64 protein-coding genes (1 of these 64 cut by a window edge) are annotated in these 53,464 nt (G+C 67.5%); 28 read left to right on the top strand and 36 right to left on the bottom strand.

Features of this window, described 5'->3' with window-relative positions; genetic code table 11:
• The 3 genes from ABS78_RS17265 to ABS78_RS17255 form a co-directional block, all read right to left on the bottom strand.
• A protein-coding gene (locus ABS78_RS17265; protein WP_293382136.1) for a cation-translocating P-type ATPase crosses the window boundary here: on the bottom strand, positions 1-470 show its 5' portion. The gene continues 1,579 nt to the left of window position 1, outside the view; 470 of the gene's 2,049 nt are visible here — the first part of the coding sequence; the start codon lies at positions 468-470; its stop codon lies off the left edge, out of view.
• Between the two features lie 14 nt (positions 471-484).
• Positions 485-763, bottom strand: a complete 279-nt coding sequence (locus tag ABS78_RS17260; protein ID WP_293382133.1) for a metal/formaldehyde-sensitive transcriptional repressor — start codon at positions 761-763, stop codon at positions 485-487.
• 323 nt (positions 764-1,086) lie between these two features.
• On the bottom strand, positions 1,087-1,335 hold the full coding sequence (locus ABS78_RS17255; RefSeq protein WP_293382130.1) for a helix-turn-helix domain-containing protein: 249 nt from the start codon (positions 1,333-1,335) through the stop codon (positions 1,087-1,089).
• Positions 1,336-1,435: 100 nt separating this feature from the next.
• Between ABS78_RS17255 and ABS78_RS17250 the strand changes: the two genes are divergently transcribed.
• Together ABS78_RS17250 and ABS78_RS17245 are read left to right on the top strand one after the other, a co-directional pair.
• Positions 1,436-1,996 carry a helicase gene (locus ABS78_RS17250; protein WP_293382127.1) on the top strand — a complete coding sequence of 187 codons (561 nt, stop codon included), beginning with the start codon at positions 1,436-1,438 and terminating at the stop codon, positions 1,994-1,996.
• A 287-nt stretch (positions 1,997-2,283) separates the two neighbouring features.
• Entirely contained in the window at positions 2,284-2,619 is a 336-nt protein-coding gene (locus tag ABS78_RS17245) for a response regulator (RefSeq protein WP_293382124.1), read from the top strand.
• An 11-nt stretch (positions 2,620-2,630) separates the two neighbouring features.
• On the opposite strand, the gene ABS78_RS17240 is transcribed toward ABS78_RS17245, so the two are convergent.
• The 3 genes from ABS78_RS17240 to ABS78_RS17230 all read right to left on the bottom strand — a co-directional run bounded on the left by ABS78_RS17240 (position 2,631) and on the right by ABS78_RS17230 (position 3,887).
• Positions 2,631-3,014: a response regulator gene (locus ABS78_RS17240; RefSeq protein ID WP_293382121.1), complete on the bottom strand. Its 384-nt coding sequence runs from the start codon at positions 3,012-3,014 to the stop codon at positions 2,631-2,633.
• 66 nt (positions 3,015-3,080) lie between these two features.
• Complete coding sequence (locus tag ABS78_RS17235) at positions 3,081-3,335, bottom strand: hypothetical protein (RefSeq protein ID WP_293382118.1); 255 nt, start codon at positions 3,333-3,335, stop codon at positions 3,081-3,083.
• Positions 3,336-3,458: 123 nt separating this feature from the next.
• Positions 3,459-3,887 carry a hypothetical protein gene (locus ABS78_RS17230; RefSeq protein ID WP_293382115.1) on the bottom strand — a complete coding sequence of 143 codons (429 nt, stop codon included), beginning with the start codon at positions 3,885-3,887 and terminating at the stop codon, positions 3,459-3,461.
• A gap of 342 nt (positions 3,888-4,229) precedes the next feature.
• Between ABS78_RS17230 and ABS78_RS17225 the strand changes: the two genes are divergently transcribed.
• Positions 4,230-4,907, top strand: coding sequence for a response regulator transcription factor (locus tag ABS78_RS17225; RefSeq protein WP_293382112.1), 678 nt, complete (start codon positions 4,230-4,232; stop codon positions 4,905-4,907).
• Entirely contained in the window at positions 4,843-6,342 is a 1,500-nt protein-coding gene (locus ABS78_RS17220; protein ID WP_293382109.1) for a HAMP domain-containing sensor histidine kinase, read from the top strand. Before ABS78_RS17225 ends, ABS78_RS17220 begins: the two co-directional genes overlap by 65 nt.
• Here the strand turns inward: ABS78_RS17220 and ABS78_RS17215 are convergent.
• Positions 6,302-6,634, bottom strand: a complete 333-nt coding sequence (locus ABS78_RS17215; protein WP_156449611.1) for a hypothetical protein — start codon at positions 6,632-6,634, stop codon at positions 6,302-6,304. The genes ABS78_RS17220 and ABS78_RS17215 overlap by 41 nt on opposite strands.
• A 379-nt stretch (positions 6,635-7,013) precedes the next feature.
• Here ABS78_RS17215 and fliQ point away from each other — a divergent pair, with 379 nt between their 5' ends.
• Genes fliQ through ABS78_RS17195 form a run of 4 tightly spaced genes read left to right on the top strand, consistent with a single transcriptional unit; the run spans position 7,014 to position 9,287 of the window.
• Positions 7,014-7,280, top strand: a complete 267-nt coding sequence (gene fliQ, locus ABS78_RS17210) for a flagellar biosynthesis protein FliQ (RefSeq protein WP_197426822.1) — start codon at positions 7,014-7,016, stop codon at positions 7,278-7,280.
• A gap of 43 nt (positions 7,281-7,323) precedes the next feature.
• A complete protein-coding gene (locus ABS78_RS17205) occupies positions 7,324-8,049 on the top strand; it encodes a cytochrome c (protein WP_293382107.1) in 726 nt (241 codons plus the stop codon).
• Positions 8,039-9,022 (top strand): NAD(P)/FAD-dependent oxidoreductase, encoded by a 984-nt coding sequence (locus ABS78_RS17200; RefSeq protein WP_293382104.1) that lies wholly within the window; start codon positions 8,039-8,041, stop codon positions 9,020-9,022. Before ABS78_RS17205 ends, ABS78_RS17200 begins: the two co-directional genes overlap by 11 nt.
• Positions 9,023-9,062: 40 nt before the next feature.
• Positions 9,063-9,287: a hypothetical protein gene (locus ABS78_RS17195; protein WP_066680759.1), complete on the top strand. Its 225-nt coding sequence runs from the start codon at positions 9,063-9,065 to the stop codon at positions 9,285-9,287.
• A 707-nt stretch (positions 9,288-9,994) separates the two neighbouring features.
• Here ABS78_RS17195 and ABS78_RS17190 read toward each other — a convergent pair.
• Both ABS78_RS17190 and ABS78_RS17185 read right to left on the bottom strand, forming a co-directional pair.
• Positions 9,995-11,992 carry a TonB-dependent siderophore receptor gene (locus ABS78_RS17190; protein WP_293382102.1) on the bottom strand — a complete coding sequence of 666 codons (1,998 nt, stop codon included), beginning with the start codon at positions 11,990-11,992 and terminating at the stop codon, positions 9,995-9,997.
• A gap of 183 nt (positions 11,993-12,175) precedes the next feature.
• Positions 12,176-12,514, bottom strand: a complete 339-nt coding sequence (locus tag ABS78_RS17185) for a hypothetical protein (RefSeq protein WP_293382099.1) — start codon at positions 12,512-12,514, stop codon at positions 12,176-12,178.
• Positions 12,515-12,665: 151 nt separating this feature from the next.
• Here ABS78_RS17185 and ABS78_RS17180 point away from each other — a divergent pair, with 151 nt between their 5' ends.
• The 9 genes from ABS78_RS17180 (at position 12,666) to ABS78_RS17140 (ending at position 18,941) form a co-directional block, all read left to right on the top strand.
• Entirely contained in the window at positions 12,666-13,229 is a 564-nt protein-coding gene (locus tag ABS78_RS17180) for a DUF2231 domain-containing protein (protein WP_293382096.1), read from the top strand.
• A gap of 2 nt (positions 13,230-13,231) precedes the next feature.
• The gene (locus ABS78_RS17175; protein ID WP_293382093.1) at positions 13,232-13,357 is read left to right on the top strand and encodes a hypothetical protein; all 126 of its coding nucleotides are present in this window, start codon (positions 13,232-13,234) and stop codon (positions 13,355-13,357) included.
• 86 nt (positions 13,358-13,443) lie between these two features.
• Positions 13,444-13,737 carry a hypothetical protein gene (locus ABS78_RS17170; protein WP_293382090.1) on the top strand — a complete coding sequence of 98 codons (294 nt, stop codon included), beginning with the start codon at positions 13,444-13,446 and terminating at the stop codon, positions 13,735-13,737.
• A gap of 51 nt (positions 13,738-13,788) precedes the next feature.
• Positions 13,789-13,986, top strand: a complete 198-nt coding sequence (locus ABS78_RS17165) for a hypothetical protein (protein WP_293382087.1) — start codon at positions 13,789-13,791, stop codon at positions 13,984-13,986.
• 126 nt (positions 13,987-14,112) lie between these two features.
• Positions 14,113-16,734 carry a vitamin K epoxide reductase family protein gene (locus tag ABS78_RS17160; RefSeq protein WP_293382084.1) on the top strand — a complete coding sequence of 874 codons (2,622 nt, stop codon included), beginning with the start codon at positions 14,113-14,115 and terminating at the stop codon, positions 16,732-16,734.
• 177 nt (positions 16,735-16,911) lie between these two features.
• The gene (locus ABS78_RS17155) at positions 16,912-17,385 is read left to right on the top strand and encodes an antitoxin Xre/MbcA/ParS toxin-binding domain-containing protein (RefSeq protein ID WP_293382081.1); all 474 of its coding nucleotides are present in this window, start codon (positions 16,912-16,914) and stop codon (positions 17,383-17,385) included.
• The gene (locus ABS78_RS17150; protein WP_293382077.1) at positions 17,382-17,888 is read left to right on the top strand and encodes an RES domain-containing protein; all 507 of its coding nucleotides are present in this window, start codon (positions 17,382-17,384) and stop codon (positions 17,886-17,888) included. Before ABS78_RS17155 ends, ABS78_RS17150 begins: the two co-directional genes overlap by 4 nt.
• Before the next feature lie 51 nt (positions 17,889-17,939).
• Positions 17,940-18,410, top strand: a complete 471-nt coding sequence (locus tag ABS78_RS17145) for a helix-turn-helix domain-containing protein (RefSeq protein ID WP_363083480.1) — start codon at positions 17,940-17,942, stop codon at positions 18,408-18,410.
• A 138-nt stretch (positions 18,411-18,548) separates the two neighbouring features.
• Positions 18,549-18,941: a response regulator gene (locus ABS78_RS17140; RefSeq protein ID WP_293382071.1), complete on the top strand. Its 393-nt coding sequence runs from the start codon at positions 18,549-18,551 to the stop codon at positions 18,939-18,941.
• On the opposite strand, the gene ABS78_RS17135 is transcribed toward ABS78_RS17140, so the two are convergent.
• The 3 genes from ABS78_RS17135 to ABS78_RS17125 are packed head-to-tail and all read right to left on the bottom strand — an operon-like array spanning position 18,883 to position 22,719.
• Positions 18,883-19,566: an MAPEG family protein gene (locus tag ABS78_RS17135; protein WP_293382068.1), complete on the bottom strand. Its 684-nt coding sequence runs from the start codon at positions 19,564-19,566 to the stop codon at positions 18,883-18,885. The two genes, ABS78_RS17140 and ABS78_RS17135, sit on opposite strands and share 59 nt — an antisense overlap.
• Complete coding sequence (locus ABS78_RS17130) at positions 19,563-21,839, bottom strand: class I SAM-dependent methyltransferase (protein WP_293382065.1); 2,277 nt, start codon at positions 21,837-21,839, stop codon at positions 19,563-19,565. The genes ABS78_RS17135 and ABS78_RS17130 overlap by 4 nt, the downstream gene beginning before the upstream one ends.
• A gap of 7 nt (positions 21,840-21,846) precedes the next feature.
• Positions 21,847-22,719, bottom strand: coding sequence for a cation transporter (locus tag ABS78_RS17125; protein WP_293382062.1), 873 nt, complete (start codon positions 22,717-22,719; stop codon positions 21,847-21,849).
• 165 nt (positions 22,720-22,884) lie between these two features.
• Between ABS78_RS17125 and ABS78_RS17120 the strand changes: the two genes are divergently transcribed.
• On the top strand, positions 22,885-24,822 hold the full coding sequence (locus ABS78_RS17120) for a cytochrome c/FTR1 family iron permease (RefSeq protein WP_293382059.1): 1,938 nt from the start codon (positions 22,885-22,887) through the stop codon (positions 24,820-24,822).
• 100 nt (positions 24,823-24,922) lie between these two features.
• Here ABS78_RS17120 and ABS78_RS17115 read toward each other — a convergent pair whose 3' ends face one another.
• A complete protein-coding gene (locus ABS78_RS17115; protein ID WP_293382056.1) occupies positions 24,923-25,393 on the bottom strand; it encodes an SRPBCC family protein in 471 nt (156 codons plus the stop codon).
• Between the two features lie 180 nt (positions 25,394-25,573).
• Entirely contained in the window at positions 25,574-26,293 is a 720-nt protein-coding gene (locus ABS78_RS17110) for a hypothetical protein (protein ID WP_293382053.1), read from the bottom strand.
• A 140-nt stretch (positions 26,294-26,433) separates the two neighbouring features.
• Here ABS78_RS17110 and ABS78_RS17105 point away from each other — a divergent pair, with 140 nt between their 5' ends.
• From ABS78_RS17105 to ABS78_RS17080, 6 genes are all read left to right on the top strand, one after another.
• Complete coding sequence (locus ABS78_RS17105) at positions 26,434-27,723, top strand: APC family permease (RefSeq protein ID WP_293382051.1); 1,290 nt, start codon at positions 26,434-26,436, stop codon at positions 27,721-27,723.
• Between the two features lie 416 nt (positions 27,724-28,139).
• A complete protein-coding gene (locus tag ABS78_RS17100; protein ID WP_363083492.1) occupies positions 28,140-28,763 on the top strand; it encodes a HupE/UreJ family protein in 624 nt (207 codons plus the stop codon).
• A complete protein-coding gene (locus tag ABS78_RS17095; protein ID WP_293382045.1) occupies positions 28,760-29,443 on the top strand; it encodes a hypothetical protein in 684 nt (227 codons plus the stop codon). The genes ABS78_RS17100 and ABS78_RS17095 overlap by 4 nt, the downstream gene beginning before the upstream one ends.
• 533 nt (positions 29,444-29,976) lie before the next feature.
• Complete coding sequence (locus ABS78_RS17090) at positions 29,977-30,423, top strand: hypothetical protein (protein ID WP_293382042.1); 447 nt, start codon at positions 29,977-29,979, stop codon at positions 30,421-30,423.
• A gap of 221 nt (positions 30,424-30,644) precedes the next feature.
• Positions 30,645-30,935, top strand: coding sequence for a copper-binding protein (locus ABS78_RS17085; protein ID WP_293382039.1), 291 nt, complete (start codon positions 30,645-30,647; stop codon positions 30,933-30,935).
• A gap of 38 nt (positions 30,936-30,973) precedes the next feature.
• A complete protein-coding gene (locus ABS78_RS17080; protein WP_293382036.1) occupies positions 30,974-31,594 on the top strand; it encodes a hypothetical protein in 621 nt (206 codons plus the stop codon).
• A 65-nt stretch (positions 31,595-31,659) separates the two neighbouring features.
• On the opposite strand, the gene bamE is transcribed toward ABS78_RS17080, so the two are convergent.
• The 10 genes from bamE to ABS78_RS17030 form a co-directional block, all read right to left on the bottom strand.
• Positions 31,660-32,169, bottom strand: coding sequence for an outer membrane protein assembly factor BamE (bamE, locus tag ABS78_RS17075; protein ID WP_293382033.1), 510 nt, complete (start codon positions 32,167-32,169; stop codon positions 31,660-31,662).
• Between the two features lie 592 nt (positions 32,170-32,761).
• Positions 32,762-33,013 carry a hypothetical protein gene (locus ABS78_RS17070; protein WP_293382030.1) on the bottom strand — a complete coding sequence of 84 codons (252 nt, stop codon included), beginning with the start codon at positions 33,011-33,013 and terminating at the stop codon, positions 32,762-32,764.
• A 523-nt stretch (positions 33,014-33,536) separates the two neighbouring features.
• The gene (locus ABS78_RS17065) at positions 33,537-34,064 is read right to left on the bottom strand and encodes a copper-binding protein (protein WP_293382027.1); all 528 of its coding nucleotides are present in this window, start codon (positions 34,062-34,064) and stop codon (positions 33,537-33,539) included.
• A complete protein-coding gene (locus tag ABS78_RS17060; RefSeq protein WP_293382024.1) occupies positions 34,061-34,654 on the bottom strand; it encodes a hypothetical protein in 594 nt (197 codons plus the stop codon). Before ABS78_RS17060 ends, ABS78_RS17065 begins: the two co-directional genes overlap by 4 nt.
• Before the next feature lie 61 nt (positions 34,655-34,715).
• Positions 34,716-35,027 carry a zf-TFIIB domain-containing protein gene (locus ABS78_RS17055; RefSeq protein ID WP_293382021.1) on the bottom strand — a complete coding sequence of 104 codons (312 nt, stop codon included), beginning with the start codon at positions 35,025-35,027 and terminating at the stop codon, positions 34,716-34,718.
• 43 nt (positions 35,028-35,070) lie between these two features.
• Entirely contained in the window at positions 35,071-35,553 is a 483-nt protein-coding gene (locus ABS78_RS17050; protein ID WP_293382018.1) for an MgtC/SapB family protein, read from the bottom strand.
• A 36-nt stretch (positions 35,554-35,589) separates the two neighbouring features.
• On the bottom strand, positions 35,590-36,009 hold the full coding sequence (gene flgC, locus ABS78_RS17045; RefSeq protein WP_293382015.1) for a flagellar basal body rod protein FlgC: 420 nt from the start codon (positions 36,007-36,009) through the stop codon (positions 35,590-35,592).
• A 59-nt stretch (positions 36,010-36,068) separates the two neighbouring features.
• Entirely contained in the window at positions 36,069-36,539 is a 471-nt protein-coding gene (locus ABS78_RS17040; protein ID WP_293382012.1) for a hypothetical protein, read from the bottom strand.
• Positions 36,540-37,165: 626 nt separating this feature from the next.
• Positions 37,166-37,585 (bottom strand): hypothetical protein, encoded by a 420-nt coding sequence (locus ABS78_RS17035; protein WP_293382009.1) that lies wholly within the window; start codon positions 37,583-37,585, stop codon positions 37,166-37,168.
• Between the two features lie 127 nt (positions 37,586-37,712).
• Entirely contained in the window at positions 37,713-38,237 is a 525-nt protein-coding gene (locus ABS78_RS17030) for an efflux RND transporter permease subunit (protein ID WP_293382006.1), read from the bottom strand.
• Positions 38,238-38,891: 654 nt separating this feature from the next.
• Here ABS78_RS17030 and ABS78_RS17025 point away from each other — a divergent pair.
• Complete coding sequence (locus tag ABS78_RS17025; protein WP_293382003.1) at positions 38,892-39,569, top strand: hypothetical protein; 678 nt, start codon at positions 38,892-38,894, stop codon at positions 39,567-39,569.
• Positions 39,570-39,767: 198 nt separating this feature from the next.
• Here the strand turns inward: ABS78_RS17025 and ABS78_RS17020 are convergent, their stop codons facing one another.
• From ABS78_RS17020 to ABS78_RS17005, 4 genes are read right to left on the bottom strand one after another with little or no spacing between them, the layout of a single operon-like run.
• Positions 39,768-40,559: a thioredoxin domain-containing protein gene (locus ABS78_RS17020; RefSeq protein ID WP_293382000.1), complete on the bottom strand. Its 792-nt coding sequence runs from the start codon at positions 40,557-40,559 to the stop codon at positions 39,768-39,770.
• Complete coding sequence (locus tag ABS78_RS17015) at positions 40,556-41,278, bottom strand: disulfide bond formation protein B (protein WP_293381997.1); 723 nt, start codon at positions 41,276-41,278, stop codon at positions 40,556-40,558. The genes ABS78_RS17020 and ABS78_RS17015 overlap by 4 nt, the downstream gene beginning before the upstream one ends.
• A complete protein-coding gene (locus ABS78_RS17010; RefSeq protein ID WP_293381994.1) occupies positions 41,275-41,433 on the bottom strand; it encodes a hypothetical protein in 159 nt (52 codons plus the stop codon). Before ABS78_RS17010 ends, ABS78_RS17015 begins: the two co-directional genes overlap by 4 nt.
• A gap of 46 nt (positions 41,434-41,479) precedes the next feature.
• Positions 41,480-42,373, bottom strand: a complete 894-nt coding sequence (locus tag ABS78_RS17005; RefSeq protein WP_293381991.1) for a cation diffusion facilitator family transporter — start codon at positions 42,371-42,373, stop codon at positions 41,480-41,482.
• 163 nt (positions 42,374-42,536) lie between these two features.
• Here ABS78_RS17005 and ABS78_RS17000 point away from each other — a divergent pair, with 163 nt between their 5' ends.
• Entirely contained in the window at positions 42,537-42,827 is a 291-nt protein-coding gene (locus tag ABS78_RS17000; RefSeq protein ID WP_293381988.1) for a hypothetical protein, read from the top strand.
• Between the two features lie 122 nt (positions 42,828-42,949).
• On the opposite strand, the gene ABS78_RS16995 is transcribed toward ABS78_RS17000, so the two are convergent.
• The 5 genes from ABS78_RS16995 to ABS78_RS16975 all read right to left on the bottom strand — a co-directional run bounded on the left by ABS78_RS16995 (position 42,950) and on the right by ABS78_RS16975 (position 45,854).
• Positions 42,950-43,417 carry a hypothetical protein gene (locus tag ABS78_RS16995; protein WP_293381986.1) on the bottom strand — a complete coding sequence of 156 codons (468 nt, stop codon included), beginning with the start codon at positions 43,415-43,417 and terminating at the stop codon, positions 42,950-42,952.
• Positions 43,418-43,660: 243 nt separating this feature from the next.
• Positions 43,661-44,029, bottom strand: a complete 369-nt coding sequence (locus ABS78_RS16990) for an FAD-dependent oxidoreductase (protein ID WP_293381983.1) — start codon at positions 44,027-44,029, stop codon at positions 43,661-43,663.
• Positions 44,016-44,948: a diacylglycerol kinase family protein gene (locus ABS78_RS16985; RefSeq protein WP_293381980.1), complete on the bottom strand. Its 933-nt coding sequence runs from the start codon at positions 44,946-44,948 to the stop codon at positions 44,016-44,018. The genes ABS78_RS16990 and ABS78_RS16985 overlap by 14 nt, the downstream gene beginning before the upstream one ends.
• 109 nt (positions 44,949-45,057) lie before the next feature.
• On the bottom strand, positions 45,058-45,432 hold the full coding sequence (locus ABS78_RS16980) for a zf-TFIIB domain-containing protein (protein ID WP_293381978.1): 375 nt from the start codon (positions 45,430-45,432) through the stop codon (positions 45,058-45,060).
• A 65-nt stretch (positions 45,433-45,497) separates the two neighbouring features.
• Positions 45,498-45,854 (bottom strand): hypothetical protein, encoded by a 357-nt coding sequence (locus ABS78_RS16975; RefSeq protein WP_293381975.1) that lies wholly within the window; start codon positions 45,852-45,854, stop codon positions 45,498-45,500.
• 105 nt (positions 45,855-45,959) lie between these two features.
• Here ABS78_RS16975 and ABS78_RS16970 point away from each other — a divergent pair, with 105 nt between their 5' ends.
• A complete protein-coding gene (locus ABS78_RS16970; RefSeq protein WP_363083468.1) occupies positions 45,960-47,063 on the top strand; it encodes an MgtC/SapB family protein in 1,104 nt (367 codons plus the stop codon).
• Between the two features lie 182 nt (positions 47,064-47,245).
• Positions 47,246-47,746, top strand: a complete 501-nt coding sequence (locus ABS78_RS16965) for an SRPBCC domain-containing protein (RefSeq protein WP_293381972.1) — start codon at positions 47,246-47,248, stop codon at positions 47,744-47,746.
• Between the two features lie 81 nt (positions 47,747-47,827).
• Here ABS78_RS16965 and ABS78_RS16960 read toward each other — a convergent pair whose 3' ends face one another.
• The 3 genes from ABS78_RS16960 to ABS78_RS16950 form a co-directional block, all read right to left on the bottom strand.
• The gene (locus ABS78_RS16960) at positions 47,828-48,634 is read right to left on the bottom strand and encodes a universal stress protein (RefSeq protein WP_293381969.1); all 807 of its coding nucleotides are present in this window, start codon (positions 48,632-48,634) and stop codon (positions 47,828-47,830) included.
• A gap of 398 nt (positions 48,635-49,032) precedes the next feature.
• A complete protein-coding gene (locus tag ABS78_RS16955; protein WP_293381966.1) occupies positions 49,033-52,230 on the bottom strand; it encodes a CusA/CzcA family heavy metal efflux RND transporter in 3,198 nt (1,065 codons plus the stop codon).
• 33 nt (positions 52,231-52,263) lie between these two features.
• Positions 52,264-53,457, bottom strand: a complete 1,194-nt coding sequence (locus tag ABS78_RS16950; protein ID WP_293382142.1) for an efflux RND transporter periplasmic adaptor subunit — start codon at positions 53,455-53,457, stop codon at positions 52,264-52,266.
• Positions 53,458-53,464 lie beyond the last annotated feature (7 nt).

Genomic DNA, 53,464 nt, shown 5'->3' with positions numbered 1-53,464 from the left:
CGCCCGACCGTCAGGCCCTCTAGGACCTCGGCCACCAACACGAAGAGGGTGATCACCAGGGCGGTGAAGAACTGACCGATGGCGGCGGCCGCCACGATGGCGATGGTCATCGACAGTTCCATCGTCATGCGCCGCTGCAGGACGTTCTCGAACGCCTCCTTCAAGATCGGCCAGCCGCCGATCAGGAGGCCGACGACGCCGATCACGCTCACGGTGGGGATGGGCTCCCAGACGCGGAACCAGACGAGGGCCGCGGCGACCGCCACCAAGCCGATGCGCAAGGCCTCCTGCCACTCGAACGGATGCTCGTGATCGTGGCCGTCGTGATCGTCGTGATCATCATGGTCGTGCCCATGGGGATCATGGCCTTGATGCGGGTGCGTCTTCTCATTCAGCGCCGCCGGCGCGGTCGTTCGGGCTTCGGCCTGGTCGGCCAGGGTGGCGCGATCACGATTCAATTTGTCGACCATGGTCGGCTTCCTCGTCATTTCAGGTAGGTGCGCACGACGTCGATGAGTTCTTCCGCGCCCTTGGCCCGTTCAGGGTCGGGGTCGCTGGCCGGATCGACGACGTGCATCCGGATGTGATCTTCCATCACCTCGGCCATGAGGCCGTTCATGGCCCCGCGAACGGAGGCGATCAGTTGAAGTACCTCTGCGCAGCCGGTCTCCGTTTCTAAGGCGCGCTCCACGGCCTCCAATTGTCCGCGAATGCGCCGTACGCGCGCGACGAGCTTTTTCTTCTCCCGAACCGTATGGCCCATCAAAAGTCCTCCATGTCTATAATATAGGGGGGTAGACTATATGGTTCAATCGAACGCTCTCGCTTCGTTTAAGATAACAAACTCAGGCGGAGCCGGTTAAACGCGGAGCGGCTGCCCTGATCGAGCCGAGGTGTACCTGCTCGGGGCGATCGCAGTTGTCCGTTAGCGCCGCTCAGGCCATGGCGCGATGCCAGCGAATGGAACAGACGCCATGCAGCGGTTGCGCTTTGCCGCCGCATCGCGCTTCGCGCCCGGGGGTTCGGAAATTACCGATATAATCTAATGATAGTATTGTTTATTCTCGCCGCAAACCCGGTGGTCCTTTAGGATTTTGGCCGCAGCCGTACGCCAGGTCCCAGCGCGCCGGCATCATCGCCTTCCAGGAACATGACGCCGGCGTTCTCCAGGGCCCGCCACACGGCGTCGACATTGGCGGCCGAGCTGCGGCCAGGGCCAACCGCACCCTCCATGCGGACGATCGTTGGAAGCGACACCCCCGACGCCTTCGCCAAAACGGGCTGACTCCAACCAAGCAATGCGCGCGCGGCCCGGATTTGCGCTGCGGTCAGCATGAAATGATCATTTTATTATCGCATAAGGTGATTTCATGTTGACGCCCCCCAGGCCGCGTTCGATGATAAAATCATCATAAGTGATTAGAAGGCTCCGGTCATGGACTCGCGTCAAAAGGCGGGCGACGGGAACGTGCGCCTGCCTGCACTCTCGCGGCGCGCGGTGCTGGCGGGAACATCGATAGCGGCCTTCGGCGCCGCAAAGCCAGGCGAGGCGGCCTCAACACCGTCGATCGGTGCACCGGTCCCTTCGGACGAAGGAACTAGGCGGTGCGCGAATTGGCTGGCCCTGAATGCCAAGATCGAGCGTCTCCAGTCTCGTTGGGCAAGGCTGGAAAGCTGGCTTGTGAAAAACCACGCCTGGTGCAAGCTCAGCCCTGCCGAGCAGCAGGCCTTGCCCTGGGCAAAGGAGCTCCGCGACATCGACGGCTGCTTGGACCTGCTGTTCGAGCAGCGCGAAGCCTTGCTGCAATCAATTCCGGCAACCGGCTCCATCAGCCTGGATTCGGTCGTCGCGAGACTGGCCGTGGTGGAACGTCTGATCTGGCGGGAGGAGCATCCCGAAGTCTACGCCCTGGTCACTGGAGCGCGTCGAGATCTCATCGCCCTGTCACGCGGTCAGGCCCCGGCTGTCGTCAGCCAGGATCCGGCGGCCTTGTGATCATGACCGCGCCGTGGAGCGGCGCAGGCGAAGGAAAAGCGACACGAAGAGACATCCCTCGTCTCCGGACGAAACGCGCGCGGTGAGCTCTCAGGCAGCCGTCGCATTGAACGAGCCGTGGACGGTGCGGGCGCTCGCGGTTCCGAAAGCCCCTCGCCCCTCGTCGCGTCAGTCGCCGCCGGCTTATCTCCCACGTCGGTGGGATAACCATCTAGTAACATTCCGGGGCGCACCGATTCGAAGGGACGCTTGGCTGGAGGCGCGCTATGGGGGTGGCAGGCGGGCATGTGCTGATCGTCGAAGACGAAATGGTCATCGCCCTGGAGATCGAGTCTCAGCTCCGAGAGCTTGGCTATTCGTCATTCGACTATGCGGATAGCCCCGACGCGGCGCTTCGGGCGGCCTGTGAGCAGCGGCCGGACTTGGTGACTCTCGATTTCCGCATCGTGGGCGGGACAGGTCTGGACGCGATTGCCGGAATTGTTCGAGCCCTCGGTCCGTTGCCCGCCGTAATGATCACCGGCAACTCAGAACATGTGCGGATGGGTTGCTCCTACCCGGTGGTCGATAAGCCGCTAGGGCTGGCGGCATTGCGAGCAGCGTGCGTAGAAGCTGGAGTGTAAGCGGCAATAGGTCACGCTCGGCGCGTCGAGAGCGCCCCAGCCACGCTCTCCAGGAGTTGCGCGGTCGTGAACGGCTTAAGCAGCGCAGCGTCCGCGCCGAGCATGGTGGCCGTGCGGAGAAGCTGGCTGGCTTCGATGATCCCGAATCCGCCGCTCATCGCCACGATCCGGGTCGAGGGCCAACGCCGCCGGACTTCCATGATGACTTCGACGCCGTCCTTGTCCGGCATCAGCAGATCGGTCAGCAGCACGTCCGGCCGTCTCGCCATCAGCTCGATGGCCCCACGGCCGCCGTCGGCTTGCAAGCAGTCATATCCGGCGTCCGCCAGCATCTCTGAGACCAGGTCCCGGCATGCGGGGTCGTCTTCAACCACCAGGACGACCTCGCGACTCATAAGACTCCGGCACCCCGCACAGACACTCGGTCCTAAAGGGGTTACGCGGGAGGTCGCGCCTCGCCCTCACCCTGCTCGTGGCGGCGCTTCGGAGAGCTGCGGAGCGAAATGCTGGCCGTATCGCCGACGGGCCAGAAGGCTATTGTCGCGATCGAAGACGAGGACCTCGGCACACCCGCCCCGGGCGGCCGCCTGATGGGCGAGTTCTTTGGCCTTGGCTTCCGCGCGCCCTCCGGAAAGGAACATGAGCGTTAGGCCGGAGGGTTGTTCGACCGACCAGCCACCGGGAACCGGCACGACCGAATAGATCCAAGTCTCCATCTTCCGCTCCTCTCGTCTATGCGTGCCCTACGCCCTTAAGCTACACCCGCGGGGATGGCTTGCGACGCCCTTTCGCCAAAGGCATCTCGCGCCGCCGCGCGGCGGCGCGTTCAGTGGCTGGATTCAATGGCTGCGCCCGCCCCCGCCGTGCCCACCGCCGAAGTGGCCACCGCCACCGTGGCCGAAGGTCGAATGGCCCCCGCCAAAGTGGCCGCCACCGTGGCCGCCACTGAAGAAGCTGAGGCCGAAGGAGCCGTAGTACGGCCGGGAATAGTAGCTCGGCCCCCAAGGATCGTAAGCATAGGACGAATAGCGCGGGCGGGGCGGCGGACCCGCGCCGGTGGCGACCGGCACGACGCAGACGGCCTCCACCGGCAGGGCCGGGTCGGCGGATGGCGGCAGGGCCGGGGTCGCCGCGATCGCGCCCGGAGCGCCGCACGGGACGACGTAGTAGACGAACGGCGGCGGGGTGGGGCCGACGGGTTGTGCGATGGCGATGGCCGGGGCGGCCAGTCCAGCCGTCATCACAATTGCATGGATGGTTTTGATCATTGGGGGCGCTCCTTTTCGGCGCCAAGCGAGCTGACCAGATTGACCCGATAGGTGTCGTGCGCATGGGAGCAGGATGAATTCCGTTTCATCATGGCATGTCCGAAGCCCCACCGCCGCGAACATGAAATCGAGTTCACGCCGGCCCCACGCGCCTGAAAGTTCTCGGCCGCATCTTGGTGGTGGCGGCGCGGTGACGCCGAGCGGTCCACCTGCCCCCCGTGGACACGCTCGAGGCGCCGGCCAAGCCCGCCAGCTGCCGGTCGATCCCGCCGGCAGCTGGCGGCGATCGCCGAGACTGCCATCCCCCTGGATCCGATGCCGAGGAACCGTCAGACTCTGCCCATGAAGCTTCTCCTGATCGAGGATGACCGCTCGACGGCCAGCTATGTCCAGCAGGGCTTGGCGGAGTTGGGCCACGCCTGTGACCACGCGGAAACGGGGCTCGACGGGCTGACGGCCGCGCTCACGAACCCCTACGACGCGATCATCCTCGATCGGAACCTGCCGCAGCTGGATGGTCTCTCCGTCCTGCAAGCGCTGCGGTCGCAGGGCCAGACGACGCCGGTGCTGATCCTCAGCGCGCTGGGCCAGGTCGACGATCGCATCAAGGGCCTGGAAGCGGGCAGCGACGACTATCTCACCAAACCGTTTTCGTTCGGGGAACTGATGGCGCGGATCGCCGCCATCGTCCGCCGCGGTTCCGGCACGGCCACGGCCACCACGACCTTGCAGGTGGGCGATCTGGAGCTGGACCTCCTGGCGCGCGCGGCCAAGCGGGGCGCTCGGCGCATCGAGTTGCTCAACAAGGAGTTCCAACTCCTCGAATACTTCATGCGCCATGCTGGCCAAGTCGTGACGCGCACCATGCTGCTGGAGGCCGCGTGGGACTACAGCTTCGATCCCGGCACCAATGTCATAGACGTCCATGTGAGCCGGCTCCGCGGCAAACTGGAGCATGGGGACGAACCGCCGCTGCTGCACACGGTTCGCGGCGCCGGTTACCAGCTTGACGCGCGTTAGTCCGCCCCGGCGCCGACCGCAGGCGGCGGCGTTCCGCGGCGCGCTGTGGATCACGCTGATCGCCGTGGTCACGACCGTGGTGGCGCTGAGCGTCCAGCACTTTCAGACCGTCCGCGTGCTCAAGATCGAACTCGAGCACCTGCTCGAAGGCGAGGCGGACGCGCTCGTCCTGCGCTATCGTGACGGCGACCTCGGCGGCCTGGTCAGCTATATCGATGAGCAGACCCGGACGCAGCGGCGCGACGTGGTCTACATGGTCGCCGATAGGGCCGGGCGGCGACTGGCCGGCAATGTTCTGGTCTGGCCAAGCGGGCTTGCGGCCGAGCACCTGGCCATCACGACCGTGCGGGTGCGGCGCGGCGGTGAGGTCCAGTCGCGACGGATCGAGGCCGAGGTCCGCACCCTCGGGCCGGACACGCGGCTCTTGGTCGGACACCTGGCGGACAGCCGCATCGCGCTCGGGCGTCGCTACTGGATGTCGCTCGCCCTGTCGGTGCTGGCGACCGCCGTGCTCGGGCTGAGCCTCGGTTGGCTCGTCAGCCGGCGCGGCGTGCGCGTGGTGCGCGCCGCGGCGGACACCGGCGATCGATTCCTCAGCGGTCACTTGGACGAGCGGCTCAAGGTCTCGCTTCGCGACGACGAATTCGATCGCTTGGCCGAGGTGTTCAACGCCTGTCTCGATGAGATCGAGCGCATGGTCCGCTCGCTCCGCGCCGCCACCGATGGCTTGGCGCACGACCTGAAGACGCCGCTGACACGCATCAAGGCGCGGCTGGAATTGGCGGCGCTACGCGGGCACGAGGCCCCGCAACAGGACATCCTGGCGGAGACGGCGCGCGACCTCGACGCCCTCTTGTCGTTGGTGAATGGGCTGCTGGTGCTGGCCAGGGCTGACGCCACCACGGCCGATAGCTTCGTGCCGCTCGACCTCGCCGCGGTCGCCCAGGAGGCCTACGACCTCTACGCGCCGCTGGCGGAAGACGCCGGGCAGCATCTCCTCCTTCGGCTTTCGCGGGCGCCGGCGCGCGGGGTTTCGAGCCTACTCCTCCATGCGACCGCCAACCTGATCGACAACGCCATCAAGCATGGGAGCCCAGGAGGCCAGATCGTCGTCGCCACGGGAATCGACGGTGCGGCCAGCCGTCTCACCATTGGCGACCGAGGGCCAGGGATCGCACCGGATGCGCGGGAACGGGCCGTGCAGCGCTTCAGCCGCCTGGACGAGAGCCGCTCCACGCCCGGCAGCGGCCTTGGACTATCCCTCGTGGCGACCGTCGCGCGGGTCCATCGCGGCCAGCTCGTGCTGGCGGACAATCAGCCCGGGCTCAGGGCGGAGCTACGCTTGCCGCTGAGCCCGGACCGGGATCTGCGCCCCGCCCGCGCGCCTAAGGAGGTCACCGGTGAGACCGGCCGTGTGACCGGAACGGAAGGATGAAGCGCGCGCCCCAGCCGCCATAGGTGCGGTTGGGCGCGTATCCATAGGCGTCGTATGGACGGGTGGGACCAACCGCGGAATCGTAGCTGTGACGGGCGCCGTAATCATAGCGAGCGCCGCCGTCGTAAGCACGGTCGTCCTGGTACGTTCTCGCGGCGCCGTAAGGGTTTGCGCGCCAGGCGCTGGTGGATGGCGCATAAGGCGCGCCGGGATGGCCGTATGGCTGCGCTGAGGCGGCCGAGGCGATCATGAGGCCGGTCGTCGCAGCGGCGGCGGCAAGAAGGCGTTGCATCGGATGCTCCTTGGATTGGCCGACGCAAGGTCGGCGAACAGGAGCGTTGTCGCCTACGCGGATGTCGTGGACCGCAAGCGGACGTGACATCGCGTTTAGGCGATTACGCGCGCGCTGAGGGTTCGGCCGGACCCGGCGCGTAACCCCATTAGCAGTGCTGACAGGGGAATCCTGTGGTCCGCCAGAAGACGAGACCCGATCGCGCGAGCGGGCGCCGGCGCGGCCCGCTTTTTTGGACGGCGGCGCTCCTCGTCGCCGCCGTTATTGTCGGACTGACCGCCTATGAAGTCGTCGGAACCAGCACGCCCAAGGCCGATGACCGGATCTGGATCTCCGACCCACATCGTGATTTTCACGGGTCCGCACCCGCGCCGCGGCGCTGATGGGCGGCGCCGAGGTCCTCGACGTGGCGCGCGACGCCATCTGGCTGACGGTGCAGATCTCGGCGCCGGTATTGATCGTCGGCCTGGTCGTCGGGGTCGCGATCGGTCTTTTGCAGGCCCTGACACAGATCCAGGAGCAAACGCTCGTCTACGCCCCGAAGATCGTGGCGATCTTCATCGCGCTCTTGATCTTCCTGCCGATGATGGCCGCCCTGATGAAGAACTTCATGGAGCACATCGCGCAGCGGATCGCCGCGATGTAGCGACAAGGGGCGGCGGCGGACCTCACGACATTAAACCAAATTCATGTTCGAGACAGGCGCCGCCCACAGCGACCATCTCAATCTCAGCGGATCTCTTAGGGAAGGCAAGAAAATGCAGGTGATGGGGTGGGATCTACGGCATCCGAGGACGCATCTCGGAATCGCTGTCGTGCTGGGCGCGGCTGGATTGCTCGCGGCGGTGGCCATCGGCGTGACGATCGGCCTGGGGCTTTACAACATCGGCGCCGACGCGCCTCACACGCCACCGGTCTACAAGGTGCTGGAAACCCTGCGCGACCGCTCGATCAGCGTGCGTGCGAGGGACGTCAAGGCGCCGGCGAACTTGAACGACCCCAAGCGGATCGCGAGCGGCGCGGGGCTCTATACCGAGATGTGCAGCGGCTGCCATCTGGCGCCCGGCCTGGAAAAGACAGAGATGAGCCAGGGCCTCTATCCGCAGGCGCCTGAACTCTGGCGGCACGCCGACCTCACGGCCGGCGAGCAGTTCTGGGCGATCAAGCACGGTATCAAGATGACCGCCATGCCGGCCTGGGGGCGCACGCACAGCGACGAGCTGATCTGGGACATGGTGGCGTTCGTCCGCCAGCTTCCGAAGATGTCGCCGGCGCAATACCAGGCGGCGATCAAAAGCGCTCCGGCCGACCACGACGAGATGATGAAGGAAGGCGGCGGGATGGCGGGCATGGCCATGCCGGGCATGACGCCGCCGCCCAAGGAATCGGACGGTCATACCGGCCATGACGACTGAAGCGCGCATGCGGGAGGCTCCACAGCCGAGCCATAACGTCGACCTGGAGTTCCCAATAGACGACGTCTTCGACTGTCTGATCCTTGGCGGGGGTCCAGCCGGCCTTGCGGCGGCGCTCTATCTGCGGCGATTTCGGCGAACGGTCCTGATCGCCGACGCCGGACAGAGCCGTGCGGCGCTGATTCCACGTAGTCATAACGTCCCCGGTTTCGCCGGGGGCATCCGCGGGCTGGACCTGCTCGCTCAGCTGCGCGAGCAGTTGGCGCTCTTCGGGCCGGTGGACTGGGCGGGGCCCGTGGCGCGGCTGGACTGCATGGGCGAAGCCCTTTGGCGCGCGGCCTTAGCGGATCGGACGGTGCTGGGCCGAACCGTCCTGTTCGCCAGCGGCGTGCTGGACCGTCGGCCGCCGATTCCCGAACCCGAGCAGGCGATCCGCGACGGGCTGCTGCGATTTTGCCCTATCTGCGACGGCTTTGAAGCCATGCTGGACAGGATCGCCGTGATCGGCATGGACGATCACGCCGCAAGCGAGGCGCTGTTCCTCCGCGCGTACAGCCCCAGCGTGAGCCTGTTGACGCTGGGCTACAACCATACGGTCTCACGAGCCAGCCGTGAGGCGCTGGAGGGCGCGGGCGTCCCGTTGATCGTGGTGCAGCCGGATGGCTTTAAGGTCCAGGACAATCGGTTGCACGCCTTGCGGATCGACGGATCAGAGCTCGAGCCCTTCGAAGTGGTTTACGGCGCCTTGGGCGTCGAGCCACAATCCGGCCTCGCCGAGACGATCGGGGTCGTCACTGACGGGTCCGGGTGTATCCTCGTCGATGAGCACCAGCGCACCTTCTTGCCGGGCGTCTATGCGGCCGGAGACGTGGTGCGGGGGCTCGACCAAATCAGCGTCGCGGTCGGCGAGGCGGCGATCGCCGCGACCGCGATCCACAATAGCCTGCCGCCTGTGCGGGTCGTCCATGACTGAAGCGCGCCCAGAGCGGTGTCGCCAAGGAGGCGCGGTGTCAATGGTCACGGTCTACCACTTCGCCTGCCCTGCGGGCGGCGCGCCCACTTCCGCCAATCGGTTGGCGACCCGTGAGGCGATCGAAGCCCTGCCTGGCGCAGAGCGCCTCCCTTGCACCGGGATCGCCGTTCGCGCCACGGCCGTCGAGAACGGATTTCTCAGCGCCGACTATGATTGGACCGAAGGCGACGGCCAGCCCGCCTCCGATCCAAAGCTGGGTCAATAGGTCGTCCTCGCCCGGTCGCGGATTGAACAGGGGTCCGGATGCTCGGGGGGCGCCAGGTTCCCGCCGCACCTCGCCCGCCACAGCCCACCGCTTGCAGCCCCTGGCGGCCGTCACCAGCCATGGTGGCGGTCGACATGGTGGCGAGGGTGCTGGCCGCCATAGGTGTAGCCGGAGTGTCCGGCCGGACCGTGGCCGTAACTGGGCGCAACACTAGGCCCGTACCAGACGCGCGTCCCATGTGGGTAGACGTAGACCCGAGGGCCCGGCGTTCGATACGGCGAATAGTAGCCCGAGTAACCGACGTCGCCGCGATAAGCGGGCAGATAGTCGCTTCGCGGGTAGCTGCTATAGCCATATTCCACCCATCTGCCCGCCGGGCCTCGCGGCATCCGGTCGTGCGCGACCGCGACCGCGGGGAGCGCGACGGCCGCGCAAAGCAGGATCATCCTCAAACAGCGGATCATGGCGCGCCTCCTGTCGTCACCACAGGTCGCCCCGTCGAACGAGCGGCCTGCGTGGCGAGAACGCGGAGGAAGATGGGACGCGACCAAGGCGGGTCGCGCCCCCTTCCCTGCGTGCGTCGCTGGCGGGGGATCGGGCCAGCGCTGCCACCAGAGCCGATCGGGGGCCCTAATCTGGATACGCGCGAGGTGGGCTGCAGCCCTCAAGCGCGCCGAGCGCTGCGCGAGCTGGGGTCGGCAGATTGATCAGTAGCTGAGCCGCAGCGACAGCCGCACCGCGCGGGGCGAGCCTGGGGTGATGTTCGAATTGCTGTTGGCGGCGGCGTAGTAACCCTTGTCGAAGACGTTCTCGACGTTGAGCTGCGCCGACACCTGATCGGAGACCTGGTAATAGAGGGCCGCGTCGACTCGGGTGAAGCCCGGCAGCGTGACGGTATTGTCGGTCGAAGCGAAGATGGCGCTGCGGTAGATCACGCCGAGGCCGAGGGCGAGACGCGGCGCCACGTCCACCCGGTTCCAGAGTGAGGCCGAATGCTTTGGGAGCTGCGCCAGGCGCGCGCCGGCGCGCACCGTGGCCGACTGCGTCTGGGTGATCTCACCGTCCTGATAGGCGTAACCGCCGACGAGGGTCCAGCCGGGCCTGACGACGCCCTCGGCGCCAAGCTCCACGCCCTTGCTGCGTTGACCCTTCACCAGCACCAGACGCGTCGGATCGCCCGGGTCAGTCGCGGCGACGTTCTCGCGGTCGAGTTGGTAGACGGCTGCGGTGAGGGAGAAATCGGGGCGAAGGTCCCACTTCACGCCGACCTCGCGGTTGATGAACCGTTCCGGATCCAGCGCCTGGTTGGACAGGGACAGCGAGCTCAACTGGTCGCCCGCACGAGGCAGGTAAGAGCGGCTGTAGCTGGCGTAGAGGGCGAGCGGTTCCACCAGCTTGAAGACCAGGCCGGCGCGCGGCGACCAGAGCTTGTCGCTCGTCGCGAACACAGCGCCGGTCCGGTTGTTGCGGAAGTTCACGTCGAAGCGGTCATAGCGCAGCCCGACGATCGCCTGCAGGCGGCCGGTGAGCTGGATCTGGTCCTGCGCGTAGGCCGCGGCGATCTTGGCGACGCCGTGGTTGTCGGCGTCGGTGGCGCTCTGCCGATAGGTGACCGGAACCGAGACTGTCGGAGCGGCCAGCGGGACCGTGATCGTGGTCACCGCGGGACCGACGCCTGTGAAGTAGCCGGTCTGGCGGAAGTTGTCGGTCGTCTGCCGGCCGAACTCGGCGCCGAGCAGCAGCTTGTGGCCGATACGTCCTGTGGCCGCCGACCAGGTCAGGTCCGTCTGGTTGAACAGGTTCTCGCGCTGCGTGGCATTGTTGTAGGCGGAGAGGGAGACCGCGGTCCCGGCGGCGTTGACCGCCCCGGGATAGACGTTCTGGTAGGCCTTGTCGTAGTCGCCGAAGCTGGTGACGTTGCGCAGGCTGACGCCGCCGAAATCGTGTTCGATCACGCCGCTGGCGACCTTGATCGTGGCGCCTGTGGGGCTGCCGGAAGGATCGCCGAAGAAGGTCGAGCGCGCGGTGCGGACCGGCCGCCCCAGGAACGACGGGATCCCGCGGTCGGCCACCATGTCGTAGGTGAAATACTCATAGCCGAGCCGAAGGGTCGTCCGCTCGCTCAAGACCAGCCTGGCCGTCGGGTTGACACCATAGCGCTCCAGGCGAACCCCATCGCGATAGCTGTCGGAGTTCTCATAGACGCCCGTCGCCCGCAGCGAGAACCGCTCAGTCAGCGGTTGGCGTAGGTCGCCGGTGACGCGGCGGTTGTTCCACGATCCGCCCTGGAGGACGAGCTCGCCACCTTGGGTTCCGTCCGCCTGCCGGGTGACCCGGTTGAGGATCCCGCCGCCGCCGCCGCGGCCGAAGATCATCGCGTTGGGCCCTTTCATCGCCTCGACGCGCTCGACATTGTAGAGATCGCGGAAATACTCGACGTCATCGCGCACGCCATCGACGAAGAAGTTCGCCGTCGAGCTGACGCCACGCATGATCGGGGCGTTTCGGTTGCCCTCCCCCTGGGCCATCCCCACGCCGGGCATGTAACGGACCACGTCGGCCATGCCCTGCATCGCCTGGTCATCGATCAACGCGCGCGTCACCACGCTCACCGCCTGCGGCGTGTCGATCAGCGCGGTGGCCGTCTTCGTCGCCGTCCGGGTCTGCTCGACGCCGTAGCCGCCCCGCGCGCCCCGCACCGTCACGCTCGAGACTTCCGTCGCTGCGTCGTCCGCCCAGGCTAGGCCCGGCGCCAGCAGCGGCAGCAGCCAGACGGTCGAGGCGAACAGGGTCGCGCGGCGGATCGTCCGCCGATTGAAGGCTCCTGGGCAGCTTTGCCGCCTTCTACGAGCCGGCCCTCGCCCCGTCAATGCGAATGCGACGCATTCTTAATTCTGCTGGTATACGGGAGGCGCGGGCGGCGGCGTGGTATAGGGATGCGGCAGCTGGCGAGGCCGGCCATGATGACCGTAGCCGTAATCCCCAACATCGAGCTGCAGGAGGCAGTTGGCATAGGCTTCCGTGCCCGGCGAGAAGCCGTAGGTGACGCACGCCTGCCGGTGTCGGGCCGCCATCTCCGCAGCGCTAATGCACCCGCTGAGCACGGCCGACAGCAGGGCGGCCGAGACGGTGACGGCGACGCGTTTTGGGGAGCGCCAAGTGCGATCCTGCTCACCCACCGCAGGGCCAGGGCCGATCTCGATCGGCGAGGGGACGGGTTCGGGCATGGGTAAGCCTCCAGACGCTGCGGCCTGCTCTAAAGAGCATACGTCCCAGCAGGGTCGGGCCCCTCAAAGGCCGTCCGTCGCCGCGCTAGGCTGGCGGCTCGCGCGGAACGCATCGGGCCCGGCGCGGGTTCTGTCTTCAGGACAGGCCACCATGGACCATCACACCCACACATCGGGGACCGGCAGCACAGCGGCGCTGGGCGGCCACCCGCTACACCCCATGCTCGTCGGATTTCCGATCACGCTGTTCATCGGCGCCTTCGTCACCGACGTCGTCTATCTCGCAACGAGCGGCGCGTTCTGGGCGCAGAGCTCGGTCTGGCTGCTTGCCGCAGGCGTCGCGATGGGGCTGCTCGCCGCCGTTCCGGGGGTGATCGACCTGCTCACGATCGAACATGCGCGGCGCTGGCGCCTGGCCTGGATCCATGGCTTGATGAACCTCGGCCTCGTGGCGCTGGCCGCGATCAACCTGGTCCTACGCTGGCGCGATCCGGAAGCCGCCGTCGCGCCCTTCGGCGTCCTCCTGTCGGCCATCTGCGTCGGATTGCTCGCCATCACCGGCTGGCTCGGCGGCGAGATGGTCTATCGGCATGGCGTCGGCGTCTCCAAGGCGGTGGGCCATGCCGAGGGTTCGCAGGCCTCTCACGACGCCGCCGCGACGTCGGCAAGCGCCGCCCACGGCAGCGAGCACGCCGCGGCCACGCGCCGACCCTGACCATGCTGCGCGACATCCTGCTCTACTCGATGATCGGATTGACGATCTATCTCGTCGCGGCGTTCCTTGCGCGCTTGCGGCGCAACGCCCGCGGACGCGGTTCGCAACAGGGGCGCCGTCCCTTCTGATCAAACATCAGCTCGTACGATCGCCGATCTAAGGGCTGGAGCTCGCCCGCCGCGTATCCCCAAGGGATGGCGTGAAAGGTGCGCAGATGAGCGAATGCCTGGACCGGCTGATGGCAGACCTGGCGGCGACGCCAGCCGATGCGCGATTCGATAGCATGGAGGCCGAGGTCATTCGCAGAATCGTGGCCCTGCGAGAGGAGGCCCGCGTTCTGGCGGAGCTCCTACCGGTACGGGTCGCCTCGATCGTGCTGGCGCTGGCGATGGGCGTGACCACGGGCGCCGCGCTCGTCGCCTCGGCCGTGGTCACGCCGAGGCCCTATGCGGTGCTTTCCAGCGCCGGCCACTTCGCGCCGTCCACCCTTCTTGAGGGGCGAGACTGAGCAGGAGGCTCAGAGGCCCTCGAGACGTTGATCACAGAGGAGGTTCTCAGGATGTCAGTCATGGTGGTGATCGGGAGAATTTTCCTTGGGCTCGCGTTTCTGGCCCTCGTCACAGCGTGGGTCAGCGAGGTGCGCGGCGGGCCAGTCTTTGGTCTTTCCCAGCAGCATCTGTTTGGTGACGCCACGGTGATGGCCTTGCTGGGCATCGGAGCCATGGTTGACGCCTTCTGGCATGCCCGCAATCGCTAGCGCCGTCGCGCGGCGCCTAGCGCTGGGCGCGGCGGCGGAGAAACGACTTGATTCTGCTGGGTAGCCGCGGGTTCGCGCGTATCCCCATAGAGCGAGTCCAGACGACTGAGGTGAAGGGAACGCACGATGGCGGAACGCGAGCTCGTGCTGGTGACCGGCGGCAGCGGCTTCATCGGCAGCGCGGTGATCAAACGCCTGGCGCAGGACTACCAGGTGGTGGCGCTGGACCGCACCGGTCCGCCGGACCCCCCCGCCGAGGCCGACGCAGTCGACTTCGACCTCGGAACCGACGAGGGGGTCACCAAAGCCCTGGAGACGGTCCGCGCCCGCTTCGGCGGCCGGATCGCCTCTGTCGTCCACCTGGCCGCCTACTTCGATGTCTCCGGCAAGCCCAATCCGCTCTACGACAAGATCACCATCCAGGGGGCGCGACGTCTGATCGAGGGCCTCCAAGGGTTCGAGGTCGGCCAGTTCATCCTGGCGAGCACCATGCTGGTGCACCAGCCGACCGACCGACCAGACGAGACCATCAACGAGGACTCGCCCATCGCGCCGGGCTGGGCCTATCCGGAATCGAAGGTCAAGAGCGAAGCCCTGCTGCGCGAGGCGCACGGCGACATTCCCCTCGTGCTGCTGCGCATCGCCGGCGTCTACGACGACCTGGCCCACTCCCCCTTCGTCGCCGAACACGTGGCGCGCATCTACGAGCATCGGCTGACCGCCCACGTCTATCCGGGCATGCTCTGCGCCGGGCAGTCCTTCATCCATCTCGAGGACCTGGTCGACGCGATCGCCGAACTCGTCGCGCGCCGCGCCCAATTGCCGCCCGAGCTCCCTCTGTTGCTCGGCGAGCCGGAGGCGCTCGGCTATGGCGAGGTGCAGGACATCATCGGCCGGGCCCTGCACGGCGAGGACTGGGACACGGTGCGTATCCCCAAGCCTGTCGCCAAACTGGGCGCCTGGTTGCAGACTGCGGCGCTGGGCGACGAGGAATTCGTGAAGCCGTGGATGGTCGACCAGTCGAACGACCACTACGTGCTCGATATTTCCCGCGCCCGCACCCTGCTCGACTGGACGCCGCGGCACAGTCTGAGGGCCACCCTACCGAAGATCGTGGAAGCGCTGAAGCGCGATCCCAAGGGCTGGTACGAGACCAACGGCATGGATTCCGCGGCCGTGGCCTGGAACCGGCCGCATGGCGCGTCGCACGCGCCCGGCCAAGACGCCGCCGCGACCGCCGAACTGACCAAAATGACGCATCATCCCGAGCCGGCGCCTGCGGCAGACGCCGCGGCGGGCGGGCAGCACGCCACACACGGCGGCGGACACGACCACATCGCGACGATGGAAGCCGACGACCGCCGCGTCCGCTGGGCGCACTTCGCCAACATCGGCCTGGGCCTCTGGCTCGCCGCCAGCCCGTTCATCTACGACGGGCTGGGCGCGGCCGCGGCGAGCCCGCTAGTGCGGGCGGTAACCGAAGACCGCGCGCTGGCCAGCCTCGATGCGCGGGCCACCGCGCTCATCCTGAGCGATCTCCTGAGCGGCCTGGCGATCGCCGGCTTCGGGGCGCTTTCGCTATCCAAGCGCACCGCCTGGTTCGCCCAATGGGCCAACACCTTCGTGGGCCTTTGGCTGCTCTTCGCGCCGATGCTGTTCTGGACGCCCAGCGCCGCGCAATACCTCAACGACACCCTGGTGGGCGTGCTGGTGATCGCCTTCTCGGTGCTGATCCCGATGATGCCGGGCATGAGCATGGCCGGGATGATGGACCCGAAGAACATCCCGCCCGGCTGGACCTACTGTCCCTCGACCTGGGCGCAGCGCCTGCCGATCGCCCTGCTGGGCCTGATCGGCCTGCTGATCTCCCGCGTACTCACCGCCTATCAGCTCGGGCACATCGACGCGGTGTTCGAGCCTTTTTTCGGCGGCGATCCTGCGAATCTGAAGAACGGCACGGAGGAGATCATAACCTCCTCCGTCTCCAAGGCCTGGCCGGTCCCCGACGCAGGCCTGGGCGCGATCAGCTACACGCTCGAGATCTTGATGGCGGTCATGGGCGGGCGCGACCGCTGGCGGACGATGCCGTGGATGGTGACCTTCTTCGGCATCCTGGTCATCCCGCTGGGTGTGGTCAGCATCTACTTCATCATCATCCAGCCGATCGTCATCGGCACCTGGTGCACGCTCTGCCTGCTGGCGGCGCTGGCGATGCTGGTCATGATCCCGTTCGCGCTGGATGAGGTGATCGCCATGGGACAATACCTCTGGTGGGTGCATTGCACCGGCAAGCCGGTGATCCGCACCTTCTTCCAGGGCGGCCCCGTGGACTCCGGCGAGGTGGACGACGCCGACGCGCTGGCGAGCCCCAGCGCCTTCTGGAAGGATTCGATCCGGGGGATGACCCTGCCCTGGACACTCGCGGTCAGCGTCGCCGTCGGCGGCCTCCTGATGCTGACGCGGGTCGTGTTCGGAGCCTCCGGCGAGATGGCCAACAGTGACCACGTCGTGGGCGCCCTCGTGATCACCGTCGCAATCATCGCCACCTCGGAGGTCGCCCGCGCGCTCCGGCTGGTGAACGCGGCGCTGGGCCTTTGGCTCGTCGCCGCGCCCTTCCTGCTGAGCGGCGACACGCCGGTGGGCCGCATCGCCAGCATCGCCCTAGGGCTCGCGCTCGTCGCGCTCAGCCTGCCGCGCGGGCGTCGCAGTCGCGAGCACTATGCGAGCTGGGACAGGCTGGTGCTATGAGGCCGGCGGGCCGTGGACGAGGCGGCGTTCCAAGACTCCGCGAGAGGCGCATGTTCAATGGCCATCCGCGCCTGTGAGCCGCCGCCGCTGCCTCAAGGTCACTCCTGATCCGGTCGCGGACGCGCCTTGCAACCGATCGCGTCAGCTGTCATTTCTAGCACGACAGGTGACTGACCCATGACCGCTCTCGCCCTAGACCCGGAAGACCACGATCTGGGCCGCACCGCCGAACTGCTCGGCGGGCGTCGCACCTTGCGTCGGGCGTTACACACCCGCCTGGAAGCTCACGATCTCCTCGCCGCCGGCTTGCCGGCGCGCGCCCTCGACCATCTGGTGCGCGAGGTGGCGATCCTGCACCTGCACGGGAGCCTGGAAAAGGCGGTCGGCATCAGCCCGCGCACCTATCAGCGACGCAAGGGCGACCTCGACAAGCTGTTGAGCCCCGAACAGAGCGGCCGGACCTGGAAGTTTGCGGAGCTGCTCGCCCGCGCCATCTCCGTCTTCGGGTCGCAGGCCGACGCTGAGCAGTGGTTCGAACGCCCCGCCGTCGGCCTGGATCAGCGCCGCCCGATCGACCTGCTGTCGACACCGGCCGGACTGGAAGCCGTCGAGGACCACCTCACCCGCCTCGAGTACGGCGTCTACGCGTGACGCCGCTGCCGCCCCCTCTGGGGTCCGGCGAGATCGTCATCTGGAGGCTCGACCAAGCCCGGCACGCGCCCACATGGGACAGTGGCGAAGGTGCCTATCTGGTCGGCGGCCGCTGGAATTCGCGCGGCGTGCGCGCGGTCTACGCGGCCCTCGACCCGGCCACGGCCATCCTCGAGGTGGCCGTGCACAAAACATTCCGGGCGCTCGACACCACCCCGCACGTCCTCACCGCCGCGCGACTGCTCGACCCTGGCCCGGTCCATGTGGTTGATCCCACGGCCCTGCCGAACCCCAACTGGCTGCGGCCGGGTCTGCCCAGCGCCGGTCAACAGCAGTACGGTGACGCGTTGCTCGCCGCTCACCCGCTCGTGGCCTTGCCCAGCGTGGTCTCGACGCACAGTTGGAACCTGATCTTCGCCCCCGCCGCGGCGGCCGGCCTCTACGCCCTCCTGGTCCAGGAGCCGTTCGCGCTCGACACGCGGCTGCATCTGCCGACGCCCTGATCGGGCGGGGCCGCCAAGGTGCGGCCAGTGGTCGGCGACGGGGCTCCGGCTATGACACAGCCCATGGAGCCTTCCCGACAGCTGGATCGCCGCGCGTGGCTTGGCCTCGGCTCGGCCGCCCTTGTTGGGTGGGGCGCGTCGGCTCGGCTGCGGGGCCGAGGGCGGCCGCCGCAACGGCTGGATGAGACGCCGGTCCTTCGCCAGGTGCTCGACGACCCCGGGTCGCCTCGGATCGGGCCGGCGGCGGCAGATGTGACGGTGGTCGTCTTCACGGGCTACCAATGCCCGATCTGTCGTCGGAATAGGGTCGTCGGGCGCAACGTGCGGCGTCTCAGGTTGGCGCGCAAGTTGACCCAGGAGGACCTTGCCGGGGAGGCTGGCCTGGCCATGCGGCACTTGGGGCGGATCGAGCGGGGGACCAGCAGTCCGACGGTCGCCATTCTGGCGCGGCTCGCAGAGGCCATGGGCGTAACCCCAGCAGACTTCTTGGCGGTTGAGGATTTACCTAAGTCAGGCCAGTGAGGCGCGCTTGGGCCTAAGACCTTCCGCAACTGGAAACAGGGCAATTCGATACGTAGCGCCGCTTCCTGGTGATTGCGGGCCACGAAGTCGCTGCCGGAGATTCTACAATTGATTCATTCTTCTAGGCGCAAGCTAAGAATGACCAAGGGGTATCACGCCGTGGGCCGGGCGTTCGGACGTCATGTATTGATCATTGAGGACGAGGCCCTCATCTCAATCGAGATTGAAGCCCTGCTGACTGATCAAGGTTTTGAGAGCTTCGATTGGGCGACAACGCCGCGTCAGGCCCTGCATTGCGCGAAAGGCCATCGCCCCGATCTGATCACCGCGGACCTGCGGATCGTCGATGGCACAGGCCTTGAGGCGGTCGACGCGATCCTGGCGGAGATGGGTGACATTCCGGTGGTGTTTGTGACCGCCAATTCAGACCTGTTGGGCGGGCAGTCGGTATTTCCCGTGGTTTCCAAGCCGATCATGCCGGCGCAACTGGCGGCAGCCTGCCAAAGGGTGTGTCAACAAGCCGGCGCCTAATAAGAGGAGCAGGTGCGACATTACTAACTGGCGGTGTGGGTTCCAGGCGAAGTGCGACGGCTGGCACCAAATCGGACGCCATGTCGATGAGCGCCCAGCCATAGGCGCCGACCGCCGGAAGCGCCGTGGTGGCGACGCCAAAGGCGCGACCGCCCGCCCCGTGCGGATAACCGCGCAGGAAGGTCGCTCGCCCGAGGCTGAAGAGGACGACAGTCGCGACGATATAGGCGAGCGGCGCTTCGCCGCCGACAGTGGCGAGGGCGAGGATAGCGACGCTTGTGGTGAACGCCTGTTCGAGGGTGTTCTGCAGGAAGGCCTTCGGCACCGCCAGGCGGGCGCTCGGCTTGCTGTAGGCCGAACCGGCGTTGTCTTCGGTGGACCTGAACCGCACCTTCGCCACCATCCGCACACCCAGCACGACCCACAGGGCGATCACGAGGTCGGCCCGCAGCGCAAAGGCGAGGCGCTCGGCCAGGGCGTCCGGGAAGGTGAAGACGCTGGGGAGGCCCAGGCTGGCGAGCGCGAGGGTCGGTCCGCAGACGGCGAAGGACAGGAACGATCGGCGAAGGACGGCCCGCTGCTCCTTCGGAAGGTCGACGTGCGGCGGCGCGAGCGGCTGTCTCACCTCGATGTCCTCCTTGGACGGGCCCAGAGCCGATAGGTATCCCCGAAGATCTCCGGGTGTTCGAGCTCGTGGCGGTGCAGGTGCTGGAGATCCCGCACCGCGCCGGAGCGGGCGTTCTGCGCCAGGTAGCGCGTCCGGTCGGCGGCGTGGCCGAATTGCACGCCCAGGAACTCAAGACCAGCCGCGCTTAACATCTCGCCGATCTGCGGAAGCGTGAAGCGATGCTCGTTCACATGGAACAGGAGGTCGCGACAATCCGAAAGGCTCCAGAAGTCCGAGGCGGGGCTCATCACGCCGGCCAGCGCTGGCGGCGTCCCGCCGAGCATCAGCGATCGGCGTAGCGCCCGAATGCCGTCCGGATCGTCCCCGAAACCGGCGCGGACGATATGGGCGCGCGCCTCGACGACCGCACGTCGGCCGATCTCGCTGTAGAGCCCGATGAAGAGAAGGCCCTGCGGTCTCAGCAGGCCGGCAAGGACCTGAAGGCCCTGCGCCGGATCAGCCATGTGATGCAGCACGCCGAAGCTGTCGATCAGGTCAAACCGTTGCTCTAGCGTCGGCAGGTCCAGGATGTCGGCCTGCAGATGTTCCACGTCGGCGAGTTCGTAAGCGCGAGCCTTGCGCATGGCGTAGCCGAGGCTGGCGGCGCTGAGGTCGATCGCCAGGATCGAGGCGCCGCGGTAGGTGGTCGCCACGCGCATGGTCTCGAGGCCCGTGCCGCAGCCGGCGATCAGCACACGGGGGCGGTCGAGATCGGGGATCTCGTCGGCCGGAAGATCAGGTAACGCGCTCTGGATCGCCCTTCGGAAGGGCAGCGGCTCGCCGAAGCTGCAGCGGGTCCAGCGAGGATAGGGGCTCTGCTCGTACTGTTGCTGGACCGCGCGCGAGATCATGTCGGTGGGAGCTTTGAGCACTGGCATCTGCGCGCGCAGTTCGGCTTCCTCGCCCGGTTCGCTGAGCTGCTCGCGATGCAGTTCGGCCAGCGCCGGCAGGGCGGCGCTCTGGAGCCGCGCAGCGAGCGGCGTCGTGGCCAGCGGGCGATAGGCGGCGACGATCGCGATCTTGGTGAGGTCTCCGGCGTGTCCTCCGAGGTCGTCACGATCGAGGGCCGTGATCAGCTTGGCGACACGGGCCTGCTCCTCAGGCGTGGCGAACAGGACGTATTCGTTGAGGAACGCCTGGCGGGCCAGCGCGACCGCAATCTCGAGCTCCTCTTCAAGGGGTTGGGCCGATCCGTCCGTCAGATCCAGAAGATCGGCCCGTAGCTGAACGAGCGCCAGTTCGATCGCCGCGTCCGGCACGGGTGCGGAGACGAGCAAAGTCTGGAACAGGCGATCCTGGAACAGTCGTGAGGCGGTCGCCGCCTCGCGCTCCAGCGTCTGCACGAGCTCGCCGGGGGCCCGCGCGATCGACCCCAGAACCCGGTCGATCTCTGGATCCTGCCGCAGCACGGCGAGGGCCGCGGTCGCCAGGTGGCGGGGATTGACGTCGGGCCGATCGAATAGCTGCAGCAGGATGTCCCGGAACCGGGCTGTCGCGGGCGCCACCCGCGTGTGGCGGAGCGCCCCAGCCAGTCGTCGCCAGGCCTCGGCGTCCCCCGGCGCGGCCTCGACGGCCTGCGCAAGCAGGGCCAGCCCGTCGGGGCCGTGACCGAGCTGCAGGCGCGCCAGCCCGAGGTTCGCCAGCAGGATCGCTCGCAGGGGATGGCCGGCCGGCGCCGCCTTGCAGCCGGCTTCGAAGCGCTCCGCAGCCGCCGCGGCGTCGCCCTTCTGGAGGCGCAATAGGCCCAGACCGTTGAGCGCAGCCAACATTGCGGGCGCCCGTTGCAGAGCGGCGCGGTAGCAGCGCTCGGCCTGCGTCCCCTGCCCCATCAGACGGTAAGCGTCGCCGCCGCAGGCATGGGCCTCGGCGAAGTCGGGTTTCAGAGCCGCGGCCTGTTGGAAGAACTTCGCCGCGGTCTCATAGGCCTGCAGCCGGCGATGGGCTTCGCCCAGATTGAACTGGATGAACGGGTTCTTCGGCTGGCCGCCTGCCGCCTGTTGAAACCATGCGATCGCCTCGGCCGAGCGGCCGGTGTTCATGGCCACCGTGCCGAGGACGTTCAGCGCCGAGGGGTCCAGCGGCTGGGCCGCAAGAACCTTTCGGGCATAGAGCTCGGCGTCGGCCCATCGGCTGGCGTTCGCGTGCGCGACCGCCTGCTGCAGGTCGGCCAGGATCTGCGGTGGCGGACCGCCTGGCGCCAGGCTCCGGGTCGGAAGCGGAAGCCGTCTCATCCGACGTTCACGCGGCGCTCAGCGACCGCGCCTCCCGCAGATCTGTGCGGGCGTCGCGCATGATCAACCAGGCGGACTGCAGGAAGAGCCCCGAAATGATCACAGCCACCACGAGATCGGGCCAAGCGGTCTTGGTCCAGAACACCAGGCCGGCGGCGATCACGACGGCGAGGTTGCCCAGGGCGTCGTTGCGCGAGAAGAGCCAGACGGCGCGAACATTGGCGTCGCCGGCGCGGTGCGGGATCAAGATGAGCGCTGCCGCGACGTTGGCCACGAGCGCGATGATCCCGAACACGCCCATGAGCTCGGCTTCCGGCTGGTTCAGTACCAGGACGCGGTAGGCCGTGTTCAGGAGCACGCCCACGCCCAGCGCGGCCAGGAAGAGACCTTGGATCAGCGCCGAGCGCGCCCGCCAGACGAGCGACCAGCCGATCGCCAGCAGACCTAGGAACGTGATCAGCCCGTCGCCCATGAAATCCAGGGCGTCGGCCTCCAGCGCCTGGGAACGGGCGACAAAGCCCGCGACGATCTCCACCAGCCCGTAGCCGACGTTGATCAGCACCACGATCCAAAGCGCCCGCCGGTAGGCCGGCGTGATGTGGCTGAGGTCCTTCGGAAGCTCATCCGCCTCGGCCGTCGTCGAACTTCCTTCGCGATCGAGATGGTAGCCGAGCTCCGTCACCGTCGCCTCCACCGCCGGCGAGCGCCTGGCCGCGTCGTCGACCTTCACGGTCATCATCGACGAGGCGATGGAGACACGCGCTTCTTCCACGCCAGGCAGCTTGGCCACGGCGGACTGGATCTTTTCGGCGCAGCTCGAGCAGTCCATGCCGGTGACCCGGTAGCGGAGCGACCCTGTGGCGGCTGTCGTACTCGACATGCGAATTCCTCCTGATCCAGGCACCCTACTTGCTCTAGCCGCTAGAGGATCAAGCCGTTGCGGAGCGTTTTTTTTAGGTTTGGAGCGGCGCCTCTTGATCCTCTAGCGGCTTGAGCATGTATCCTGTTGTTGAGACCTATTCTCAGTCGCACTCAGGACGCTTCGATGCCGGCGCTCGCTCGCCTCTTCCTTGCGGTCGCCCTACTGGCGGTCGCGCATTTTCCACAGGCCGCGCGGGCCCAAGACGCCGCCCCTTCGGCGGAGGTCGCTTGGCGACTCCTGGACTATGTCGCCGTCGACTACCCGGGCGCCGTCTCCAAGGGCCGCATCATCAGCGAGGCCGAGTATGCGGAGATGCGGGAATTCTCCGCCTCCGTGCGCAGCCGCATCGGCGCCCTGCCGGCCAGTTCCGCGAAGCCGCAGCTTCTTACGGAGGCCAATGCGCTCATCGCATCGGTGGATCGGCGCGCGGAACCTGCGGACGTGGCGCGACAGGCCCGGACCCTCGCAACCGATCTACTTAAGGCCTATCCCGTGCCGCTGGCCCCGCGGCAGGCGCCAGACCTCGCCCGGGGAGCGGCCCTCTATACCGAGCAGTGCGCGTCCTGCCACGGCGCCGCCGGCAAAGGTGACGGTCCGAACGCCAAAGGGCTGGAGCCGCCGCCGATCGCCTTCACCGACCTGGCGCGCGCAAGGGAACGCAGCCTCTTCGGTCTCTATCAGGTGATCGGTCAGGGGCTCGACGGCACGGCGATGGCGAGCTTCGCCCATCTGCCCTCCGAGGACCGCTGGTCGCTCGCCTTCTATGTGGGAACCCTCGCCTATTCGCGAGAGGCCGACCGCGCCGGCGAGCGGGCTTGGCGCGCCGGGCCGCAGATGCGCGGCGTCGTGCCCGACTTGCCGGTCCTGACCCAGACCACGCCCGCGGGCCTCGCCGCGCGCGTGGGCGAACCGCAAGCGACCCAACTCATGGCCTATCTGCGCCGTCATCCGGAGGCCGTAGCGACCCAGTCAGCCGGCGGTTTGGATGTCGCGCGCCGAAAGCTCGCCGAGAGCCTTGCGGCCTATCAGGCCGGCGACCGCAAGCGGGCCGAGGAGCTGGCGCTGTCAGCTTACCTGGATGGTTTCGAGCCGGTCGAACCCCTGCTGCGGGCGCGCGACGGCGCGCTGATGGCCAGGGTCGAGGCGACCATGGGCGAGCTGCGGGCGAGCCTTGGCCGCGGCGCACCGCCAACCGAAGTCTCCGCCCAAGTCGCCCGGCTGCAAAATCTATTCGATCAGGCGGGCCAGGCGCTCGCCCCAGAGCAGGCCAGCGCCGCCTCGAGCTTCCTGGGCGCCTTCACCATTCTCCTGCGCGAAGGCGTCGAGGCGCTGCTGATCGTGATCGCCATGATCGCCTTCCTGCGCAAGGCCGAGCGCCAGGACGTGCTTCCCTATGTGCATGCCGGTTGGATCACGGCGCTCGTGGCGGGCGGGCTCACCTGGGCGGCCGCGACCTACCTCATCTCCATCAGTGGGGCGAGCCGTGAGCTCACCGAGGGATTCGGCTCGCTGGTCTCGGCTGTCGTGCTGATCTCGGTGGGCGTCTGGATGCATGGGAAGGCGCAGGCCGGCGCGTGGCAGGCCTACATCCGCGACAAGCTCTCGGCGGCGCTTTCGAAACGCTCGGCCTGGTTCCTGTTCCTCTTGGCCTTCCTCGTCGTCTACCGGGAGGTCTTCGAGACCATCCTCTTCTACGCCGCACTGTGGAGCCAGGGCGGCCTGCTCGCCATGCTGTCGGGCGCGGTGCTGGCCGTGGTCTGCCTGGCGGTGATCGCCTGGGCGCTCCTGAGCTACAGCAAGCGGCTGCCGATCGCGCAGTTCTTCTCGTACAGCTCGATCCTCATCGCGGTGCTGGCCGTCGTGCTCGCCGGCAAAGGGGTCGCGGGCCTGCAGGAGGCGGGGATGCTGGACGTGCGGCCCCTGGCCGCCCTGCCCCGTATCGAGGTGCTCGGCGTGTTCCCGACCTGGGAAGGGCTCCTGGCTCAGCTCGTGACGCTGACCGCAGTCGTGGTCGGGTTCTGGGCGGCGGGCCGGCGCGCCCAGGCCGCGGCGCGGCTCTAGGGGAGGTTCGCCTCCAGTTGGTCGAGGCAGATGCCGCCGAGCCGGCGGCGCAGGTTATCGGCGCCAGCCCTTCTTCGGCGGCGGCAGGTTTCGGGGGATTCTAGATTTTCCGGCCCGCGAGGGGCTTCGGCTGCGGCGGCGCCGGGCCCTCCAGGCGCCGCCGCACATCGTTGACGAAGACTTCGAACGGACGTTTCAACAGGCGTTCTGGCCGCACCCCGACGATCCGGCTAAACTGTCGCTGCGCCTCTATCCCGTGGCGCAAACGGCACCCCCTGCCGTCGGGTTCGAGTTCGAAGCTGAGCTCGAAGCGGACGAGGCCGGCCCATCCAAAGGACCAGGCCAGACTGCGGCCCGGCTTGAGGCGTGTCACCTCGCCGGGGCAAGAGACTCGGCGGATCGGTCCGGCCCGCCGCGCCAGTGGGACGACATGGTCCATCGGGCCCTTCTCCGCTTTCCCGGACAGCGCCAGCGCCCGTGTCCATTTGGGGTAGTCCTCGAAACGGAGAAGCAGCTCCCAAACGCGTTCCGGCCACGCGTCGATGCGAACCTCGGCATGAAACCCGCTCATCTCAAGGTCTGCCGCCCAGGTAGGGGGCCATGGGGGGCGACAAACTTCGGCGGGGCCTTCTCGTCGGTTTCATCGGTCAAACCTCCGTACCCCGCCCTTTAGCCAGCGGAGGATCAAGCGACAATCGAGACTCGTTCCGCCCAGTCTCTCGGAGGCCCCGTCGGGCAAGGCGTCGGATCATCAAGGCGTGGGAAGTCGGTCGATCAAGCCTTCTAGGCCCTTCCCATAGGCTTCCCGAAGCGCCACCCAGTAAGGATCGTGGACCTCATACGTACTAACGCCCTCACTGCTGAAGCTGTCGGCCACGTAGCTGAGAAGATCAATTGGCATGCCCACGGAGACGTTGCTGCGCAGAGTCGCATCGAACGACAAAAGGGCCAGCTTGGCCGCCTCCCCCAAGCTCGTTTCAAACGTCAATGCGCGCACGAGGATCGGCTTGCCATACTTCGTTTCGCCGACTTGCAGGAAGGGCGCCCGGTCGGTCGCCTCGATGAAGTTGCCAGCGGCATAGACCTGAAAGAGGCGCGGCGCTTCGCCGGCCATCTGTCCGCCGACCAGGAAGCCCGCTGCGGCGTCGCCGTAAGGCGCGACATAGCGACCATCGCGATCAGCTACGGCCCGCAGGATCGCGCCGACGATGCCGGCCACCTCAAACAGGGTCTTCGCCGCCATGAGATCGAGCCCAGGCTGGCCGGACCCCGCCCTGTCCCGCAGCGTGCTGACGACCGCTTGGGTGGTCGCCAGGTTGCCCGACGACAGGATCGCCACTGAGCATCCTGCGGCGGTAGGGAGAAACGCGAGCTTGCGAACCCGTGTCACTTGGTCGACGCCGGCGTTCGATCGCGAGTCCGACGCGAGCACCAAACCGCTGCGCAAGAGAATTCCCAGGCAGTAAGTCATGGCGCGAGGATCCAGTGCACATGGTGGCCAACCTCCGGGGGGCCGCGATGGCCGTCAAGCCGCCGCTCCCTTCGCATCGAATGCGGCGGCACGGCGTTTCAGGCGCAACCTTCGCCGTGAGACCCCCAATGACTGCAACTATGAACCTGCGCGGCGGATTGGCGAAGACCCTCGGGTTCGGTCGGCTGTCTCTGTACGGCGTGGGCACAATCATCGGGGCCGGGATCTACTCCGTGATCGGCCCGGCCGCAGGCGCCGCGGGCGAGGCGATCTGGGCAAGCTTTCTGCTCGCCGCCGTGATCTCGGCCTTCTCCGGCCTTTCCTACGCGGAACTTGCCTCCGCAATGCCGAGCGCCGGCGCCGAGCACAGCTTCCTGCGCCAGGCGCTGCCGAAAGCGCCCGCCGTCGCCTTCGCGGTCGGACTGTTCATCGCGGTCCACGGCGCGGCCACCTTCGCCACCGTCGGCCTGACCTTCGGCAACTACCTCCAGACCTTTGTGGCGCTGCCCCCGGTGCTGGTGGCGCTTGGGCTGATGGCGCTCGCTACCGGGATCAATGTTGCCGGCGTGACCAAGGCGTCTTCCGTGAGCGCCGTGCTGACGACGATCCAGGTCCTCTGCCTGATCGCGTTTGCCGTGTTTGCCTTCAGCCTCAAAGGCGCGGCGCTGCCGTCGAAGATTGCGGCTCCTCAGGAATGGGGCGGCGTGCTGCAAGGCGCTGCGCTCGTGTTCTTCATCTACTCCGGCTACGAGCACATGGCGACGCTCTCGGAGGAGGCGAAGAATCCAGGCCGCGACATCTGGCGCGCCTTCATGGTCGCTCTTTGCGTGACGACCGCAGTCTATATCGTGGTGATCTTTGGCGTCCTGGCCCTGGTCGACGCGCGGAGCATCGCATCGTCGGACTTCCCCCTTGTTGCGGCTGCCGGCCAACTCGGACGATGGGCGGCAGTGATCATCACCGGGGCCGCCCTGCTCGCGACCGCGAACGCCGTGCTCAATGCGTCGATCTCCGGCAGCCGGCTGCTGTTTGGCACGGCCCGGGCCGGCGACCTCCCGAAGGCGCTGCAGCGTACGCTCGGCAGGAGCAAGAGCCCATGGATCGGGGCTGTCGTCATGCTGGCCGCGGCGTGCATCTTCGCCGTCCTGGGCGAGGTGAAGTTCGTCGCCAGCCTCTCGTCGCTCGGCGTCACCCTGGTGTTCGCCAGCGTGAACGCTGCCGTCATCATCCTGCGCTACAGCAACCCCAATCTGAAACGGCCGTTCAAGGCGCCCTCGATTGGGCGTTTCCCGGTGACGGCCGGGCTTGGAGTCGCCGCCTCCCTGCTGCTGGCCGCGCAATATGAGTGGAAAGTCTATGTGACGTTCCTGATCGCCATCTTGGCCGGGGCGATCCCCTACGCGCTCGTCCGCCGTCGATCGGCGGATTAGCGTCTCGCGTTCGACGTCGCGGCCATCGTCAAGGCCTTGGGGCGAATCGTGAAGCGGCGCGGACCGGTCCTCAGAGACCTACCCCGGATGTACTTGCGGGTGTCCGCGCGCAGGATTCGCTCGACGATCTCGTAGCGGTCACACTGCAATCCCAGTCCCAAGTCTCCTCGGGTTTGGAGCCGATGCGTCCTGTCCGTCCATGCGCGTCACCCGGGATGACCGAGTGGACACCACCTCTACCATCTCAACTGTCGGACTCGAGGTTCGACGCCAAGTATGAAGCCCCCGCTGTGAAAAGCCCAGACTTTCGCTATGCAGGGGCGGTGCAGGGGCGTGGCAGATCGAGAAGACTTTCGGCGGCGCTTCTCGCCGCTGGGCTAACGGCATGCGTGGCCGGCCCCGCCGCCGCGCACGCGATCGGCGGCTCGGATGCCGCCTTCGTCGCCGCCACCCGTGGGCCCGACCCCTTTCCCTTCCTCTACCTCGGCGCCAAGCACATGGTGACGGGCTACGACCACCTCCTGTTCCTGGTGGGCGTGATCTTCTTCCTCTTCCGGCTGCGCCAGATTGCGCTCTACGTCAGCCTCTTCTCGCTCGGCCACTCGATCACCCTGCTGGCGGGGGTTTTCTTCGGCCTGCACATCGACAGCCGTCTGGTCGACGCGGTGATCGGGCTGTCCGTGGCTTACAAGGCGTTCGACAATCTAGCCGGCTTCCAGTCCCTGTTCGGCGTGCAGCCGAATGCGAAGGCAGCGGTGTTCGGGTTCGGGCTTATCCATGGCTTCGGCCTGGCCACCAAGCTCCAGGCGTTGAAGCTCAACCGGGAGGGACTGCTGACGAACCTTGTTTCGTTCAATGTCGGCGTGGAACTTGGCCAGATCATCGCGCTATCGCTGATCCTGGTGGCGATGACCGTCTGGCGCCGCACAAGGACGTTCGAGCCAATGGCGGCCGGCGCCAACGTGCTCCTCATGCTGGCCGGCTTCGTCCTGTGCGGCCAGCAGATCGGCGACTTCATCTTCGGGGGACCTGCCTCATGACGGCGAATCTGCAACCGACCCGCCCGATGCCGCGCGGCCGCCTCCTCGTCGGGACGGTTGGAGCGCTGGTTGCGGCCATTCTCATCGTGTGCGGTGGGATCTTGCCCGCTGAGTACAACGTCGATCCGCTCGGAGTCGGGAAGCTCACGGGCATCGTCCGCTTGTGGGCGCCCGAAGAGAAGACCGTCAGCACGCGCGCGAGATCCATGGCCTATGCGCGCGAGTACGATGTGCCCTACCGGCAGGACGTGGTGGAGATCCCGCTCGGCGGTTTCCTCACTGGCAACGACAACTCCGAATTGGAGTACAAGGTGCGGATGAAGCAGGGGGCCACGCTGACCTTCGCGTGGGAGGTCACCGGCACGAGCGAGCCGCGCGACGTCCACTTCGACCAGCACGGCCACACGACCCCGAAGCCCGGCGAGACCATGTCGGTCGCCAGCTACAAGCAGGCGTTCGGCCTCAAGCAGCAGGGAGCCATCACCGCGCCGTTCGACGGGATCGAGGGATGGCAGTTCTCCAACTCGAGCGAAAACCCCGTGGTGGTGAAGCTCCGACTAAGCGGCTTCTATGAATTGATCCAAGGCGGGCAGCCGGGCAACGAGGCAAGCGTCGTTGCCAATGTGCCCGCCGCCCAAGCGCGGCCGAATGCGCCGTTCGCGTCGAAAGCCGCTCCCTGAGCCTACATCGACCCGAAAAACCCGCGATAACTTCGTACCGCTCATCCTGCGGCGTAGGAGCGACCCGACCTCCTTGAGCCGTCCGGGGGTCGCGCCCATCGGACGGGTCATGTTGGCTTTCGGGACGGACAGTCTCACTACTGTTCGGGCTCGTGCATGGAGGTGTCATGGAACATCCGGCTGTCTCGATTTCGATCGCCATACTTCGCATCGGCGATGGCTGGCGTGTGATCTCCGACGGGGGTTCGGTGGGAGACTTTTCCTATAGGGTCGACGCGGAAGAGGCGGCGCTGAGGTTCGCCGCGGCGGCGGAAGGGAGCGGACGACCCGTCGAAATCCTTCTCCAGCAGCCTGGCGGGGAGCTGCGAAGCTTTGCGCGAAGTAATCCAGCTCACTAGAAACCCGGGTCCCGGGGCCTGAAAGCTCTGGGTCCAGAAATCCACGAGCGCCCCCGCGCCGTCCCCAAGCAAAATTGTAGGTGTCTCCATCTAACGGGCGCATGATCCGGCTGTGTAATCGCGTGTAGGATCATGATGACGTCGCGTATCCATTTCGGCGCAATCTTGGCGATCGCGAGCGGAATGCTGGGCGCCTGCGCAACCTATCCGCAGGCTCCGCAGCGGATCGCCTACTATGTCGTTCCGTGCGACACGCCAGGCGCCATCCTCACGGGCGCGCCGGCTTCGCTCCCTTCGATCGCGACGGCCCCGGGCGAGGCGGCGCCGTCTGACATCGCCGCAGGTGCTTCAGCAGGCGCCGCACCGCCGTCGGCACCGGTCTGTATCGTCGCCGCCACACGCCCCCCAGCCTATGCGTCGTCGCGATATTATCCGTCCGGCTACTATGGTCGGTCCTACTACGCCCGTCCGGTCTTCAGCGCCTTCGGATTCGGACACTACGGCGGCGGGTCGAGCGGCGGCGGAGGTCATCGCGGCGGCGGGCACGGTGCCGGCGGTCACCACGGCGGGGGGCGGCACTGACGATGGCCACCCCTCGCAAACGCCATGATCGCGCGCGAGCACGGTGCGTCCTGCTCATGTTGGCGGCCTGTCTCTCCGCCGCGAGACCCGCGGTCGCCCAGTACGGCCGGGGACAGTCAGGTCGACCGGGCCAGGGACGGCCGCCGGCCTCGCGCGCCCCGAGCGGGCCGCCACCTCGGTCTCGACCGGCCGTACCCCCGCCCCGGCAAGCGCCGATCAACATGAGCTCCATCTTCGGCGTCGGGGTCGTCCAGGCCATCGATGTCCCCGGTGGGCGGGTTACGATCGCCTATGAACCCATCGAAGGCATCAATTGGCCCGCGGGAACCATGCCGTTCCAGGTTGCCAAGAGCGCGTTGCTCGAAGGTGTCGTGCCCGGCGAGAAGGTCCGCTTCCGGCTGGAGAGCCAGCAGATCGCGGACTTGAAGCCCTTCACGCCTGGCCAGAACGCGCAGGGGCAAACGCCCTCCGATCGGTCCGCGGCCGCGAACGGAGCCGGAAGGCGACAATGAGAGCCTTATCACCACGGAGAATCGCCATCAGAGCGCCCTTGGCAATCGTGCTCGCCTTGGGCCTCTCGGCCACGGCGCAGGCGGCGTCGGCGAACGCCGCCGAACAAGAGCCCATCGCGACCGCGCGCGTCGCACCGTCGCCCACCAATCCGCCGGTCACGTTGGCGCCCTCCGCCGCCAAGCCCCCGTCGGCGCCGATGACCACCAGCGAGCAGATCGACGCCTTCCTTCGCGCGTCTCCCACGACGCCCTGGCAGGACGCCGAGGCCCTCGATCGGCAGGAAGACAGGCCTCCCCGGCAGATCCACGGCCAGGTTGGGGTCGCCGTCGGCACCGGCGGCTACCGCAGCGCCTACGTCCAGAGCGACATTCCGGTGGGGCGCGACGGAAATCTGAGCATCTTCGTGCAGGAGACGCAGGGTGGTCGGGGCCATGGCTATGGCTATGGCAGCGGGAATGGGTATGACAGCGGGTACGGCTATGGCGCGCATCCAGGACGATCGCTGGGGCTGAGCCTCGATCTCAGCGGGCCGGGACGGGCGGCCGATTGCCGGCAAGGCCCCTGGGATCGCACGGCTCAGCGGGGTGAGCCTGCTCCAAGTCGGCTCAACAGGTGCGCGCGCCCCGGACGCCCACTGATGGGTGGCAACGAACCTTGAGCGTACCCTTGGGACCCGTCGGCGCAGCGCGCACCACACCGCGCTGGTCTCGGGTTAGGTCCATGCTACCGCCGCCGGTCGCCGGGTCGGGTCCCCGGCACGCCCTGGTCCTGGTTCGGCAACATCGTGCCGCGGCCGACGCTGCCGAGGAGCTGCTCAAGGACGGTCATCTCCCGGCCGCGGGTAGGAGTCTCGCGGCCGCTGAAGGCGATCTGCTTGCCATCGCCCAAGTCGAGGCTCTCGATCTTTCTGACCATCTCGGTCTCCCGATCAAACGTCAGCGCCGTCACCTGCCGGCTGATCACCTGCGGCCGCCGGAACGCAACCCGTTGCTTCACCTGGCTGATGTAGAACCAGACGTTGGGATCGAAGGTCGACTGCACCGACGGCGATCCCAGCTTGGCGCGGACGGTCGACTTGGTGTCGACGCCGATCTGGAGGTCCTTGGGCTGGGAATCGATGGCCTGGAACCCGGAATAGGCCACGATGGGCGTACAGGCGCCGAGGGTCAGGCCGCCTATTCCAAGGCCGGCGACGAACGCCCAGTGGACCAGGGGGCGAGAGCGGACAGGCATGGGCGGATCCTTCCAAAAGCGCCGGCGGTTCCGGCGAGCGACGAGGGGGTTCAGAGGTCATAGGGTCGCCGCGCACAAGCGCGCGGCCCGCACAGGCGCACGCGGTCGTCCGGCGCCAGCGTCCACGGCGTGACGAGGTCATAGTCGCGCAGGGCTGGCAGCAAAAGGGCGAGGTTAAGCAGGGACCTGGAGACCGCGGCGGTCACCTCGCCCGTCGCCGCCCCCCGCTCTGCGGATACAATTCTGCGGCGGGGTCGCGCCGCGGCTCCAGACCCGGCCGCGCTGGACCAGGCCGTCGCCGGTCCGTGTCGTGGGCGGCGAGCGCCGCACCCCCACGGGACCTGCTGTTCGACTGGCGGATTGAGCCGCGGGGTCGCACAGGCTGGCGGGGCGAGCGGACGCACGCCCAGGCGGGCTGTGACCATCACACTCTGCGGCCAAGACTGGAGCCGCATGATCAGCTTCCGACCCAGACCATGATGACGAGCGCGGCGAGACAGACCAGAGAGGCGACGAGCAGCAGGACCGCCCAGATCGATGGCCGCTCGGGCGCGCGCGGAGAATCACCCATGGCGGCGCCTCGCCGCGGTGGTCAGCACCGTAGAGGAGCCAGGCGCGCGCCGCGTCGGCCGGTGAACTCGACATGAATGCGGTTGGTCATGCCGCCCGGGCAGCGCGCGGCCAGGTCCTGCGCCCGGCCGATGGCGGCGCCCGCGTCCATCGTAACGCCGGGGCGCTGCCGCGGCGAGACATAGAGGACGCGGGTCGTGTAGCCGGTTGGGGGACTGACGATCTCGACGTACAGTAGGCGATCCTCGCCCGCGCAGGTTGGACCGATCTGCATCACAAAGCCGCCGATCAGCGCCCGGACCGCGTCTCCGGCCGAGGCGAGGAAATCCGTTCCGCGGTGCGCACGGCGTCTGTCGTCCCGTGAGGCGGCCATGTCGCGCGGCGTGATGTCCAGGGCCGTCCCCGATGGCCAGCACTAGGCCAGAGGCGCTACGGCCGGCGTGTGCCCGCATCACCCCCGCCTCCCCCTGCGGGCGACGCCCAGCCCCAGGCACCCGCGCCATCCGAACGTCACGATCGCGGTTCCGGCGGGGTCGCCTGGCGTTGGTCGCGATCGCGGGCGTCAATCGTTTCCATACCCGGCGACGGCTTCGGCGTCGGACTTGGACTCTCGCCGGGAGCGCCCCACATTGGGCCGGGTCGATTTGGAGGCCCCATCTTTCCGCAGGCGCCGAGCGCCAGGACGATGGCCAGGAGCCAGGCGGCCTGGCGCGGCGTGCGTTGTAGGAGGTTCATTCGCATCTCCGTTGTCGAACGATCGGGGGCGGTCGAGTCGCGCGGCCCGCCGTCGTGCCCGGTCATGGCCAAGGCCGCGGGACGATGTTGGCGGATGGGCTTGGGTCGGCGCCGTCGGGGGCGCGGACCTCGGGTCCCGCGGCCAGCCGCGGCGCGAACGGCCTGAGGTCGGCGATCTGCTGGCTCTCGAGACGGAAGCGGACCTTGTCCCCGGGCGCCACACTGGCGAGGAGCGACGATTTGGCGACGGCGAACGGCTTCGTCCCACCCGGCCAGTTCAGGCTTTCGATCGGCTCATAGGCGATGGTGACCCGCCCCGCCTCCATATCGAGGGACTGCACGACCCCGACCCCCACCACATCGCTCATCTTGAAGGGGGCCTGCGGCGGGGGCGGGGGACTGCGCACATGCGTTGACGGACGGCTCGGCGCCCGGAAGACCGGCGGTGGACGCCCCTGACCGGGGCGACCACTTGTGCCGCGACCGTATTGGGCGAGGGCCGGCGTCGCCGCCATCAGCGCCACCAGCAGAAGCGGCGCGACCGACCGCCGGGTGGAGGCCGCGCGCGTCGGCATCGGGGGGCGGATCATGAGGCCGCCGCCGCGGGCCGCCGGATGAGCGGCTCGAGGTTCTGCTGGACCGCACGGGCGTCGAAGGCGCGCGGATCGCCGGACGGCTTTGCGCCGCGCCGCAGGAGGATTTCCGCCGTGGCGGTGAACCGCTCGGCGGTCCGGATGTCGAGCCCGCTGCCCCATCCGGGATAGAGGCCGCCGCCGTGACTGAAGCCAAAGGTCCCGGCATGTCCGAATCCGTGGCGCCCGAATCCGTGGCCGAACCCGTGGCCCCAGCCCCCGAAGGCCGACATGCCCCCGTAGGCGCCGACGGCGGAGGCGTAGGCCTTCCGGTCGGTGGCCCGGTCGGCGAGTTCAAACCAATCGTACCCGCGCGCAAGGGTGAGCTCTGCCGCCCGATAGAGCAGTCCCACCTCCACGGTCTCGCGGGAAGTGAGGGTGTTGCCGGCAAACGAGACGCGGAGACGGTCAGGCTCCACCTGGGTGTCGGTGTAGCCACCGGCCACCGGCCCACGGCTGACCTGCGGCTGATAGGGGGTGACTGTCGCGCAACTCGCGAGCAGCGCAGCGCCGGCCACAACGGCAAGACGTCGAAGAGGATGTGTCATGTCGCGTCCCCGCGCCCGGCGCGGAGCTCCTGTAAAAGAGGGATTGAGGGTAGGGCGGGTGTCAGTCGAAGACATCGAAGATGCTCCGGCGGCGGCCATGCTTGCCGTAGCCGCCGCTATGACCGCCGCCGTGGCTGTCGCGGCTCCGGTCGTGATCGCCATGGCTGCCCCGGCGCCTGTCATGGGGCTCCGGCGCGGGCTGTCGGGCCAGAGGCGCCACGTCGGCCTCGGCGCGGGCGTCGGTCAGCAGTTTCTCAAGCTCGCCGCGATCCAGCCAGACGCCGCGGCAGGTGGGGCACATGTCGAACTGGACGCCATCGCGGGCGATGACCTCCATCGCGGCGTTGTCGTTGGGACACATCATCAGGGGCATGGAGGCTCCGGGCGCCGAGGCGCGTTGCACGGGTTGGGGGACGTCACCGCAGAGTCTCCGCGGCGTCGGAGGGGTCGCGCTGGGCGACCTTCTTGATGGGCTTGAGGCCACGCATGGTGACGAAGGCGGCAAGGGCCAGGATGGCGGCGATGTCGAACAGGCCGTAGCCCACCGCCGCGCCGATCGCGCCGGTAACCCACAGGCCCGCCGCTGTGGCGGTGCCGTCCGCATGGCCGCGGTACTTCAGGATCGCCCCGCCACCGATGAAGCCGACGCCAGTGATCAGGCCTTCCATAACCCGGCCCTGGGCCTCACTCTCGCGCCCCAGCACGCTGACCGCCACGATCACGAAACCGCAGGCCGCCATGGCCACCAGCGGAAAGGTCCGCAGGCCGGCACTGCGCTCGTGATGCTCATTGTAGAGCCCGATCGGCAGGGCCAGGAGGAAGGCCAGGCCCAGATCGGCCAGGTGGCGCACGATCGACTTCGGATCGGCGAGACCCCAGGCGGAGAGCCAATCAGCCATCGGCGGGCCGCCGGTCAGGCCCCTTCGCGGGCGGCCTCACTTGGATTGCAGCAGGCGCATGGTGCTCTGCTCCATGGCATGGGAGGTGTCGATGACGTTGAGGTTGGCCTCGTAGGCCCGCTGCGCCGCCTTGAAGTCGAGGGACTCGACCAGGGTCTCTACATTCGAGAGCGTTACGTTGCCGCTCGGATCTGCGGCCGGATGGCCCGGGTTGTACTCCTTCTTGAACGCCTTCGGATCGGGATCGGTCCGGACCAGCTGGACGCTCGTGGACCCATCCTCCAGCTTGAGCGGCGCGAAGATCGGCATCTGGCGTCGGTAGGGGTCGCCGCCCGGCGTGGCGGCGGTCGTCTGAGAGTTCGCGATATTCTCCGCGATGATCCGCATCCGCGCCTGTTGGGCGCGGAGCGCCACCGCCGCGATCGCCATCGGACCGCCTTCGCCAACCTTGGTCATGAGCAACTCCTGGGGTGTGGGCCTCTCGGGCTCAGTTGAAGGGAAAGATCTCGGACGCCTCATGACGCGCCGCCTTCAGGGGAACGGCGCGGCGCGTCCGGGACGGGGACCGGCGCGCCTGCCACCGGCTCGGCCAGGTGCAGGTTCAGCCGGAACGCGTGGGTGTGGTCGGCCTCCTCCAGGACGAGGCGGGCGTCGGCCAGGATAGCGAAGCTGGCCTGGGCCACCCACCCCGCGCCAGCGGGCGTCACCGCGACCGGCGGCCCCTGGCCGGTTTCCAGAAAGGCGCGCCGGGTCTGCGGACCCGCCACGGGCTGGCCATCACGACCCACGAACTGGAAGCGGATCACGGGCGTCGCGCCCACTGACGCGAGATCGACCCGGAGCGACACACCACGACCGGTCGCGAGCCACCGGCCAGGCGCCGTCGTCGGCTCAAGCACGAGGGTGGCGGCCTGCGGCGCCCGATGGGCCGCGGCGGGGACGCCCCAGGTGAGACCTAGCGCCAGCGCCGCGACGCTCGCCGACATGGGCGCGCGCCACCGGCGTGGTCGGAGGTCACGCGGCATGGTGACGTCGCCCCCGTTGGACCGTGCGGAGCGGGCCGCTCGCCGAAGGGGGTGCGCCGGCGCGCCTCCTGTCGCGCCGGCGCCGTCAGCCGGGGCCACGACTCGCGGCGGGCTTCTCGCGGCTGAGGCGTCCTCCGCGAGCCCGTGTCGCCCTGTGCGGAAGAAGGCCTGAAGCTGTGCGCCGACATGAGCGGTGTTTGCCGCCATGCCGGCGCGTCCGGTCGCCTCCGTGATGGGTGGGGGGCGGCGACCGGAGCATGCGTTCGGAGTGGGGGCCCCGAACGAAGACGGATGGGCAAAGGGGTGACGCCGGCGTGACGTTGGAGGTGTCGCGCCGGCGCGCCCAGTCAGGTTCATCGGGTAGGAAAGAACCTGGCCGGACTGCGCTCCGCCGGCTGCTGGGGTGCGGTGGCGGAGAATGGAAGGGCGCACGACGCGGTTGCGAAGCGGGCATGACGACGGGCGCCGAGGTTGACGGCGTGCGGCGAGACCGCGTGACGCGGCCTGCGGCGACGGACGGAGCATGGTGGTGACATCCCTCTGCGAACAAGACCAAGGCGACGCCCGGAGGGGCGCTCAGGCTTGGCTCAGGCGCGAGGGGGACGGTCCAGGCGGTCGGGCTCGAGCGGCGGCGGCGGCAGGGCGAATTCCGAGTGCCAGCGCAGGGGGTGACGCGCCACGGTCTCGGCGACCTGGATGCCGGCCGGCATCGGGGCCATGTGGCCCGCGCAGCCGGCGCAGGTCCGGGCGGGCGCCGTCCTCGGACCCCCGACGTCGTCCTGGGCGCCGACGGGCGGAGCCTGGACCGAAGCCTGCAGACCCTCGGCCTGCGCCTGTTCGACACCGACGTCGCCGACCGGCGGGCCGGCATGCGCCAGCGGACCGCAGGAAAGGCAGGTGCCCAGCAGGCAGAGCGCGAAGATCGGTGTGAGCAGAAGCCGCAGCCACCCGTTCGCCGTCGGGCGCGACGACCGGCGCGTCCGCGTCTGCGGAGCCCCTCGCGTCATGACCGAAGCATCGAACATGGTTGGGATAGTGCCTGCATTTCCGCGCTTCGGAAAGCGCGATCGCACCGCCGGCGCGCGCGGGCGGCGCGGGCCGAAGCCCGCCGATCACGACGTTGGCGAGCGGTCGCTAGACCTCCGCCCCGGTTTCGGTGGCGAGCGCCATAGGCACGAAGCCGAAGGAAGCCGCCAGCCCGGTCATCATCACCGGTCGGAGGCGTCCAAGGGCGCGGGCGATGATAGCGCCGTCGAGGGCCTCGCCACGGGGCAGGCGGTGACGAATCGCGGTCATCATGACGAGGCCGCTAAGGACCGACACGCTGAAGAGCGCAATGAGCCCCACTGCCGCGGAGACCGAGGACGGCAGGCCGCGCAACGCGAGCGCGAAGACCCCGCCCGCGAGAGCCGGCGCAAGGGTGGAGAACACCGCCGCCGGCGCCAGGCCGCCGCGCGCCATGAACAGCAGGCCGGAGATTAGCACGAAGCACGGCACGATACGGCTGAGGCTCGCCTGTGCCGCCTTCAGATGCTCGCATTGGCCACCCAATTGACCCCAGGCCCTGGCTGGCAGCTTGACGTCCGCGGCGACCTTGCATTGGGCGGCGGTCACAAAGGAGCCGAGGTGCGGGCCGCGGACGTTGGCCTGCACGGCCATCCGGCTCTTGGTTCTCGTGGCTGCCTTGGTTCAGGCTTCCGAATAGGCGAAGGTTGGGGCGTCGCGCAGGGGCACCGAGGTGCGACGCCACCTCGCCCGGCAGCATGACGGCAGGGCGACACCGCGTCGAGGTCGTTGCGGACCGGGTTCGGAAGCGGACGACGACATCGAAGCGCCAGTCGCCCCAGAAGACGAGGCCGGACTCGCGCCCGCTCATGGCCACCGCGGCGGTGTCGGCGACTTCTTCGACGGTCAGGCCGCGATGTCTAGGGTCGGCACGCCCCTCGCCTGCTCGGCCTTGATGTCGGAGGCACCCGGGACGGACTAGAGGATCGCGCCGATTCCGCCGACGGTGCGGGCCCCGGCGATGCGCTCGTCAAGTGCATCTGGATCGGTCGGCGAACTCCTAGACGTTGCCGGTGAACCAACGCAGGCGTACCGCCTCCGCCTCTTCTTCGGCGGCGGCAAGTTTCGCGTCACTCCGGATTTGCTGGGCCGTAAGGGCTTCGGCTTCGGCTTCGCCGCCGCCGGGCCTTCCAGGCGCCGGCGCACATCGTTTACGAAAGTTTCGAACGGACCTCCCAGCAGCCGCTGCAGCCGCCCCCCGATCAATCGGCTGAGGAATCCCGGCGCATCGATTCCGTGGCGCACTCCATGGTTAACGATTCTTGGCGATCATCCTCGGCCGCCATGTACTGTGCCAACAACAAGCGCGCTAATCCCAAAGGCATCGAAATGACCGGGATCAAGACTGGAGCCCAGGCGCGAACAATCGGCGCTCTGCTGGGCCTCATCACACTCAGCGCCTGCGCGACAGCGACGCCGTACCAGCCCAACCTGCCCGGCCAAGCCGCGAGTGGGGGCTACTCCGAGCAACGCATCGAGACCAACCGGTTCCGCGTCACGTTCTCAGGCAACAGCCTGACCTCGCGGGAAAAGGTCGAGAGTTATCTGCTCTTTCGTGCGGCGGAACTGACGATGGCGCAGGGCTACGACTGGTTCGCGATGGCGGACCGGAAAACCGATCGGCAGGCGCGCTCCTACCTGCAAACCGACCCCTTCTACACGTCTTGGTACGGCTCGCACTTCGGCCACTTCACCCCAACGTGGCGCTACTACGGCGGGGGTCTCGGCTGGAACAACTGGCATCCCCACATGGGCAGTCCCTTCTTCGCCAGCCGTCTCGACGTCACGACAATCCAGAAGTTCGAAGCGACGGCCGAGATCGTTATGGGCCGGGGCGCCAAACCGGTCGACGACCCGACCGCGTTTGAAGCCGGCGCCGTGATAGAGAATTTGCGCCCAAGAATTCTCCGACCCGCGCCGGAGTAGACATTGCCGACTTTCAGGGACTGAAGTCACCCGCCGCGGCGGCGGCGGCGGCGGCGCGCAAGGGTCGTTGTGCACGAGGAGCGCAGCCTGATGCGGCCTTGAGGTCGGGGCGGTGTTCGCCGTAACCCTCCTGATAGTGTGCGCGCCAGCGAGGTTTGTGGTCCAAGTCTCAATCTCCTAGCGGGAGGACTGCGGAAATCAGCGCGCGGCGGCGATCTCGCCCCGCACCAGGTCCTGGAACTGCGCTACGCCGAACTCCTGCAGCGGCTTGCCGTTGACGAAGAAGGTGGGTGTCTGTGAAACGCCAACCGCCTTCAAATCCTGGATATCCTGGTTCAGCACTGCGGTGATCTTGGCCGCGAGCCGCGCCTGCCGGGCCTTCTTCAGATCGAGACCGGCATCGCCGGCTATCGTCCAGGCCTTTTCGAGGTCCATTGACCCGTGCGCCGCCCATTCCGGTTGTCGCGCCAACAGCGCTTCCAGAACCGGGATGAAGATGTCCTGGAGTCTGGCTGTTTCCAGTATGCGCACGGCCTCGTCCGAGCCCTGATGGAGAGGAGCATAGCGCAAGACCAGGCGAACTTCCCCAGGGTACTGCGCTATGGTTTGCTTCACGATGGGATAGAAGGCGCGGCATGCCTCGCAGGCCGGGTCGAAGAATTCGACGATGGTCACCCTGGCGGCGACCGGGCCAACGGACGGCGAATGGGCTCTCACCAGGGCGTTGTCCTTTGGGGCAGGCGCAGGCGGGTTCGGTGCGCCGGCCGCTTCCGCTGCTGGGACATTCCGGGGTATGGGATCGCCGACAGCGGCGACGGGCGTTCCCGTCTGTCCCGTGGCAAACGGGGTAAGCTGCGCTGGCATGCTCGGTCCCTGCGCGGCCGACGCGGGCGCATCCGCACCGCGGCTACCCTTGTAGATGTAGGCCGCTGCTGCGAAGGCGAGCAAAGCGAGGCCGGCGATCACCAAGACGATGTTGCGGCTTTTCATGGGGACCTGCGGCGAACCAAGAAGAGGAGGACAATAATGGCGGTGAACGCGGCCAACGAGAGGGCCGGAATCGGGAGCCAGCCAAGAATGATCGTATCCGCGCTGGAGCAAGAGGGACCGGCACCGCACGGCTTGATCTCTTCGGGGATCACGCCGCCAAACAGGAGCAAGTGGTAGAACGCGACGAGCCAGCCGATGGCGGCCAAGGGTAATGCGTAGCGCCCCACGCGGTAATCCGCGATCAGGCACGCCACCATCAGCACGATGGCCAATGGGAACATGAAAGCGCGTTGAAACCAGCAGAGATTGCAAGGGGCTTGCCCCATTACCTCGCCGATGAACAACGCGCCAAGAGTCGCTGCGAGGGCGACCAGCCACGCGAGGATCAGGAAAGTCCAAGCCAGTGGGTCCGGCGGCTTGGTCGCCGCCACGGTCGCAAGATCTCGCGTGCGGTCTTCGCTTGCGGCCAATTCGTCACGGACCTCTGCAGCTTGGCGGCGATCTAAAACATCATAGTTGTTCGTGATGAAACAGCATACGTGTTCCCAAGCAATCTGCGATGCCGGCCCTTCCGGGAGAGCCTGCGCAATGATGCTATCGGGGCGCCTTGGGTGGTCCAAATCTCTGAAGTTCGCCGCCAGGCTGCTGGAGGAGCCCTTTCCCCGCGTTGCCGGCGGCCGGTCGACTGATGCAAGCTCCCTGGAGCCTTCCTTGGTCAACCCGGTTCATAGATTGATGGTCGCAGCTGAAGGTCGGTCTTCCAGTGCGTGTAGAAGCCGCATTTCTCCATCTGGTCGATACGAGTGCGCGCCCCATTGATCGTGGGGATGCTGTTCTCGATCCGGTCGCGAACCATGAAGAAGAGGTTGATCATCCCGCACGTCACTTTGACGTGGCAGCCAGCAACCGAGTCCAGGGGGTTATAGATGCGCGATCGCCGCGTCCTCACAGGCCACCCGCTCGATCTGGATCGTAATGTGCTCAAGCTTGTGATCCTTGCGCAGCCGCGCCGACACGGCTTGACGGACGTCCTCGGCATCTGCCCCGTCCGCCAGCACCACGTGCGCCGACGCGCTGGCCTGGTCGGCGCCCGTGACCCAGACGTGCAGGTCGTGCACGCCGGTTACGCCCGCTGTCTCCAACATGGCCTTGCGAACCTCGGCCACCACCATCTCCCGGGGTGCGCTCTCCAGCAGGATATTCGTGCTGTCGCGTAGCAGCACCCAGGTGCGAGGAAGCACCCACAGGCCGATCCCAATCGCGACGACCGGATCCACCCAGAGCCAGCCGGTAAAACGGATCACCAGGGCTGCGACGATGACCCCGAGGGAGCCCAGCATGTCGGCCCAGACCTCGAGGTATGCCCCCTTGACGTTGAGACTCTTGTCCTTGCCGGCGGACAACAGACGCATCGAGATCAGGTTGATCACAAGACCAAGGACCGCCACCACCAGCATGCCGGTGGACTCCACGGCCTCCGGCTCCCGGAGCCGCTGGATGCCCTCGACGAGCACATAGATGGCGACCCCGAACAGTAGGACGGCGTTGAAGGCGGCAGCGAGAATTTCGAACCGGCGGTAGCCGAAGGTGCGGCGGTCGTCGGGCTTGCGGGCGCCGATCCTGATCGCGACAAGAGCAATCGCCAGGGCGGCAGCGTCGGTGAACATGTGCGCGGCGTCCGACAGCAGCGCCAGACTGTTGAAGACGAAGCCCGCTGCGACCTCGGCGACCAGAAAGGTGCTCGTGAGTCCTAGCGCGATCGCCAATCTGCGGCTGTTGGTGTTCGCACCCGCGTGGTCGTGACCAGCGCCCATCGAATTAGCTCCCTCCCGCCACAACTGCGCCGCAAGTCAGGAACGCACGAAAACGTCAAACGCTTCAAGCCGTTCTACCTTGCGGCACCTGGAATAAGGATCCGCCCATTCCCATCTAAATGGTCAGGCACGTTCATGCTTAAAGCAGGAAGGAGAATTCGTCGTGGTGAAGATAAGACGCTCCACAGTCATTCCGGTGATCGCCGCCGGGCTCGCAAGCCTAGCCTTGGCCGGGTGCTCGACCTATGGGGCCGGAAACTACGGATACGCCGGTCGTTCATCTGCAAGTTACGGCTATGGCGCGCCGTATAGCTCCGGCCGCGCCTCGATCTATGTGGCGCCACGCGCCTACGACCGTGGGTACTATTCCTATTCCGGCGCGGGCCGCTACGGGTCGCGGGGATATTCCAGCGGCCACAACGGCTTCAGCCATCTGGGCGGGCGGCGGCACTAGGCGGCCTACGATCTCGGCCCGAAAATCTTCAGCAGCAGCACAAAGGCAAGCGCTGCGGCTGGCAAGATCGCAAGGCGGAGCCAGGGGTTGAGGCGCTTCAGGTTTCTCATGGGTCGCCCCTTTTACCGCGCTTTCGGCATTATCTGCGGCCCGCCGACATAGGGACGCAAGCTCCATGGGTCCGGCCTGAAGCCCTCGGGCTCCAAGTGGGTTGATAGACTGATGGTCCGTTTGTCTACGGCAAGGCACGCCTCACGAAGCGCCTCGGGCAGGGTTGGGTGCGCATGGCTGGTGCCGCCAATATCCTCGGCGGAGGCGCGAAACGCCATTGCGACAACCGCTTCGTGGATCAGTGAACCTGCGTCCGGCCGAAGGATGTGAACCCCGAGTATGTCGTCCGTTCGGCCGTCGGCCAAGACCTTCAGGAAACCGTCTGGTTCGAGCCTGGACTTGGCCATGGCGTTGGCCGATAACGGGAACTCACCGATCCGATACTCTACCTTGGAGGCCTTGAGCTCCTTCTCGGTCCTGCCCACCGAAGCCAGTTCTGGCCAAGTGTAGACCACGGCGAGAATGACCCCGTAGTCCACGTGACCGTCGCGGCCGGCAAGCATCTCACCGGGGGCGATCCCTTGGCCTTGTGAGCCAACATGGGCCCGCCGATCACGTCCCCGATGGCGTAGAGGCCGGGCACACTCGTTTGAAACCGCGCGCCCGCCTCCATCCTACCATCCTACCCTTAGCATCAAGCTTGACACTAAGGTCGTCCAGTCCGACCCCGGCTGTCATAGCGCGGCGGCCGATCGACATCAGCACATAGTCTCTCGATCACCCTAACTTCGATACGGTCGGCGGCAAGCAGACGGCCACGCCCCCTGAGCCAGGAGATACCGCTTTTCTTGAAGAGGTAGGCGACGCCCGCGCCGAGTTCGCCGACGACACGGGCCTTGGGCCATCACGGCCGGAAGGTCGGCGCGCACATTGTCGACCAGCACGCCGAAGGCTGCGAGCTTCTGGGCGGCCATCAGGCGCTCGGTGGACTGCAGCAGCGCCTTTGACGGGATGCAGCCGATGTTGGCATGTGCCGCCGAGCAGGTCTCTCGCCCCTCCGCCACCGCGACCTTCATGCCAAGCTCGCTGGCCCGAATGGCTGGGTAGGCGCCAGGGCCGCCGCCGATGATGACGACGTCATAGGTGGCCATTATTCGTTTGCTCCGGCAGCTGATCGCTCGTAGCCGAAGGCGGAATGGGCGCCGGCTTCAAGGCATAGAAGGCCTCGCGAACCCTCGTCACCCGCTCGGAACGCCCAAGGGTAAAGCGTTCACCATCCAGGATCGCCGGGATGGGCTCGCCAGAGCTAATCTCGAGGCTCTCCAATCGGGCGCGGGTGACCGTCTGGTCGGCGCGCCAACCGCGGAAGGCGGACATCACTGCGAGGCGGATCGTGTCGCCCACCCCGTCAACATCGATGGCGGCGGCTTCGAGCAACACCTCCAGATCGGTCTCCGGCGGCGGCAGCGGGCAGAGCACCACCACGGCCTCGGCTTTGGAGGCTGGCTGGCCCTCGAACCGGTATACAAGCTCAACCCCCAGCGCCTGCTTCAGGGCCGCCGCCCCTTGCTCCCAAGCCGCAGGTAGATCGCCTTCCCGGATAGCCTCGCGGGCCTCGGCGAAGAGGGAAGCGCCGCCGAACACGCCGGCCACGTAGAACCGGTGGGTTCCGACCTGTCCGCCATGCACAGCCTGAACAACGGGCCCTTCCAGCGTGTCATTCAGGGCTTCGCGCCAGGTGCGCGCGCCATAGAGGGCCTTGGGCAGCATGTTCATGGTGCCGCCGGGCAGCGGCATGAGCAACGGCCCAGCCTCGTCGCAGCGCTGCGCGGCGGCGCGGATGGTGCCGTCGCCGCCCAGGACGATCAACACGTCCAGGCCTGTGTCCATCGCTTCGTCCAAAGCTTGGTCGACGTTCTTGCCCACGACGTCCCACACCTTCACCGGCTTGATCTCGGCCGCCCTCAGGATGTCGAGGATAGCGCCCCGTGCGGAGGCGTCGCAGCCGCCGCTCGACGTGTTGAGGAGGACGCCGATGTCCAGGGATCCCAAGTCGGGTTTGAGCAGCATTGTGACTCGCGATGTGAACCGCGGCGCATCAGAGGTTTGATCTGGCCGGGTCTGGGAAGAGTCTGTCTGAATGGCTCGCCGGTGGCAGCGATTGCTACGCGTCGAAACTCTAGTCGTCGAAGAGGCCGCCGAGGAAACCACGCCGCCGGCCGTGGCCGCCACCGTGGTGACCCCCGCCTCCGTGAGGGCCGGCCCCGCGGCGGCCTCCGCCATGCTCACCCGAATATCCTCCGTCCCATGGCTGCCCGTACCCTGGCCGGGCCAGCGGCGGTTCGGGCGGAGGCGCTTGTGGGGCGGCCTCGTAGGCGGCGGTGCGCTCGATGATCTTGTCGAGTTCGCCGCGGTCTAGCCACACGCCACGGCACCTGGGACAATAGTCGATCTCGATTCCCTGCCGGTCGGCCATCACCAGGTCCACCCGACAGGCAGGGCATAGAAGGCCCGCTTCATGACGGGTTATCGGAGCGGGGGCGGGATCACTCATGGATAGTCTCCCTGGAAGCGCCCCGCCCGAAGGGGCGGAGCGTTCCGCCTCGAAGCCGACGAGGCTCAGTGGTGGCGATCATGCCGCGCGCGCGGGGCGACATAGTGGCGATCCCGCCGGCTGTCCCGGCGCACGTGGCGATCGTAGCGATCGTTGTACCCATAGGAGCGGGCGCTGTAGGTCCCGCCGGAGTACACGGAGCCCCCGTGGGCGTCGGCGTTCCCGGCGTGAGGCTGGGCGTAGCCATACGGCGCCGGGGCCGAGTAGCCGCCGTTGTAGCCCTGGCCGCGGTAAGCCTGCTGGCCATTGTAGGGCTGTTGATCGTAATAGCCCTGCTGGCCGCCGTAGCTATAGGGCTGGGCCGTGGCGGCCGTGCCGCCGAGAACCGAGAGAGCCGCAGCAGCGGCGATGAGGTACTTCATAGGAACTGCTCCCTTTGCCGGCGTCGAACCCACCGGCGATGAGGCACTATCGGCCTCCGGGTCTGAACCTGTGGGGAACGCCTGTCGTCATCTCCTGTTCATCTCGTGCGCGACCTGAGGACCTTCATAGCCTTCGAGCCCGCCGCACTGTGGGAGATTGCGACCCACGGCTTCAACTTGGCCCCGGCCTACGCCGATCCCCTCCCGGTGGGCTGGGATCGAGAGCGCGACGATCGCAGCGCAGGCATCCGGACCCTTCACCCCGTCGCGGTCGGCGCGGGCGGATTTGTGCTCGTCGGCATTGGCGTACTCGGTCGTGAATCCATGGGTCAGACCCGCATCATGGAGGGCCTGATCACGGGTGTTGGGCTCATCGGCGGCGGGGCCATTCTCAAGCAAGGAGGTAAGCCCTCCGGAACTGCGACCGCGGCCAGTTTATGGGCGACGGGGGCCCTCGGGGGCTGGTGCTGTCTGGCGGGGCGGCATTGCTCAAGTGCGCTGGTGACAGGAAAGCCATGCGCGCCAACAACGCACGGCACGCCACGCGCCGGTCGTCTCCCGGGTCGTGGTGTAGCTCGCCGACGCCCACGGAGCCGCTCGCGACGCCTGCTCCGTTCATTGTCTTCCGTCGCGGGCGCGCCCGTGGTCTTCTGGCCGGCGCTCTTGCCGAATGAGGGCACGAAAAGCTGCTGGAACTGGGCCGTGCGTCGAACCTCTCGGAAATTCCTGCTCCTGCCCCTGCTGGCGCTTCTGCCAGGTTTCGTTCACGCCCAGGAGTTGGATGCCCCGACTCCGGTCGGCCCGACCGCGCAAGGCGCTCTGGCCATGGAGATGAAGTCCAAACACGAGCATCATCGTCACGGCTATCAGCGCGTCCAGGGTGTCGTGGAGTTGCGGGAACCAGAACTGGAGGCTGGGCGCACGGTCACGAAGCTCGAGATGACGTTCGACTTCGACTGTGAGAGCCGACAGCTCCGGACCGTGAGGACAACCCGCCGCACCTGGACCGGCGAATACGCGGGGACATCGTACAGCCGAGAAGCGTGGCGGCCTCCGGCGATGGATGCCGAAACGCGCGCCTTGCGGCTCGTCTGCCGCGCCCCGGAGGCGTCGCCAAGCGAGGCCGCGCCCGTTCGCTCCAGTGCGCCACCACGGCGGTCCGAACCCCAGGTGGTCGTGATGCCCAGGAGCACGTCTCCCAAACGTTGAAGATGGGCGAGGTGAGCCGGCCTGTTGAGCGGGCCACAACTCGAAGGAGGACCTGCAAGACGGCAGGGAAACGCTCCGCGAGCGGCGAGGACGTCGGAAGACCGCTCCGTTTGCGGCCTGCAACAGCATTCCCTAAAGTTGAATCGGGTCGCACGTCGTCGTGCCATTCTGGAGTCTGGCCGATGAACGAGATTGCCTATTCCACCGAGCTGATCATCCGTCAGCCGGCGCAGGTCATTTGGCGTCGCCTGATCAGCTTCGACGAATACCCGAGTTGGAACCCGTATCAGAAGGTCGAGGGGGCCGCGAACGCTGGGGCGAAGGTCCGTTTCTCGGTGAATTGGGGCGATGTGGCGAGGAAGTCGGTTCCGGCCAGGATCACGGCGTTCGACCCGCCAAGGCGGCTGGAGTTCACAATCGGCTGGATCGGATTTCGGGAACGACGCTGGATCGAACTCGAGCCCGTCGAACAAGGGGTGCGGGTTCGCCATGGTGTCCGCTTCACCGGCTGGCTGGCGCAGATCGCGTTCAAGCACAAGCTCAAGATCGAGCGGCTCAAACCCTACTACGAGGCGTGGGGCGCCGCCTTGGCGGGGCGCGGTCGGTCTGCTGCTCCGCCACAAAACGGGAGGCCGCTGAACCGGCGTCAGCGTCGCGCCGCGCGGAAGAAAGCGGGCGCCTAGCTAGCGCGGGTTCGATGGCACATAGAGCCGTGCGGGTGCGGTCTCGGCAGAGGGCGACCGGGGAAGGACACCAGCCGAGTCTCAGTGCGCCAGCAGCCAGGCCATTGGGAGACCCTGCACAAGCTCCCGCGTGACGCCGCCAAAGACCCTCTCGCTGTACCGAGGCCGGCTATAGGCTCCGCTCACCAGGAGATCGCATCCCTCCGCTTCGGCGTGCTGCAGGATTTGTGCGAAAACGCCAGCGGCGCTCTTGGAGAGGTGAAGATGAGTTGCGGCGACCTGGTGTCGCGAAAGATGCTCGGCGACCTGCGCCAGGCGTTCGCTGCTGACCTCGTCGCCGACGCCGAGGACGACGACACGCTCCGCGCGCCTCAAAAGTGGGAGCGCTTCATGGACAGACCGCCGGGCTTCCCGGGCGTCCTTCCACGCGACCAGGACGTGCCGAAACGGGACGCGCGGCCGGAGCGAGCCAATCTGCAGGACCGGCGCTCCGGAGCGGGCGGAAAGCTCGGTGGGATCAGCTATCGCGAATTGTCCGCTCGCCGATGCGCCGACGATCGCCAGGTCAGCTGTGAGCAGATGCTCGTTGAGGATCAGATTCGGATCCGAGATGCCCGAGCACCAGTCGCTCACGACGTGGCGGCCGGCGAAGATGTCGTCGTGGACCGCCTGCGTGCTCTCGAGGGCCTCGCCGAAGGCCAAGGCTTGAAGCGCGGATCCACCCGCGCTCCCAAGGAGCGCTTCGTTCAGTATCGAGGGCTGCGGCCAAGCGAACGCGGCCACCGAGAGGCGGCCGCCGTAGACCTCCGCGAACTCGGCTGCAACCTCCAGGGTCTGACGCACCGTAGGGCTGGGGGTCGCATCCACCACGATATCGGCATAGGTCATCGCTCGCCTCCCATCAGCTCGGTCAAGGTCCGCGCCGCGGTGCGCGGGCGCGTCAGTATACGACGGCCTGCGATGGCTCGCCTTGCGATGTGTCAACATTGCGCAGACCTCCAGCCGGTCTCGACCATGGAAGCTTGCGATCGCTGCCGGGGCGTCGCAGACTCAAACGAAGCACCCAATGAAGGCGATCCTCAAGCATGCGGCAGAAGGTCAGTCGTGGAGCTGTGCTGCTCTTCGTCTCCTCTCTCATCGTGCTGGGCGGCGCATTATATCTCGTGTGGGCTGGTCCTGACGAACATGCGTACCGGGTCGCGCGAGCCGTCTTGGTGCCATAAAATAGTCTGTACGCCCCGGTGTCCGGATCCATAAGTGAACCCGGACACGCGGGCGCGGGGTCGTCAGCGCGCCGTCGGTCGCAAGATCAGGCGACAGATGGCCGGCAGGACGAACAGGGTCAGGGCCGTGGCTGTCACCAGTCCGCCGATGACCACGGTAGCGAGCGGCCGCTGGACTTCCGCGCCGGTCTCGGTGGCGAGCGCCATCGGCACGAAGCCCAGCGAGGCCACCAGCCCGGTCATGAGCACCGGGCGCAGCCGCTCCATGGCCCCGTCGACGATGGCATGATCCAGAGAGGCTCCCCGCTCCAGCCGCTGCCGTATGGCCGTCATCATCACCAGGCCGTTCAGCACCGCCACCCCGGACAAGGCGATGAACCCGACCGCGGCGGATACGGAGAACGGCATGCCACGCCCGGCCAGGGCGAACACCCCGCCGGCCAGGGCGAGCGGAATGGCGGAGAAGACGCCGAGCGCCGGCTTGACCCCGCCCAGCGCCATGTAGAGAAGCGCGAAGATCAGGAGGAAGCAGAGTGGCACGACAAGCGCCAGTCGGGCCTGCGCGGCCTTGAGGTTCTCGTACTGCCCGCCCCACTCGACCCAGGCGCCCGGCGGCAGCTTGACCTCGCTTTCGACCTTCCGCTGCGCTTCGGCGACGAAAGACCCCAGGTCGTTGCCGCGAACGTTCGCTTGCACGACGACGCGCCGCTTGCCGTTCTCGCGACTGACCTGGTTCAGCCCTTCGGAATAGGTGAAACGGGCCACGTCGCGCAGCGGCACAGACTGGCGTGCGCCGCCACCGGCGTCCGGTAGGAGCACCGGTAGGGCGGCCACGGCGTCAAGGTCATTGCGGACGGCGTTTGGCAACCGCACGACGATGTCGAAGCGCCGGTCGCCCTGGAACACCAGGCCGGACTCGCGACCGCCCATGGCCACGGCGATGGTGTCGGCCACCTCCTCCACAGTCAGACCCAGGCGGCCGATCGCATCACGGTCGACCGCAATGTCCAGGGTGGGGAAGCCGCTTGTCTGTTCAGCCTTGACGTCTGCGGCTCCCGGAACAGTCTGGAGAACGCTGGCGACCCGACCGGCGGTCTGGGCGAGCGCGTCCAGATCGTCGCCATAGATCTTGATGGCGACATCGCCCCTGACTCCAGCGATGAGCTCGTTGAAGCGCATCTGGATCGGCTGGGTGAACTCGAACACGTTGCCGGTGAGGCCCTCCAGCCGCTCTTCCATCCGCGTGACGAGCTCAGCTTTCGTTTCGCCCTTGTTGGGCCAATCCTCCTGCGGCTTCAGGATGATGAAGCTGTCGGAGGCGTTCGGCGGCATCGGGTCGCTGGCGACCTCCGCCGTGCCTGTCTTCGAGTAGACATAAGCGACCTCTGGGAAGCTCGCGATCACACGCTCCACCTGCCGCTGCATCCGCAAGGACTGCTCCAGCGATGTGGACGGGATGCGCAGCGCCTGGACGGCCAAGTCCTTCTCATCCAACTGCGGCGCGAACTCCCGGCCGAGGAAGCTGAACACCACGCCCGCGGCTACGAACACTGCAGCGGACGCCAGGATGACGGGCAAGGGCCGCGCGATCGTCCTTCGAAGCAGCGGCTCGTAGCGAGCCTTCGCCCAGCGGATCGGCCGAACCTCCTTCTCGGCCACCTTGCCGCGGATCAGGAGGGCGATCATCGCCGGCACAAAGGTCAGCGACAGGACAAAGGCCGCCGCCAGGGCCAACATCACAGTAATGGCCATCGGCGAAAAGGTCTTGCCCTCCACCCCTGTGAAGGTGAGCAGCGGGGCATAGACGAGGAGGATGATCGCCTGACCGTAGACCGTGGGTTGGATCATCTCGCGCGCCGCCTCTCGGGTCTCCCCGAGCCGCTCCTGCAGCGTCAGCAGGCGGCCCTCGTGGTGCTGCCGCTCGGCCAGTCGGCGCAGGCTGTTCTCCACAATGATCACCGCGCCATCCACGATGAGCCCGAAGTCGAGCGCCCCCAGGCTCATCAGGTTTCCGGAGACGCCCAATCGGTTCATGCCGATGGCCGTCATCAACATCGACACCGGAATCACCAGCGCCGTGATGAGCGCGGCGCGGAAGTTGCCGAGCAGCAGGAAGAGAACGACAATGACCAGCAAGGCGCCTTCGGCGAGGTTCTTCTCCACGGTCTTGATGGTCGCGTTGACGAGCTTGGAACGGTCATAGACCACCTGTACACGCACCCCGGGCGGCGTGGTCTTGGCGATCTCCTGCAGCCGCTCGGCCGACGCCCGCGCCACTGTCCGGCTGTTCTCGCCCGTGAGCATCAGCACCGTGCCGACCACCACTTCCTCGCCATTCTCGGAGCCCGCCCCGGTGCGCAGGGCCCCGCCGATCTTGACCTCGGCCACGTCGCGCACTGCGACGGCGACGCCGCCGCGCGTGGCGACAACCGCTCGCGCGATCTCATCGGCCGAGCGCACCCGGGCGTCGGTACGCACGAGGAAGGCTTCCCCGGCCCGCTCGACGAAGTTCGCGCCCACCGTCAGGTTGGCGGCCTCCAGCGCCCGGGAGAGGTCGGTGAAGGAGACACCGTAAGAAGCCAGGCGGGTGGGGTTTGGCGTGACGACGAATTGCTTGTCGTAGCCGCCGATGGAATCCACGCCGGCGACGCCGACCACACTGCGCATCTGCGGCCGGACGATCCAGTCCTGGACCTCGCGCAGGTAGGCCGCCTGCGCGACCGGATCGGTCAGGCGCTCGCCAGTGACGGTCAGGTACGCGCCGTCGGATTGCCACCCCGGCTGTCCGTCCCGCCGCGGCGCGCCGCGGCCCTGCGGATACTCAAACTCGACGGTCCACATCAGGACCTCGCCGAGGCCGGTCGAGATCGGTCCCATCATGGGTTGGGCGCCTTCGGGAAGGCTTTCTCGGGCCTGGATGAGCCGTTCGGCCACCTGCTGGCGGGCGAAGTAGACATCGGTGCGCTCGGCGAAGACCACGGTGACCTGGCTGAAGCCGTTGCGCGAGATCGAACGTGTGCTCTGCAGCCCCGGGATGCCCGCCATCGCGGTTTCCACCGGGTAGGTCACCAGCTTTTCGACCTCGGCGGGCGCCAGGGCCGGCGCGACGGTGTTGATCTGCACCTGCTTGTTGGTGATATCCGGCACCGCGTCGATCGGCAGCCGGATGAGATTGTAGAGGCCCAGCGCCGCCACCAGGGCGACGAGGAAGACGACGGTCCAGCGGAAGCGGACCGAAAGATCCAGGATGCGGCCGATCATGACGCCACCAGCTCCGTGTTCGAATGGTTCGACCTAGTGGCCATGTTCCGCCTCGCCCTTGCCGAGTTCCGCCTTCAGGACGAAGGCGTTGGACGCGGCGATCACGTCGCCGGGGCGCAGGCCCTCCAGAACCTCGGCCCGCCCCCCCGTGCGCTGCCCAGCGGTGACCGGTTGCGCGCGGAATCCCTTGGACGTGCGGACGAAGACGACGGAGCGCCCCTCCACCGTCTGGATCGCCTCGTCCGGCACGACGATGGCGCGGGTGGCGGCCCGAGCGGATGTGATCCGCACCTGCACCAACTGGCCGGGACGCAGGTCAGCCAATGGCCCTGCCGGGGTCAGCACCACGGTGGCGGCGCGGGTCTGCTCATCGACGGTGGGCGTCGCCGAGCGCACCACAGCGGGGATCGCGGTCCCGCCGCTGGTCTCGATCACGGCCTTGTCGCCAGGCTGCACACGCTGCGCGTCGAGCGCCGGCACGGCGGCTTCAACTTGGATTCGACTCGAATCGGCGATGCGGAAGAGTTCGGTCTCGGGTTGGACGAAGGCGCCCAGGCTTACGGACATGGCGCTCACGCGACCATTGATCGGACTGGTCACACGCACATAGCGCCCGTCAGGCGAGATGTCGGCGGCCCCAGCCGCCGCGGAGGCGCGCCGGGATTCGGCTTGGGCGGCCACGAGCGAGGCCTCAGCCGCCTCGTAGTCCTGCCGGGCGCCGACCTTCTGCTCGAATAGGCGACGCTCGCGTGCCGCCACCTTGCGCGCCAGGTCGGCGCGCGCCGCCGCGGTGGCCCGGTCCGCCGCGATCTGGGCCGCTTCCCGGCTTTCCACGAGCGCCAGGGTTTCCCCGGCGCGGACGGGATCGCCGAGACGCTTGTTGATGCGCGCGATGGAGCCCGCCGCCCGCGCCGTCAGCGCCGCCTGCCCAGACGGCTCGGCCTCGACAGTGGCTTGGGCGCGGATCTCGGCCCCCAACCCGCCGACCGCGACCGGCTGGAGTTGTATGCCCGCAGTCTTGATCCGGGCGTCGTCCATCGCGACGACTTCGGCTTCCGCGCCTTCCTCGGCGTGGGCCTCGCCTTCGGCGTGTCCCGCCTCTTCGGCATGACCCGCCTCTCCCTGTTCTTTGGGAGCGTCGGCGGTGGGTGGGGGTTTGGGGGTGGTGAGCTTGGCGGCGGTGAAGCCGATGCCGGTGGCGGCGACGAGGGCGGCGCCGGCCAGCAGCCAGGTT

It is taken from the genome of Phenylobacterium sp. SCN 70-31, assembly GCF_001724605.1.
GTDB lineage: Bacteria > Pseudomonadota > Alphaproteobacteria > Caulobacterales > Caulobacteraceae > Phenylobacterium.
The sequence above is the reverse complement of the archived record's forward strand: the minus strand, read 5'-3'. Positions and strand labels throughout refer to the sequence as shown.

Coding starts and splice junctions, on each gene's coding strand:
- ABS78_RS17260 (WP_293382133.1), bottom strand. CDS start 763: ATGGGCCATACGGTTCGGGAGAAGAAAAAGCTCGTCGCGCGCGTACGG.
- ABS78_RS17255 (WP_293382130.1), bottom strand. CDS start 1,335: ATGCTGACCGCAGCGCAAATCCGGGCCGCGCGCGCATTGCTTGGTTGG.
- ABS78_RS17250 (WP_293382127.1), top strand. CDS start 1,436: ATGGACTCGCGTCAAAAGGCGGGCGACGGGAACGTGCGCCTGCCTGCA.
- ABS78_RS17240 (WP_293382121.1), bottom strand. CDS start 3,014: ATGAGTCGCGAGGTCGTCCTGGTGGTTGAAGACGACCCCGCATGCCGG.
- ABS78_RS17235 (WP_293382118.1), bottom strand. CDS start 3,335: ATGGAGACTTGGATCTATTCGGTCGTGCCGGTTCCCGGTGGCTGGTCG.
- ABS78_RS17230 (WP_293382115.1), bottom strand. CDS start 3,887: ATGATCAAAACCATCCATGCAATTGTGATGACGGCTGGACTGGCCGCC.
- ABS78_RS17225 (WP_293382112.1), top strand. CDS start 4,230: ATGAAGCTTCTCCTGATCGAGGATGACCGCTCGACGGCCAGCTATGTC.
- ABS78_RS17220 (WP_293382109.1), top strand. CDS start 4,843: ATGGGGACGAACCGCCGCTGCTGCACACGGTTCGCGGCGCCGGTTACC.
- ABS78_RS17215 (WP_156449611.1), bottom strand. CDS start 6,634: ATGCAACGCCTTCTTGCCGCCGCCGCTGCGACGACCGGCCTCATGATC.
- ABS78_RS17205 (WP_293382107.1), top strand. CDS start 7,324: ATGTTCGAGACAGGCGCCGCCCACAGCGACCATCTCAATCTCAGCGGA.
- ABS78_RS17200 (WP_293382104.1), top strand. CDS start 8,039: ATGACGACTGAAGCGCGCATGCGGGAGGCTCCACAGCCGAGCCATAAC.
- ABS78_RS17195 (WP_066680759.1), top strand. CDS start 9,063: ATGGTCACGGTCTACCACTTCGCCTGCCCTGCGGGCGGCGCGCCCACT.
- ABS78_RS17185 (WP_293382099.1), bottom strand. CDS start 12,514: ATGCCCGAACCCGTCCCCTCGCCGATCGAGATCGGCCCTGGCCCTGCG.
- ABS78_RS17180 (WP_293382096.1), top strand. CDS start 12,666: ATGGACCATCACACCCACACATCGGGGACCGGCAGCACAGCGGCGCTG.
- ABS78_RS17175 (WP_293382093.1), top strand. CDS start 13,232: ATGCTGCGCGACATCCTGCTCTACTCGATGATCGGATTGACGATCTAT.
- ABS78_RS17170 (WP_293382090.1), top strand. CDS start 13,444: ATGAGCGAATGCCTGGACCGGCTGATGGCAGACCTGGCGGCGACGCCA.
- ABS78_RS17165 (WP_293382087.1), top strand. CDS start 13,789: ATGTCAGTCATGGTGGTGATCGGGAGAATTTTCCTTGGGCTCGCGTTT.
- ABS78_RS17160 (WP_293382084.1), top strand. CDS start 14,113: ATGGCGGAACGCGAGCTCGTGCTGGTGACCGGCGGCAGCGGCTTCATC.
- ABS78_RS17155 (WP_293382081.1), top strand. CDS start 16,912: ATGACCGCTCTCGCCCTAGACCCGGAAGACCACGATCTGGGCCGCACC.
- ABS78_RS17145 (WP_363083480.1), top strand. CDS start 17,940: ATGACACAGCCCATGGAGCCTTCCCGACAGCTGGATCGCCGCGCGTGG.
- ABS78_RS17140 (WP_293382071.1), top strand. CDS start 18,549: ATGACCAAGGGGTATCACGCCGTGGGCCGGGCGTTCGGACGTCATGTA.
- ABS78_RS17130 (WP_293382065.1), bottom strand. CDS start 21,839: ATGAGACGGCTTCCGCTTCCGACCCGGAGCCTGGCGCCAGGCGGTCCG.
- ABS78_RS17125 (WP_293382062.1), bottom strand. CDS start 22,719: ATGTCGAGTACGACAGCCGCCACAGGGTCGCTCCGCTACCGGGTCACC.
- ABS78_RS17120 (WP_293382059.1), top strand. CDS start 22,885: ATGCCGGCGCTCGCTCGCCTCTTCCTTGCGGTCGCCCTACTGGCGGTC.
- ABS78_RS17115 (WP_293382056.1), bottom strand. CDS start 25,393: ATGAGCGGGTTTCATGCCGAGGTTCGCATCGACGCGTGGCCGGAACGC.
- ABS78_RS17110 (WP_293382053.1), bottom strand. CDS start 26,293: ATGACTTACTGCCTGGGAATTCTCTTGCGCAGCGGTTTGGTGCTCGCG.
- ABS78_RS17105 (WP_293382051.1), top strand. CDS start 26,434: ATGAACCTGCGCGGCGGATTGGCGAAGACCCTCGGGTTCGGTCGGCTG.
- ABS78_RS17095 (WP_293382045.1), top strand. CDS start 28,760: ATGACGGCGAATCTGCAACCGACCCGCCCGATGCCGCGCGGCCGCCTC.
- ABS78_RS17090 (WP_293382042.1), top strand. CDS start 29,977: ATGACGTCGCGTATCCATTTCGGCGCAATCTTGGCGATCGCGAGCGGA.
- ABS78_RS17085 (WP_293382039.1), top strand. CDS start 30,645: ATGAGCTCCATCTTCGGCGTCGGGGTCGTCCAGGCCATCGATGTCCCC.
- bamE (WP_293382033.1), bottom strand. CDS start 32,169: ATGCCTGTCCGCTCTCGCCCCCTGGTCCACTGGGCGTTCGTCGCCGGC.
- ABS78_RS17070 (WP_293382030.1), bottom strand. CDS start 33,013: ATGCAGATCGGTCCAACCTGCGCGGGCGAGGATCGCCTACTGTACGTC.
- ABS78_RS17065 (WP_293382027.1), bottom strand. CDS start 34,064: ATGATCCGCCCCCCGATGCCGACGCGCGCGGCCTCCACCCGGCGGTCG.
- ABS78_RS17060 (WP_293382024.1), bottom strand. CDS start 34,654: ATGACACATCCTCTTCGACGTCTTGCCGTTGTGGCCGGCGCTGCGCTG.
- ABS78_RS17055 (WP_293382021.1), bottom strand. CDS start 35,027: ATGCCCCTGATGATGTGTCCCAACGACAACGCCGCGATGGAGGTCATC.
- ABS78_RS17050 (WP_293382018.1), bottom strand. CDS start 35,553: ATGGCTGATTGGCTCTCCGCCTGGGGTCTCGCCGATCCGAAGTCGATC.
- flgC (WP_293382015.1), bottom strand. CDS start 36,009: ATGACCAAGGTTGGCGAAGGCGGTCCGATGGCGATCGCGGCGGTGGCG.
- ABS78_RS17040 (WP_293382012.1), bottom strand. CDS start 36,539: ATGTCGGCGAGCGTCGCGGCGCTGGCGCTAGGTCTCACCTGGGGCGTC.
- ABS78_RS17035 (WP_293382009.1), bottom strand. CDS start 37,585: ATGACGCGAGGGGCTCCGCAGACGCGGACGCGCCGGTCGTCGCGCCCG.
- ABS78_RS17030 (WP_293382006.1), bottom strand. CDS start 38,237: ATGGCCGTGCAGGCCAACGTCCGCGGCCCGCACCTCGGCTCCTTTGTG.
- ABS78_RS17025 (WP_293382003.1), top strand. CDS start 38,892: ATGGTTAACGATTCTTGGCGATCATCCTCGGCCGCCATGTACTGTGCC.
- ABS78_RS17020 (WP_293382000.1), bottom strand. CDS start 40,559: ATGAAAAGCCGCAACATCGTCTTGGTGATCGCCGGCCTCGCTTTGCTC.
- ABS78_RS17010 (WP_293381994.1), bottom strand. CDS start 41,433: ATGATCAACCTCTTCTTCATGGTTCGCGACCGGATCGAGAACAGCATC.
- ABS78_RS17005 (WP_293381991.1), bottom strand. CDS start 42,373: ATGGGCGCTGGTCACGACCACGCGGGTGCGAACACCAACAGCCGCAGA.
- ABS78_RS16990 (WP_293381983.1), bottom strand. CDS start 44,029: ATGGCCACCTATGACGTCGTCATCATCGGCGGCGGCCCTGGCGCCTAC.
- ABS78_RS16985 (WP_293381980.1), bottom strand. CDS start 44,948: ATGCTGCTCAAACCCGACTTGGGATCCCTGGACATCGGCGTCCTCCTC.
- ABS78_RS16980 (WP_293381978.1), bottom strand. CDS start 45,432: ATGAGTGATCCCGCCCCCGCTCCGATAACCCGTCATGAAGCGGGCCTT.
- ABS78_RS16975 (WP_293381975.1), bottom strand. CDS start 45,854: ATGAAGTACCTCATCGCCGCTGCTGCGGCTCTCTCGGTTCTCGGCGGC.
- ABS78_RS16965 (WP_293381972.1), top strand. CDS start 47,246: ATGAACGAGATTGCCTATTCCACCGAGCTGATCATCCGTCAGCCGGCG.
- ABS78_RS16960 (WP_293381969.1), bottom strand. CDS start 48,634: ATGACCTATGCCGATATCGTGGTGGATGCGACCCCCAGCCCTACGGTG.
- ABS78_RS16955 (WP_293381966.1), bottom strand. CDS start 52,230: ATGATCGGCCGCATCCTGGATCTTTCGGTCCGCTTCCGCTGGACCGTC.